The sequence below is a fragment of the Paenibacillus sp. FSL E2-0201 genome (genome assembly GCF_037963325.1).
Taxonomy (GTDB): domain Bacteria; phylum Bacillota; class Bacilli; order Paenibacillales; family Paenibacillaceae; genus Paenibacillus_AQ.
In genome coordinates, this window is record NZ_CP150154.1 from 2,595,214 (window position 1) to 2,652,884 (window position 57,671).

Sequence of the window (57,671 nt, forward strand, 5' to 3'; positions counted from 1 at the left end):
ATAAAACAAAGAAGCATATCAACAGCTGTTGATATGCTTCTTAAAGTTTTCTATCAGCCGTGTGCTAAACACTCGATCATGGAGGGTTATTTCATATTCAATAGCTGAGGAATCTCGCCGAGCAGCCATTCTCTTGTTGTTGCATCACTGGAGGTCTTCATGATGTCCTGCGTATAGACATATCCGTTCTTGACGGCAGGAAGGCTCTTCCAGATAGGGCTCTTTAATAAATTATCTGTGGATTGTTTTGCTTCATCCGCAACTGGAGTCAAGATGAATATCCGGTCTCCGGCATATTCTTTAAGCACTTCCATAGATACTTCCTGGAAGCCTTTACCTTCATCGAGTACCTTCTGAATAGCTGGAGTTGCCTTGAAGCCGTTCTCCCCATAGAGTACCTGTGAAAGTCCAGTCGCCGCCATTATAAACAGTCTGTCTCCCGGATAATAAGTGAAGACCGAAGCTGTCTCACCTTCTTGCATACCAGCGGACTTCAATTGTTTCCACATAGCATCTTCAGCGGTTTTATATTGGGCTAGCCATGCTTCTGCTTCTGTTGTTTTACCAAGAATTCCACCAATGTCCAGCATACGTTCTTGTAATGGGGCAAAGGTATCAAAAATGATTGTAGGTGCGATTTTGGACAGCTGCTCAAAATCAGCTTCGTCTGTGCCCGCATAGATAATTAGGTCAGGTTGAAGCTCTAATGTTTTCTCCAGATTGATAGGGAAGCCTACATCCTCGACACCTTGTAACTGATCTTCAAAGACCTGGCCTTCACCCATGGATAGAGGATACCCTACCGCTTGCACGCCGAGAGCGAGCAAATCGCCATATGTTTCTCCAGAGTAGATTATTCGCTGTGGTTTCACAGGGATTTCTACAGTATGTCCTATGTAATCCGTGTAGGAGCGGGTAGTAGCTGCGGATTCATTCGTACTGCTGTCGGAGGGCTCCGTTGAAGGTGCCGTGCTCGCAGCAGAAGAATTTCCAGTTGCGTTGGTCGTACTATTACCAGAAGATGATTCCTTTGAGTTTCCGCATGCTAGCAGCAATGTACTCATCAAAAAGAGTACGCATAACACTGCGAAGGACTGTCTTGCCTTGTTCATTTTTTATTGCCTCCCTAAAATATATAACGATTACCAATAATGATAATCATTCTCGATTGAATTCATCATAATTTATAGAATCTTTTTACTCAATGGACAAAACATAATTCCGTCATTTGATTTGTACAATCATGCAAAAAGGTGGTGTTTAAAATTTTTTTGAATTATTTTCAGATGATTGGAAAAATACTCTAAATACCGGGAATGGAGAGAAGGAGGGAGGGGTTTTGTTCATGACAAACATGGAAGGAGAAATCCCTTGAAGCACATAGGATTGTGGTGTTTTTTTGAATCTGATTACTGTTATGTATTAAGTCATTTATGTGATCAAAAAACTCAGGATTGCCCTCATTGATTGTAATCGTTATCATACCGTGGCATGTTATCTGCCGCCCTTGACGTCAGTGGAAAGCCTTTGTTATGGTTTTTATAGTCAAACGCAAGCTGAAATGACAATTTGTAGAATTTATAGACGGTTTTGCGTAAGATATTCTAACCAAACATAATACGAGGGAGATGGTTGATTGTGATCAAAGGCATTATTTTTGATTTTGACGGAACGATTATCGACACGGAGACTGCTTGGTACACCGCTTTTAACGAGGCTTATGCTGAATATGGAGTGGATTTGACGCTTGAACAGTACTCCACCTGCATTGGCACAAGCTTAAACAGCTTTAATCCTTATGAGTACTTGATGACTGATCTTAAGCTTGCCATTGATAAAGAGGCTTTCAGTAAGGCTGTTAAACAGAGACATAGCAAACTTATGGAATTGGAAACGATTCGGCCAGGTATACAGCATTATCTGGATTCTGCCAAAAAAGCTGGACTACGCATAGGGCTGGCCTCAAGCTCTTCACTGGAATGGGTGGAGAAATACTTGAATCAATTGGGCATACGCGATTATTTCGAATGTATTCGGACGGCCGATCATGTGGCAAAAGTGAAACCAGATCCAGAGCTATATAACCAAACATTAGCTTGTCTTGGAATCACCTCTAATGAGGCAGTTGCCATTGAGGATTCACCGAATGGTTCTAAGGCAGCGGCAGCAGCTGGTATCCGTTGTATTGTGACTCCTAATGAGATTACCAATTTCCTTGAATTCGATAAACAACATCACAAAATAGATAACCTAAGTCTTCTTGATTTTGACCATGTAATTACTCAGCGTTGCTTCGTATAGAGAAACTGAGAAACAGAGTTAAAATTAAAGGGGGATACCAAATTGAGAGCCGTACATTTTGGAGCGGGCAATATTGGCAGAGGTTTTATTGGACCTATGTTGTCGGACTCCGGTTACAATGTTTGTTTCGTCGGAAGGAATAAGAGCAAGATTGCGCAGTTGCAAAATCGCGGACAATATCCCGTTACCTTGGCTAACAAGGATCGGGACAGCTTTATCGTTGATAATGTTACTGCGATCAATCTGAATGATACTGAGGACGTTACTAAAGCTATAGCAGAGGCTGAGATAGTAACCACTGCAGTTGGAATATCCGCTTTAAAAGATATTGCTGGTACTATCGCGCAGGGAATCGAACGAAGACTTATCAATCACAGGAACCTCAAACCTCTCCATATCATTGCTTGTGAGAACGGTATTGGAAGCAGTCAAAAGTTAAAGAAATCTGTATATCGGCATATGAAGCAATCCTTCAAGGAGCTTGCGGACCGCAATGTCGCTTTTCCAAATGCGATGGTTGATCGGATCGTGCCTGTGCAGAAAAATACAGATTCGCTTGAAATCCTCGTTGAACCCTTCAGTGAGTGGGTGATTCCGCGCAGTGGAATGATTGGTAATTACAACGAAATTAAAGGTGTCCATTATGTGGATTCGCTGGCACCATACCTCGAACGGAAGCTATATACTGTGAATACAGGCCATTGCAGTGCAGCCTATTTCGGATATCTGGAAGGTTATACTAGCATTCAGGAAGCGATGTCTGATCCCGCAATCAGAGCTCGTGTTCGTGGGGTACTCCAGGAAACAGGGACCTTACTGGTACATTTGTATGGCTTCGAGCCCTTAGAACATGCAAGGTATATAGAAAAGATGATGGAACGATTCACTAACCCCAACTTTAACGATAAAATCACACGTGTCGCCCGATCCCCGCTTCGTAAGCTTTCACCTAATGATCGACTGATAAAACCAGCAATGCTTGCCCATGAACTTGGCTTTGAGACTTCACACCTTGTTTTAGCTATAGCTTCAGCGCTTTATTTTGATTATGAAAAAGATCCAGAAGCCGTAGAGCTTCAAGCAGACATCCGAAATCTTGGACTCAGTGAAGTCATTGCGACGCATTTAAAAATCCCCACGGAGCATCCGCTTCATGGTCGTATTATTTTAGAGTACAACACCATGTGTATAAAATATCCCCATTCGAATGGCCAAACCGTCAATTGCAAAACCCCATACTTTTAATATAAATCAGGCGTGACCTCCGGAATTCAGGCAAGAGTAGTGGCGAAATAATAGGAATAAAGGCCGTCACTGATTGGTTTTTTCCAAACAGGACGGCCTTTTCATGTCGTTACTTTAGAGCAAAGTTAAGGTGAAACGGAAAGCATATGGTCGATTAGCCAGCAGAGTGAACTCTTCGTGGGTTGGTGCACCCCAGCTGTCGTCACCCCCAACTCCCATTTGCTTGTAATTGACTCTCAGTACGGTTTTGTTCGAGACTGGCAATTTATATACGTGATCATGTGCTTCCAGTTCCTCGGGTTTCCAAGGCAGAGCATTAATCTCCATAGGGATTGCACTATCAAAATAAAGTCCTGATCTGTCGTTGCCATCTGAAATCGAAGCAAATCTGACATCTGTCTTATTGCCACACTCTTGCGGTCTGAGATAAGGGATGAACTGATCACTGACTTTACCCGTATAGCGGCCAAGTGGTGCTCCGGTCTGTCTGTCCCAATAATTCTCATGGGGTCCACGGCCGTACCATGAAAGGGTATCGAGTCTTCCATCCAGCACGAACATCATTCCGAACTCAGGAATTTCTGGAAGATCGCTACTACCCGGATTCAGTTCTTGCAGAATCTCTAATGACCCGTCAGGGCGAATCTCATACTGAACAAGGAGAGTGGAATACGGATTCGTTGGCAAAAGGTAAGTGGTGGCGACGAAACATAGATTTCCTTCGGTTCTATAGGTCATGTTTACTAGGTTCCGTTCATTAGAGGCTTGCTTCCACACTGCACAACGCTTTGGCAATCCATTGCCAAGATCATTATCTGTGACCGCTCTCCAGAAGTTAGGTCTTACAGGCTCAAGCAGATATTCTTTACCGGAAGCATAGTATGAGCATAGCTCACCAGTTGTCGTATTAAAGGTCAGAGTGAAATTTCCACCCTGTACGGTCAATGCACCTTCAAGTTCCTGCACATGTAACGTTCCATCCGTTGTCTTTGGAGCCTTTATCACGATACGCGGGGATAGAATAAACTGTTCCCAAGCGATTTCGTGGTTAGCATCAGCCCAAGAAGTTTCTGAACGCTGAATAAAGGAGAGATTCAGAATAGCTTCATGATCACCTCTATGTGAAATCAGTTCATAAGGGATAGTGCATTCAACGATTTCTCCTGGTGCAGCAGAGATTTGCAGCAAACCTTCTTGCGCAGTTACTCCGTCTAAAGCAACTTCCCATTTAAGTTCGTACTGTTCAATGTCGGTAAATAAAAAGTTATTACGAATCTGAAAGAGACCTTCACGGATATTTAAAGCCGTTACTTTAATGTTTTGATAGCATTTTTTGACCTCAAATAGCTTTGGAGTAACCGAACGATCGGCAAAAAGTAATCCGTTTCCGCTAAAGTTTCCATCATGTGGCGACTCACCAAAGTCACCGCCATATGCTAAATATGGGACACCTTCGGATGTTTTGGTTCGGATAGCCTGATCCACCCAATCCCAAATAAAAGCACCTTGAAATACATCGTACTTGTCAAACATATCGGTGTATAGGTGTAGTCCACCGCAAGAATTCCCCATTGCATGACTGTATTCGCAGATGATATAAGGCTTCTGAGGATGGCCTAGCGCATATTTTTCAACATCGTACGGTTTAGCATACATAGTCGACTCTATATCACTAGCTGCTTCCGACTCTCTGCAATGGAAGATCCCTTCATAATGAACAGGTCGTGTTGGGTCAGCTTCTCTGAGATAGTCATGCATGGCGATGAAATTATCGCCGCCGTAGGACTCATTCCCCAGTGACCAGATGATAACCGACGGATGGTTCTTGTCTCTTTGCATCATGGAGTTGCAACGGTCAATCACATTGGCCCGCCATTCCGGTTTGCTTGCAGGTACATTTCCCTCATGTATTCCTTGTTGCCCATACTGCCAAGTTCCGTGCGTTTCCAGATTGGTTTCATCGATAACGTAAAGTCCGTATTCATCACAAAGCTCATACCAAACAGACTGATTCGGGTAATGAGAGGTCCGAACCGCATTAATATTATGTGTTTTCATCAGTTTGATATCTCGGATCATGTCATCTTTGGATAGCGCACGTCCTGTGTCACAAGAGAACTCGTGCCGGTTAACGCCTTTTAGTACAATTCTTTTGCCGTTGATCTTCATAAGTCCGTCTTTGATCTCAAAGGTGCGGAATCCGACCTTACAGCTGACGGTTTCAGTAGTGTTTCCGTTGTCGTCAATCATGGAGAGAACTAATGTATATAGATACGGTGTCTCAGCACTCCACTTATATGGATCTTCTACATGCTCAGAAAGCTTGAAAAGCTGAATACCCTCTTGATCAAAGGAAGTAACTGCAGATACTGGAGCCTTCCATACAGGCTGATCTTCTTTATTGTATAGCTGCATTTGGAGTGTATAAGGATTTAGCTTCTGATTAAAGTAATTTTCCACTTTGATATCTACGTTTAAATTGGCATGTGCGAAATCTTCGTCTAGCACGGTATTAACGAAAAAATCAGCAACATGAACAGAAGGAGCGGTGTACAGATAGACCTCCCGAAAAATACCGCTAAGCCGCCAAAAATCTTGATCCTCCAGCCAACTGGCATCACACCAACGATAGACCTCTACAGCTAGTTTATTATCACCAGCTATTAAATAAGGGGTAATATCGAATTCCGAAGGTGTAAAGGTGTCTTCACAGTAACCGACCCGTTCTCCGTTTACCCATAAATAGAAAGCGGATTCAACCCCCTGAAAGCTAAGGTATACAGGTTGACCGTTCCAGGATTCAGGTACAGTAAAGGTTCGTATGTACGAGCCTACTGGATTATATTTTGTCGGAGCAAAAGGTGGCTTGAGATCAGGTTCGGATTCTGCCCATGGATATCGCACATTCGTATATTGCGGGTAATCATAGCCCTGGAATTGCCAGTGAGAGGGTACAGGAATCGTAGCCCAAGTGCTGCAATCGAAATCTGCTTTATAGAAATCTACAACCCGTTGATCCGGTGTTTCGGAAAAGGAGAACTTCCAAATACCATTGAGCGTTTTGTAGTATGGCGAGGCTTCTTTATCCCCCGCCAAGGCTTGCGATAAATGGCTATAAGAAATCATGGAAGCATGGGCATCCAATCGATTTAGTTCAAAAATTTCCGGATTATTATTCCATTCTGGATAACCGTTTGCAGGAGGCTGATAAACAAATTTTGCTCGCATGAGTAAAACTCCTTTATAATAGTGATGTTATTATATTCATATTATAAATTGGAGTAATGTTAAGAGATATAAAAGATTTTTCATCAGATATAACAAAATATGAAACGAGTGATCAGATGGATAGCAAAATAATCTTTTGCCAAACGGAAGATACGAATATGCTGCCGCTGTATGCTACAACCATTGGATTTTGGGAGCATCAGGCAGAAACCCTACGGCCCACCGGATTTCCAGATTATCAATTGCATCAGATCCATGAGGGAAAAGGTGAGCTTGTCATTCAGGAGAAACGATACATTGTGGGCGAAGGGGATGTCTTCTTTTTATTTCCGAATATTACGCATTCGTATGCGCCAATCAGCAGTAAGTGGAAGCTGTCATGGATTTCATTCAATGGTAGAGAGGCTGGTCAAATGCTGTTGTACGCAGGAATCCGTGAACCAGGACCAGCAAGATTGAAGGAGGATAGGTGGCTAAATCCTTTAAAGGAAATGCTCCACTTGCCAGATAGTAATGAACTGGAAACGAATCTGGAACGATCCAAACAACTTTATGCGCTGCTGCTAGATTTAAAAAGAAACCTAGTCTCTCCTCTAAATGAGGCTCTTGAATTGGAGCGAATTAAACCTGTGCTTCATCATATAGAAAGCAATTTACATAGGACGCTCCCATTAAAGGAGCTTGCGGAGGTAATCGCGGTATCGCCACAGTATTTATGCAGGCTTTTTCAAAAAACAATCCATGATCGACCTGTAACCTATATCAACAAACAACGTATAAACTTGAGTAAACAACTAATGTTCAATGAACGAGATAAAAAAATGTATGAAATTGCTCAGTTAGTAGGCTTCGAAAATGCCAGCTACTTTTGTTTAGTGTTTAAGCGGTTGACTGGAATGAGTCCAGAGCAATTTAAACAGCTGCATGGTTTGGACTAGAGCCAATAGAGAATGCCTCTAAGCCCTATGATAAACGCTTACTTGTTAGCGTCTAGCACTCCATGATATAGTTTAATTGAGTTCATATGTTGTTTATTTCACGAATTCAATCATTCTTTTGTATAATTAGTATGTTTACCTGAATTCCATACATAGAACCAAATTCACGATCAGATATCCAGTTGAGCATCAGGAAGGAGTCATCAATTTGAATGAGAAGTTAAAAGAGGCTTACGAACGTTTGGACTTGCCTGAAGACATTACCCGGGAGGAACTGAATAAAAAATTTGATTTGCTCTTAAAACGCCGTAAATCAAATTCCTCAGAGTCTGAGGCTGCAGCCTATGAAGAAGAGTTTTTAGCTTTCAAAACAATCCTAGACGGCTTGGATCAAAAGGAAATTCAGGAGGCTGAGGACAAGCGGCTAGAGAAATGGGGAGCCTTTTCCGGCATAGCGCGTAAATCGGAGAATTTCTTTAGGCTATACAAAGTCCATACTTTTGTATCAGTCATCGTGCTGTTGGTATTAATCTTTGGAGGCAATGCACTTTATAATCAATATCAAGCTAAAAAATATGAAGCTTCACTCCCGCCAGTGGATGTAACTATCATGTTCCTAGGAAACTATGAATCCCAAGATCCATCAGGTAAGGATGAAGAGCTTAAACAAGAGATCGTCAATCGTTATCCAGCTTGGAAGCGGGTAAAGACGGAAGTCGTATACCTTCCCTCCACAGGCGGTGAGGGTGGAGGCGCGTTAGACATGACTTATATCCAGCGCGCGATGGCGATGCTGGCGGCGGATCGTCCGGATATTCTTATTTTGGATGATGCTACTTTTGATTGGATTGGGCAGCAACAAGGACTTAAGAATCTGGAGCCGTTCGTAAAATCAGCTGGACTACCTTTAGATGATATTCGTTTGAAACGTATAAAAAATACGGAAAACGGTGAAGAGTGGATCACTGGCGTAGATATTACAGATACGAAGTTTGCTACAGACCTTCCTATTCATTCTCGGAAGATGATCATCGGGGTGTTTGGAGAAGGTGAAGATAAGAACAAATCAACTGATTTTGTCGAGTTCTTAGTAGGGCAAATGACTGCCAAATAAATAAGAGTATTATTGGACCTGTGTTATAAAAGGCTGATGTTGTATGGATTTTCATACAATATCGGCCTTTTTGTTATTCATTCAAAGCATCTGAATTGACGAATGTGAAGTAAACTCATTATAATAATTTATATAGATATGAACTAAGTAATATAAATATAAATTAAATGACTTTGACGAGGAGTGATGAACTAATGAAGACGGACGGAACTCTGACAATACATACACAGCAGCGTGGTGCGGCATTAGGTGATTTATTCGGGATCTTCTTCGAGGATTTAAATCATGCGGCAGATGGTGGCCTTTATGCTGAGCTGGTTCAGAACCGATCTTTTGAATTTGATCCGATTGATCGGGCGGATTATCATGCGTTAATGGCTTGGGAGCCTGTAGGTCGTGGAGGTGGGAAGGCCGTCATCACGGTGGAGGATAGCAATCCCTTGAATGAACGTAATCCACATTATGTAGCCATTGATATTGTGGCTGAAGGTGACGGCGTTGGGCTGATGAATCTTGGATTCAATAGTGGCATTCCTGTAAAAGAAGGCGAGAATTATAAGTTCTCGGTGTATGCTCGCCGGGAAACAAGCTTTGATATGCCTCTTACCATAACCATTGAAAGTATAAATGGCATAATTTATGGTGAAGCGAAAATAGCCGTGAATAACTCCGAATGGACTCGATACGAAGCAGTTATTAAGGCTAATGCTACGGATACTAGCTCACGTCTTGTAATCGTTACCAAAGGGAGCGGCAAGGTATATCTGGACATGGTTTCTCTGTTTCCAGAGAAGACCTTTATGAACAGATCTGGGGGCATGCGTGAAGACATTTCACGATTACTCGCCGACTTAAAGCCTAAATTCATGCGTTTTCCGGGAGGCTGTCTGGTGCATGACGGTTCTTTGAATCCAGATGACAGAGATTCCATGTACAGATGGAAAAATACAATCGGGGATGTGGCACAAAGGCCGGCAAGGCGGAATAACTGGTCCTATAATCAGACGCTTGGGTTAGGTTATTTTGAATATTTTCAGTTCTGTGAGGATATTGGAGCCAAGCCGATTCCCGTTATTCCGGGCGGCTACGATCCACATCATAAACGTATGGTGCCGCTGGACGAATTAACGCCCTGGGTAGAGGATGCACTGGATTTGATCGAATTTGCAAATGGGGATTTATCAACGGAATGGGGAAGTATACGTGCGGAGCTTGGTCACCCGGAACCTTTTGGATTAGAGTATATCGGCATCGGCAATGAAGAGGTAGGCGCACCCTTTTTCGAGCGATATCCTTACTTTCATCAAGCCATTAAAGAGAAATATCCGCAAATCAAGGTCATCAATTCGAGCGGTCCATTCTCAGCAGGTAAGGAATATGATCGGGGCTGGACATCGGCAAAAGAGAATAAGTCTGATTTTGTAGACGAGCACTATTACTGTACACCAGAATGGTTCCTGGCGAATCATCACCGTTATGATGACTTTAAGGCTGATGAACCGAAAGTGTTCTTAGGCGAATATGCTTCATGGGGCAATACGTATTACAACGCGCTGGTGGAAGCGGCTTTTATGACGGGGCTTCAGAATAATGCGCATGCGGTTGGGTTGGCATGTTATGCGCCTATGCTCTGCAATGTGGATTATATCAACTGGAAGCCGGATCTAATCTGGTTTAATAATCATGAGGTGTATGGAACTGCGAACTACTATGTTCAAAAGCTATTCATGAACCATCAAGGAGATCAGCTACTCGAGATAGAAGCGAACGACTTCACAGCACCCGAGGAACGTACAGTTGAAGCGATCACTGGAGCGATTAGCTTGGGCGTGGATGCATCCGCTGCCCGGTTCTCCGAGATCACTTTGGTTAACAATGTTACTGGAGAAGTGAAGTCGTATTCTGATCTGTCAGAAGAGATATCAAATCTCCCAGACCCTGCTCAGAACGGAACGACCAAACGAATATTAGACCTTGGTGAGACGGGGTGGGATAGCTATACCTTGAATATCAAGGCTACTAGAACTGCAGGGAATAAAGGGTTTGTGTTCTATTTTGGCAAAGCGGATGATCAGAATCATTTGTATTGGGAACTAGGCGGCTGGCAGAATCAGGATTCCATAGTGGCTTCTATCATTAACGGGAGAAACTCAGTTTTGACGCATTCGATGTTTTCGGTTGAAACAGACGTAGAATACGATCTGAAGCTAGAAGTATCAGGCAGACATATTCGTACTTACATTAACGGAGAGCTAATCAATGAAACAGAGGACAAACCTCCGGTCATCGAACCACTATATTATACAGCAAGTGTGGAGGATGCCACAGGGGATATCATTCTTAAGACAGTGAACGTACAAGAGAACAGCGTTTCTGCTGACATTGTATTTGAAGGGCTGGCAACAAAGGACTTGTCCGTCGAGGTGTATGAACTGTCGGGCTACCAGCTTGAGGACGAAAATAACTTCGAGAATAAGGAGCTTGTCTCCCCTAAGCAAACTAATTTCACAATAGTGGGAAGCACCTTTTCTTATGAGTTTCCAAAGCAATCCGTAACGATTTTTAGAATAAAATAAAACTACAAACGCCCCTCTGAATCTTTAGTGTTACATAGATTCAAGGGGCGTTTATGTGCGCTTATCTAGCTGTTCACCCGGAGACGGATCACGTTCCAGGATGCTTTTGCGAGAAGGGCCTTCACATGTCTACCTTCAAATGTAGCATTTCCTTGGCTAGGTATTACGTTATGGGGGTTGGATTTGGTATTTACAGCTTTAATTTCTTCATGTTTCAGTACAATATGCTCAATGATGTTAACGGAATTAAAGCTGCGTAGGTCCACGTCCAGTTCAAGTCCCTCGGATAAATGACGATTTACAGCAAAGACAGTAACTTCATTCTGCTCCTCGTTGTATACACTAATGGCTTCCAAGTATGGCACATCACTAAAATCTTTAGAATCGTATTTAGGGCTGGAGATCAACGGATGAAGCACGGTTCCACGGCCATATAGGGATGCATGCAGATATGGATAATAAGTGGTCTGAAGCCACAGTGGACCGCCGTTTTCAGTCATAATAGGGGCAATAACATTAATAAGCTGAGCGATGCAAGCCATCTTTACACGATCCGCATGTTTTAGTAATGTAATGAGACAGCAGCCCACGACCAGTGCATCTTCTAGTGTGTATACATCTTCAAATTCGGGTGGAGCGATCTGCCAATGTTTTTCGGCACGACTGCTACCTTGCGACTTCCACACATTCCACTCATCCAAGGAAAGATTAATTTTCTTCTTGCTCTTTTTCTTAGCTTGAATATAATCACAGGTAGCAGCTACACTGTTGATGAAGTGATCCATATCCATTGAGCGGGCTAGAAAATTAGGAGTATCATCTTCGTTGTTGTTGTAGTAAGTATGCAGTGAGAGGTAGTCTACGTTCTCATAAGAAAGATCTAGCACGGTAGCTTCCCACTCTGCAAAAGTGTCCATACCGCTGCCGGAACTGCCGCATGCCACAAGCTCTAGGGTTGGATCTACCCAGCGCATCGCCTTCGCTGTTTCGTTCGCTAATCGACCATATTCAGCCGCTGTTTTAGCGCCAATCTGCCAAGGGCCGTCCATTTCATTACCCAGACACCAGGTCTTGAAGGCATGAGGTTCTTTATATCCATGGGAAATTCGCAGGTCACTATAGTAGGAGCCGGAAGGATGGTTGCAGTACTCTACTAGGTTTCTAGCTGCGTCAATGCTGCGAGTGCCCAGGTTAACCGCCATCATGACTTCAGAGCCAACGAGTTTAGCCCAATCAGCAAATTCATTAGTGCCCACTTGATTCGTTTCTGTTGTCCACCAAGCTAGTTCTAGGGAATGCTTGCGTTCGTTCTTAGGCCCAACACCGTCTTCCCAGTTGTAACCGGATACAAAATTTCCGCCGGGATAACGAATGATAGGAACATTTAGTGCTCGGATAGCTTCAATGGCATCTCCTCGAAAACCATTGAGATCTGCAGTAGGGTGACCTGGATCATAAATACCACCATATACGGCCCTGCCTAAATGCTCGATGAAGGAGCCGTAGATTCGGGTGTCTACTTCTGATAGTTTAAAATCCTTGTCAATAATCATTGTGGATTTAATCGTCATGAATACATATCTCCTTCAAGTAGAATTAATATTATTATTAACTGATAAAACGATTTATGATTACATAGTACTTAGAATAAGATATGATAAGCAATCAAATAATTTAGGATTCGTAAAAATACTAATTCAAAGGCATAGGGGATAACGGAATGCACTTAACTACAGATACTGAATCGCTTCGGGTCTACGAAGCACTAGCAAGTGAAGTCAGGCTAAGGATAATCGAACTACTGGACCGCAAAGAAATGCATATTAAAGAGCTGGCAGCCGAACTCTATCTAAGCAGTGCGATAGTTAGCACCCATGTTGCCAAGCTGCAAAAAGCAGGTCTGATTAGCTCTAAAATGAGACGTGTGGATGGAGGGACATATAAGTACTGTTCATTGTCTACCAACTACCTGCAGATTAAATTATCAGGTTCTCGGGGAATCGCTAGAAAGGTTGTTGAGGTTTCGATTCCTGTAGGACAGTATACTGATGTTCAGGCATCACCTACTTGCGGAATTGCAACTACAGACAAGTTAATCGGATATTATGATGATCCACGTTATTTCCTGGACCCAGAGCGAGTGAACGCTGGTATTTTATGGTTTGCTAAAGGGTATATCGAATATAAGGTTCCTAATTATCTGTTTAAGGATCAGGTCGTGCAGGAGATAGAAATTTCTATGGAGATCGGTTCTGAGGCTCCGCATGTAAATGAGAAATGGCCGTCGGATATTGCTTTTGCTATGAATGGACAGGATTTAGGGAAATGGACAAGTCCAGGAGATTTCGGCCTAACTAGAGGACGATTAACCCCTGCTTGGTGGAATGCAGATGTTAACCAATATGGTTTGTTGAAGGTGCTACGGATTAATGCAGGTGGAACATTTATAGATGGGCAGCAAATATCAGCGGTGACACTTGATGATGTACTTGTAGAACAGGACCAGTGGACATTTCGTTTAAGTGCAGAGGATAGCGGACGTAGAAGAGGTGGATTAACATTATTCGGGCGTGGATTTGGGAACTATGAGCAAGATATGGTGTTCAGAGTCTATTATGAATAATTCGAAATAGAGAAATAATAAAAATAAAAAAACATATTGTAATGAAAACGTTTTTATGTTAATTTAAATCTATAAAAACGTTTTTATTCGTAAAGGAAGATTGAATCATTATGGAAAAGGTAACTATTAAAGATGTTGCCAGAGAGGCAGGAGTCTCCATTTCTACGGTCTCTAACGCACTAAATGACGTAGATGTATTAAACCCGGAGACGAAATCACATGTTCTTAAGGTCGCGAAGCAATTAAATTATGTTCCGAACCTAAATGGCAAGCTCCTAAGGAACGGAAAAACTAAAATGCTAGGTTTTTTTACGACGAGTGTATCGGGTCCATACTTCTATAAGCTGGTGGAGTCCATGTCTCGTGAATGTGATCGGTTAGGTTATGGGCTAAATGTATTTGTTACAAAGGATAAACAAGTCATTATGAGCAATATTCTAGGCCGGCGTGTAGATGGTGTCATTATCTACGAAGAGATGAGAATTGATGAAGAAGAAATAGCTGCAATGGTGAAAGATAAGATCAAAGCAGTGTTTCTGGATCGGCCGCTTAAGAATGATACGATGGGAAGCGTGATCTTCGATTCCTTTGAAGCGGGGTACGAAGCAACCAAATATTTAATCAGTCTGGGACATAAGAAAATTGCTTACATATCTGGTGTGGATGAGATGTATGACAGTGTTCAGCGGAAAGAAGGATACTTGGCCGCCTTGCGGCAATATCAGCTTCCAACGAACGAAGAGTATATTATACAAGGATATTTTGAAGAAGAGAGCACCTATAACGCTATCAAGTCTTTAGTTCACTTGAGTCCTGATAAAATACCGGATGCTTTTCTAGCAGGGAATGATTTGAGCGCTATTGGATGTATTCAAGCTTTGAAATCGCATGGATACGAAGTCCCGTTAGAGATAAGCGTTATGGGATTTGATGACATTGATATTGCACAGTATTTCTCACCGCCATTAACTACAGTAAGAAATCAAATTGCCAGACAAGGTATTCTATCCGTTAATCACCTGGTTCGCATGATTCAGAAGAAGGAACAAGGCGAAATGATGAAATTGACAGGCGAATTGATTGTACGTGGTTCTACTCAAGTAAAGATTGATCGGTACTAATGCTTTCAAGAAGGGCAACAAGAGGGTATCCGATCTTTTTTTAAATATAAGAAAGTATAAGTTTGCACCTATACTTTATATCTTATATTTCTCGCTTAAACGCATATCGTCATGATAAAGACGCTCAAGGCGTTTATGCTTGATAATTTTATTGCTTTTAGGAGGTTTTTTTTCGAAGAAATAAAAACGTTTTTATTGTTTTGGGGATCATGATTTGGAGGGGAGAAGAAAAACGTGGATAAATTAGCCGTAGTGCCAGTGAACGGGAAGAATCCAATGAGTAGTAAGAAACCTATGGGACAGAGGGTCAAAGAATTTGTGATTGATTATAAGAGACAATGGGAAATCCAGTCCATGATCATTCCAGGAATTATTTTTATGATTATTTTTTGTTTCATTCCTATTTACGGATTGACGATTGCTTTTAAGAGTTACACCGTAATTGATACGCTCGATTCTGCACCATGGGTTGGGCTTGATAATTTCAGAATTATATTATCAGACAAATATTTTTGGGATGCTGTAGTAAATACCTTGGGGATCAGCTTTCTGAAATTAGCCATAGGTTTTATTATTCCTATTATTCTATCCGTTATGATTTACGAGTTGAGCGCTGGACGCTTTAAGAAATTAGTACAAACGATCTCTTATTTACCCCACTTTTTGTCATGGATCGTTCTGGGCGGGATGTTGATTGCTTGGTTCTCTTCATCCGGAATGATTAATGAAATCCTGCTCAATTTAGGAATCATTTCGAAACCGGTAAATATTTTACTCGATGCGAACAAGTATTGGTGGATTGCAACGTTATCGGATATTTGGAAAGAGGCGGGTTGGGGAACGATTTTATACCTAGCCATCATGTCGAAAATTGATCCTACCTATTATGAAGCTGCCAAAATAGATGGGGCCAGTCGTATGAGACAAATTTGGAATATTACCCTCCCTAACATGAAGCCGATTATCAGTTTAAACCTTATTCTGACTGTAAGCGGTTTATTAGGATCGAATCTAGATCAAACCTTGGTCTTGATGAATTCTCAGAACCGTGAAAAAGCAGAAGTAATTAATTCTTATGTGTATCGAATGGGTATGACGCAAGGTGACTTCTCTTATGCAACCGCTGTTGGTTTAGGTGTCTCCATCGTATCAGTGATCCTATTGATTAGTGCCAACAAAGTATCTAGCAAATTAAATGATAATCAATCAGTTCTGTAAAAGGAGGCATTTCTGTGAATCGGACGGTAGCTAAAGAAGATCTCGACAGTCGAATCTTTAATACCATAAACATTATCTTGCTCTGTATTTGTACTGTAATTATCGTTGTTCCTTTATGGAATGTGGTCATATCATCCTTAAGTTCAGGGAAGGCGCTCGCGGAAGGCGGATTTATATTTTGGTCTCCTGAGTTCTCCTTAGAAAATTATCGGGCTGTATTTAAAGACGAGACGATTGGTCTAGCATTCCTGGTCTCGATTGCCAAAACGTTCATCGGTGTCATTACCCACGTATTCTTTTGCGCGATGATCGGTTATGGGTTGAGTAAAAAATACATACGTGGCCGCAAGCTGTACGTTGCCATGGGTGTTGTCACCATGTTCTTCTCGGGTGGTATGATCCCAACGTATTTATTGATTAAGTCACTTGGTCTATTGAACAGCTTTTGGGTTTATATTATCCCGGCCTTATTCAGTTATTATGATGTGGTTATTCTAATGAACTTCTTTAGAAACGTTCCGGATTCACTTGAAGAGTCAGCCAAAATCGATGGTGCAGGTGACTGGCGTATTTTCCTAAAGATATTTATCCCTCTTTCTATGCCGGCTATGGCTACTATTGCGTTATTTAACGGGGTTGGGCAATGGAATGACTTTATGACCACCAAATTATACATTACCGATCAAGCACTCTATCCGCTGCAGATGAAGCTCTATGAAATCATCGTTCAGTCTCAAACGCAATCCATGCAAAATGTCGGTGGATCTGCCATTATCGAAACTACGACTAAAGGGGTTCAACTAGCAACAATTGTCATTACAACTTTGCCGATTGTTGTGATGTATCCAATATTACAAAGGTACTTTATTTCAGGAATGATGATGGGGGCGGTTAAAGAATAGAAAGTTAGGAGGTTTTTTTATAGCAAACACTTATGTGCGAAGTGATCCATCGGAAGTGTAGCTAGCACAATTAGATCTACACTTCCTGTACTTACAAAACTTTTTAGGGGGAAACAAGAAATGAACAAAGCATTTGGGAAAAAAGGACTCAAACTTTGTACTGCGCTTATGGCTGTTGTATTGGTATTTACCGGTTGTGGATCGAAGGGGAGTTCTGATAATTCCAGCAAAGAACTGAGCTCCATTGAAGGTCGTTATACGATTGACCCGGAAACACCGGCTTGGAAGCTGGATACAAAAGAAGAGACTACAGATCTTACTTGGTACGTGAATGCAGATTGGTGGAATACTGATTTCGGCAAGGATCTCGTTACAAAGAAAATTAAAGAGGATTTAAATATCAATATTAAATTTATTACTGGGGACGACACGAAGTTAAATACTATTTTTGCTGGTGGCGAAATGCCTGACTTGTTGACTGTACTTGATTCCAACTCTCCTGTGGTACAAAAAGCTTCAACATGGGCGCTGCCTTTGAATGATCTGGCAGATAAATACGATCCTTATTTCAATAAAGTAGCTGCAAAAGATACAATGAACTGGTTCCAATTAGCTGATGGAAAGACTTATGGCTATCCTAACTACTCGAATACTCAAAACGATTATGACAGCGGTAACATTCCTGCGAAAACAGCATTTGTCATCCGTAAGGATGTTTACGAAGCGATTGGAAAACCAACCATTGGTACTCCGGAAGAATTCAAGAGTGCTATGCAACAAATCAAAAAGCAGTTCCCAGAAATGATTCCGTTTGGATTTAACTCCATTGGTACAGGTACTGGTTCCTTGGGAGATGTACTACAGGACTTCATCGGCGTACCGATGGAAACTGAAAATGGTGAATTCTACAACCGTAACCTGGATGAGGATTACTTGACTTGGTTAAAAACGTTAAATGAAGTCTACAGAAATGGTGACATCAGTGATGACAGTTTTGCTGATGACGGAACAGGCTTTGAAGAAAAATTAAAATCAGGTAAATATGCAACGCTGCTGCTGGATGGAACGCCTCAACAAAGTGGTAACCTGCAGATCTTCATGACTGGAAATCCAGGCAAAGAATATATCGCTATTGATGGACCGCAAAGCACAGTAGGACATGAGCCAACGTTGAATCAGTCAGGAATTACTGGTTGGATGATCAGTTTCATTACTAAAAAGGCTAAAGACCCTGCTAAAGCCATTCAAGTATACACATATTTGCTTAGTGAAGAAGGACAGAAGCTTATGAACTACGGTATTGAAGGAGAGACCTATAAAGTTAACGAAGCCGGTAAAATTGAATTCTTACCTGAAATCAAAGATCTTCAATTGAACAATGCGGATAAATTTAAAAAAGATTACCGGATGGGCGAATTTATGTTCTTCGGACATGACCGTGATAAAGCATTGAGTAATGATGCATTCGCAGAGTCGATTAAACAAATGCAAGAATGGGGCAAAGGAAAGATGAAACCTCACTTCATTCTGGAAAATATCAACCCTGCTCAAGGCACGCCTGAAGCGCGCAGTCTCACTGCAATTGATGCTACTTGGAATACTACTCTTGTAAGTTTAATTCGTTCAAAGGATGATGCTACATTTGAAAGCACTTTGGCTGCTTATAAAACATTCTTGAATGAAAACAACTGGGATAAGATCGTAGAAATTCGTACTGAAAAAATGAAGAATAACAAAGAAAAATTAGGTCTTAAATAAGCAGCAGTCGGACGGGGCCTCTTTGCCGGGGCCTCATCATTACAGGAGTGATCAACACAGCAAGATATATAGAAAAGTGGAGGGAAACAACATGACAAAACTGAAAATTTATCAATCTACAGGGGAGAACGAATTGTTTGTAGAGCAAACACTAGAACAATTAACTCCAATAGCTTCAGATGAGACAGTCACCACTGTAAACCTTGATGAGAATCAAACCTTTCAGGAAATGGATGGGTTCGGGGCATCCTTTACAGATTCATCCGCCTATTTGATTAACCAAGTGCTAGACAATGAACAGAAAAAAGAAGTCATGAGCAAGCTTTTTGATTCCCAAGATGGAATCGGCTTGTCGGTACTAAGAAATCCAATGGGAGCATCGGATTATGCCAGATCTATTTATAGCTATGACGATATGCCTGCACAGGAAACCGATACGGAATTAACTCGGTTCTCCATCGCACACGATGAAGCTGATATTATCCCTTTGTTACAACAAGCACTGGAACTTAACCCTGAGATTAAGCTGATGGCTTCGCCTTGGAGTGCACCAGGCTGGATGAAGACTAGCGGATCGATGATCGCCGGTGAACTTAAACAAGAATATTACCAGGCTTATGCCGATTATTTTGTACGATATATTCAAGCATTTGAAAAGCACGGTCTGCCAACTTATGCGGTAACCCCGCAGAACGAGCCTCTTTTTGAACCAAAGCACTATCCTAGTATGTTAATGTTGCCAGAGGCGCAAAGAGATTTCATTAAAAACTATCTGAAGCCCAGCTTCGTGAAACATAACATTAACACAAAAATTCTCTGCTATGACCACAACTGGGATCGTCTGGATTATCCACTAACCGTGCTGAATTATGCAAAAGATGAAGTAGACGGTGTAGCTTGGCACTGGTATGGTGGGAATGCGTCAGCACAATCAGAGGTTCTGAAGGCGTTTGCAGATAAAGAAGTGCATTTTACAGAAGGTTCTGGTGGAGAATGGATTCCTCCGTTTGAACAAGCCTTCTCGAATGTAATGAGAACAGGGATTGATATTCTTAGAAACCATAGTAAATCCTTTGTCTTGTGGAATATGGCCTTAGATGAGAAGAACGGTCCAACTGTACCGGGCTTTGGCAAAAGTACCTGTCGCGGTGTTGTGACGGTTAACCAAGAGACTAAAGAACTTACGTATACGCTGGACTACTATGCACTGGCACACTTCAGCAAATTCATTCGTCCTAAGTCTGTGCGTATTGATGCTTCCACTAATCAGGAAGTAATTCGTTCCGTAGCTTTTAAGAATACAGATCACTCAATTGCGGTTGTTCTGTTCAACGATAGTGAGAAGGATGAGAATGTAACAGTGAGCTTGCAAGGTAAAGAAGATTTATCGTTCCGTTTAGCCTCAAAAAGTGCCTTATCGATTTTAATAAAATAATGTGCATGAAGTGCTCGGATTTTAATTCGAGTACTTTTTTTTGTCAAAAAACGTATAAAAAATCAGTGTTCGTAAAATCTTAAACGCATCCCTATAGCGAGGAGACATGAGCATTGAACCGAAAGTTTGTACTGACGCTGCTAGTTCTGTGTTTGATGATTACTGGTGGTTCTAGTATTTTTGCTGTTAAAAGTGTGCTACCTATAAAGAGTGAAACAACCAAATGGGCGGTGGAGCTTCATAAAAGTAAATTGCCTTCTCCACAACCGGAAAAATATAAGAGCTACGAGCTATTAGTCACCAACATAAGTGAAGATACGATGGGTGTAACTTTCGAGTTGTATCGACCCGTGCAAGAGCCTCTTCAAGAACAAATCATCTTAACAGATCCATTTAGCTATGATATGAGACCGAATGAAACGGTTAGTTTTAGCCATTTTTTTGTGAAGAATGGGGCTAAAGAATTGGAAGTCGTACTTTCGTGGAATGATCAGAATGGACGAAAGCATAAGCAGAGTTTTAAGTTTACCAATTTTGAATAATGGATCATAGAAACGCTGAATATTACAGGGCATACTCCAATGGAATGTGCCCTTGTTGGTTTGCTCCAACCCTTGTTTTACTCTATAATGTGCTTTATATAATTGCAGTTGAAAGGGGAGATGGGGCATGAGTACAGCTAATCGTGGAGTGAACATCGGACCTCCCCGTTTTAAAATAGCGGTACATTCGATCGTTTGGCTGGCTAAAAGCGGAAGCATCTTGTCTAGTGCAATGATTGCAAGCCAAGTCAATTCACACGCGACCTTTATGCGTAGAGTGATGCAGTCTTTGGCAACTGCCGGAATCGTAGAGTCCAAAGGTGGAAGAGAAGGTGGGTATGTGCTTCTGAAATCTGCCGATGAGATTACATTAGGTGAGATTTATGAGGCAGTTAGTACAACGGTGGAGGAGCCTGAAGTGGATCTGGCGTGTGGAGCAAGTGCCTTACTCGATGTCGAGTTAGAAAGGATTCTCCAGGAGACGGAGCTACGGACGATTGAGTATTTACGTCAATATACGATTACTAATGTGATGGAGCGGGTAGAGTTTTTTTCTTAATATTTTTATTTAATAATAAAACAGCTGGTTTATTTTTTTATTTAGCTACTATAATTAAGTGAGTTGCAGTCAGCAGCACTGCAATTTTATTTTGTAGGTATTGTGCTTAAGGTAAGCACATATAATAACAAGGGGGAACTAACGAAGCGGAGTAGCATAGGTATCCACTGTCTTATAGCAGGGAATTCTTTTGCATTAATATGTGCTTGTCATTGTTGCAAATATATTTTGGGGAGAGATGACAATGAATATTGTAGCCATCGTTTTGCAAAGCTTGCTGGTACTTGCTTTCGTTATGGCAGGATCGGGAAAAGCAGCGGGTTCAAAAATGCATGTGGACAACTTTAAAAAATGGCGTTTACCACAATGGTTTCGGGTGGTAACAGGACTCGTTGAGCTTGTCGCCGCGGCAGCTTTGGTTGTTGGTTACTGGGAGCCGAGTTGGGCAGCGGCAGGAGCACTTTTACTTGGAGTTACTGCTATTGGTGGAGTTCTGACTCATATTCGCGCAAAAGATTCGTTCAAACAATGCTTTCCGATTATTTTGCTTGGTGTGTTAGCTTTTATCGTATTTTTCATCCGTCTTTCCGATCTGAGTGACTTTCCAGGGTTTAATTAATTATCCTTACACCATAAAAAAATGGCAGTTCAGTGCTGAATTTCAGCATCTGGACTGCCATTTTATGTTTCTGGAGCTTAAGCTCAGAGGTTCTAGCGCTCTAAACGGTAGCCACCATGAAATACAGGTCCTACATATTCATTGAATGCAAATCCATTACGGATGGCTGCAGAGACAAAATCCTTAGCTTTTGCTACAGCTTCATGAACGGATAGACCGTTAGCTAAACCGCCTGTAATGGCTGCGGCGAAGGTACATCCGGCTCCATGATTGTGAGCGGGCTCGATTTTGGCTGTTTGAAATACGGTGTACTCAGAACCGTCGAAGAAGACATCAATCGCTTGATCGCCCCCGAGTGCTTTGCCGCCTTTAACCACGACATTACGTGCACCGAGCTTATGAATCAGACGAGCAGCTTCTTTCATGTCCTCTAGCGTAGAAAGCTTTCCAAGACCTGAAAGAACGCCAGCTTCAAACAGATTTGGAGTAACCACAGTAGCTAGTGGCAGCAGTAAATCGCGAATAGCCTCCGCGCTGTCTGGGTTTAAAACCTCATCTTCGCCTTTGCAGACCATGACCGGATCAATCACTACATTGGTCTGTAGATTTTCTTTAATCGCTTGCTCAGCAACACGCACGATTTCAACGCTTCCCAGCATACCTGTCTTCATGGCATTTACCGGGCCGCCTGCGAAAATAGTTTTTAGCTGCTCAGCAACAATGGAGGCGTCAATTGGATAAACATTATGGTGCCAGCCGTTGTCCGGGTCCATTGTAACGATAGTTGTCAAGGCACTGAAGCCGTAGGTACCATACTCTTCAAATGTTTTTAGATCCGCTTGGATGCCTGCGCCACCACTGGAGTCGCTGCCTGCAATAGTTAGAGTTTTAATAATTTGAGTCATGGTAACGTCCCCTTTATATATGTCTGAATTCATAAACAACGCATTGCATTGATTATAACAAAAAATAGCACCTACGTCTTTCTAAAAAGCAAGTGTAGGATTCCATTTCACTAACCCTGCATATCAATATAGAAAGAAATCTTTAATAAAACGCTTAGGAGGGCGAGTATGGTCACGATTAGTTTATGTATGATTGTACGAAATGAAGAAAAAAGCTTGCATAGATGTTTATCTAGCGTTGCAAGTCTTGTAGATGAAGTTATTATCGTGGATACAGGCTCGACGGATAAGACAAAAGAGATCGCATTGTCCTTCGGAGCTGTGATTTATGATTTCGAATGGATCGATAACTTTAGTGCCGCGCGTAATTTTGCCTTCAGTAAAGCTACACAGGAATACATTTTCTGGTTGGATGCGGATGACTATATAAAGGTAGCGGATCAGATTCTGTTTAAGAAGCTGAAAGAGATTCTTCCAAAACATATCCATAGTGTGAACATGCAATATAATTTGGCTTTTGACGAGGCGGGAAATGTCACAGCCAGCTTGCGTCGGAACCGGCTTGTTCGCCGGAGCTGTAATTTTCAATGGATTGGCCCAGTACATGAGTATCTAGAGGTAAGTGGCCCTTCCTTTAGTAGTGATGTCTGTATTACCCATGAGAAGGATAAGGAATATACAGACCGTAATTTGCGGATTTACCAAAAAAGAGTGGCTGAGGGTGAAACATTCTCTCCAAGGGATCAGTATTATTATGCGAATGAATTAAGGGATCATGCTATAAATGAAGAGGCTTGCAAATACTACGAGCTGTTTTTGGCGGGTGGACAGGGCTGGATAGAAGATAATTTTCAAGCTTGCTTAAGGCTTGCCGAATGCCGGGAACGGCTGGGGGATAAAGACGGCGCATATGAAGCATTATGCAGAACGTTACAGTACGATAAACCACGTTCAGAGTTCTGCTGCCGACTTGGGGCCCTTCTTTTGGAAAAGGGTCAATTGCAGCCAGCAACATACTGGTATGAGCTTGCGATACAGCTGCCACGGGATAACGATTCGATGGGGATGAAAAATGGGATTTTTTATACCTGGCTGCCGCATCTCCAATTGGCACTCTGTTACGATCGCCTTGGCCAACACGAGTTAGCAAATCATCATAATGAAACGGCGCTTAACTTTTATCCGTCCCATCCTAGCATGTTATATAACCGCACTTATTTTAAAAATTTGCTTGGCGACAAATATGTAGCGTTTCAAGCTTAACAAAAATGCCCCCAGTCGTCATGATAATGACTCTGGGGGGGTTCGTCGTTAAGACACCCTCTTTTTTAATATGCTGGATTGTATTGTTGTTCTTTTTTGTAATCGTTGGGTGGGAGTCCGACCTCTTGTTTGAACAGCTTAGAGAAATAGGAGTAGTTGTTATAGCCAACCTTGTTTGCGACAGTATAAACAGACATATTTGTGGTTTCCAATAGATGCTTTGCAGCCGCGATTCTAACTTGGATGACGTAGCTGCCTAATGAAACACCAGTTTCTCGTTTGAATATTCTTGCCAGATAATCAGGATTGAGGTAGACAATTTCGGCCAAATCATTTCGCGATAGATCATCACCGTAATGCGAATGAATGTATTGTTTGATTTCCTCGGCGACGGATTTGGTCTGTGCGGCAAACTCACGGTATTTCATGGCTATAGTCACTAGATATTTAAGATATTCTTCCATATCCTCGATAGAGTTTAGAGAGTGCATGGATAATTTATCGTTAGTTTTGCCGGAGTATAATTTGTGCGACCGTATCCCTTTAAGGTTGAGAAATGAATAGACTAGCTGAACAATATCTAAGCGAAACAAGCTAAGGACAGAGGTCTCAAGTGTTCTATTGTTCAGCATAACCTTTAAATATTGCGTAACTTCCTCAAGAAACGTAGTGAATTGATTTTGGTTCAGCAGCTCTTCCAAATGGGCAAGATCCGGTGGCGTGTAGCCTGTTTTATTTTGATAGAGATAGGCTTCCACTAAAAAGGTCTGATTTCTGCATCTCGTAATTTCCTCATCCATGCGCAAGGATTGTTTTAGAACATTCCCTACATTATTCAGTTTATCGTATAGACCGATATTGCAGCAGACATCACATTTTAAATAAGGATTCGCCTTTTGAATAAAGGAAGAGCATAATCCTTCAAGCAACGGAGTGTCCGGTGTCTGGTTCCATTTTAATAAGGCGATCCAATTATAATCTTTATATTCCAGAATGCTCTCGATAGTAAAGCAAGGACTCTGTAACAATTCGTATAATACGTTCAGCAGCGCAAAATCAAAAAGATCCTTCTCTTCTTTTCCCATACTGCCGTTGTAAGGAAATAAGTTGAAGATCAAAGGCTGCAGGGTGTCGCTCATTTGATAGGAGAGGTTCTGTTCTTCAATGGCATGGGTGATGTCCGCTAATTTAATCGGAAATGATGTGCTTCCACTAACCAGCTTACGCCAAAAATGCTCGAGAATCTTCGCCTGGTTTTTTTGCCAAAAGTAACCGCCTTGAATGGCTTTTTCATTTCTTTGCTGCTCTTTTGCCTGTGTGACCGCCTTGTGGATAATCAGCATCAGCTTATCAAATTCGATGGGCTTCAGAAAATATTCAAAGCTTTGCAATTCGATCGCTTTCTGCGCGTAGTTGAAATCTGCATAATTGGTAAGAAGTATAGTCTGAATGCTATAATTCCCTTCGCGAATCCAGGCCAGTAATTCCAGTCCGCTACCCTGCGGCATTTCAATATCCGAAATTAGAATTTGAATAGAATGCTTTTCTATTATTTCACGTGCCTGTGCGACATTATTTGCTGTATAGACCGTATCAATGTGTAACGATTCCCAGTCTATTCTCTTTTGCAATGCGGCAATAACATAAAAGTCATCATCAACAAGCAGTACATTCATAGTTAGCTCTCCATTCCTTTAGATTTTTTTAGGAAGCTCCGGAAGAAATAAAATTACACTAGCGCCGCCGCTCTCCAAATTGGAAAAGGTGATGGTTGCTCTTTTTAAATAAAGGTATTCAAGTCTTTTAAGCGTATTCATAATGCCGATCTGCGTACCTTTGCTTTGATCCAGGGGCTCTCCAAGATTAAGCTTCTCTAACACTTGCGGTGGAAAACCGGGACCGGTGTCGGTGAGCTGAATAACAAGCATGTCTTCCTCTTCAATCCGTAATCGTCGGACTGTAAGCTTAATTTCTACTTCATGTTCTCGTGAAATCGCATATTTAATAGAATTTTCGATGAAGGTTTGCAGCACTAATGGCGGAATTTCCACACAGCTTGCCTGATCCTCTTGCTCGATATTGTAAATAAATGCATCCTGATAACGTTGCTTTTGAATCTCTAGATAGGTTCGGACATGCTCGATTTCATCCTCCAGCCGGACAAAATTTTCGCCGTTTTGAAAAATATAACGAAAGTATTTGGACGTAGACAACGTCATATTCTCAATTTCTTTATACATTTCAATTTGGGCCATGCTATAGATGCTAGTCAGGCAATTTAAGAAAAAGTGGGGCTTGATCTGTAGCTTCATATAATCCAGTTGTATCCGCTGCTTCTCCAGCTCCTGCTCATACATAGCGATTTTGAAGGTCTTAATTTGTTCAACTAAGTCTTTAAACTGTGTGTTTGCCTGTTCCAGCTCTATAATCTCACTGCTCTTAAAATCTGCGGGCTGCCCTGCCTCATTAATGAAAGCAAGGTTCTCAGAGAAGCTTTGAATCGGGCCCAGTACTCTTTTTTTGAAAAACAGCAGAACGATGCATAAAGTGGAAGTCACAATGAAGAAGAGCAGCATTATAAGCAGCTGAGCAATCATGATTTTTTCAAAGATGCCATATTTAATGACCATTTTGGTGCTGAAATTAGTGTCCGAGAAGGCGCTGTTGATTGTTGTACGCGATTGCAAAAGATTAGAGAATCCCCCATCTTCCGTTACCAGCTTACCACTGTTCGATATAGGACTTGATAAAGGCTGTTCATTCTCATCCACTAGAGAAACGTATCCATTGGCTCCCAGATTAATTTGGCGTAGAGGGCGGATCAGATTATCAGCGGAGATCAACCCAATTAAATACCGATTGTAATAGGGAACGATATTTATTACATAATAGTGGTTGTTTACAAGGATAGGCGTCCATTTGGAGTAAAACTTCTCATACATCTCCTTATCATTAATATAAGAAATAATCTTCGTTTTGAGCATCCTGTAATCCGTATAGGTTACGCTGATCGGCGCACAGTTTAAAAAATAGTTTTCATTTTTCAAATAATAGAAGAAGTTGTACTCATGTCCGTAGTTTTTTTGCAGCTCGGTAAAGCGCTTATGCAGATTATCATTTGCCTTTAAGAACTCGATGCTGTTGACCCCGTAAGTATTCATCGCAAGCAAGCTCTCATCGTTTCCAAGCGTCCAGCCCATATAGTGATTAATGTAGGCAAAATCATGATTAATACGATTGATGTAGAGTGCCGCGGTATCCTGCAAATTTCGAGTGGACTGCTGCTTAACAATGGAAATGGAAGCGATGCTGATCGCTAAATCCAGAATAAGGACTGTGAACGAAACCAACATCATGACTTTAATATAATGACGAATGGGGTAGGTTTTATGTTCCGCTGTTTTTTTGGTCATAGAATCATTATAAAACTTCTGCATGAAAAAAACATAAGAACTGGCCGGTAATTTACCTCAAAGTCCGGAAAGCACATACAGAAGTCGGAATACTGTTATGAAATCTCTTTAAGCGAAGAGTTTTGATCTTGTGTTTTTTGTAAGCGGATTCAAAGGTCTGGATAACCGTCTTAAAGGGTCCGGAATACGAAAAAATAAGACGTTATGATTAAGCTATTCAGATGAACTTTGATTAATTGAAATGGGGGATTAAGAGGATGAGTCAACACAGTAAGAAAAAGACGGCAAAGAAATGGACGGTGGGTCTGCTGGCAGCGGCTATGGTATTTGGTATTGCTGGCTGCGGCGGAAAAGACGGGAATAATGCTGCGACTAGTGAGACGAGCAGTTACAACAAAGAAGGACTGCCAATTGTTAATGAGCCTGTAACACTAAAGGTGCTGACCGTACGTTGGGGAAGCATGGGAGACACGTTTACGCAGAACCAATGGTTGAAGGATCTAGAAAAAAATACAAATGTCAAAATCGAATGGCAAGTGATGTCCTCTAATGACTGGGCCGAACAGAAGTCCATTCTGCTGGCTAGCGGTACACTCCCGGATATTATTCTAGGAAATCAAACCTTCGGTGATTCCGATATCGTTAATAATCTAAGTTTTTTCCGTCCTTTAGATGATTATATTGAGAAGAATATGCCAAATCTTAAAGCAGCAATGGAAGAAACGCCAGAGTTGAAAAAAATCAGCACATTTCCTGACGGAAAAATCTACTCACTGCCAACAAGACTTCCATCGCGTCCAAAAAGCTCACGTCAGCCTGTAATTAACAAGACCTGGTTGGACAAATTGGGCTTGAAGGTGCCTGAGACGATTGACGAGCTCTATAACGTGCTAAAAGCTTTCAAAGAACAAGATCCGAACGGAAATGGAAAACAAGATGAGATTCCATTTATTGAAATCGGTAATGACTTGATCAGTCCCTTCGGAATTGCCGACTTGAATAACAACAATATGATCATCAAGGACGGAAAAGCGATCTATTTCCCTGTTTCGGAGGAGTTCAAAGAAGGTCTTAAATGGGAAAATAAATTGTATACGGAAGGATTGTTAGATAAAGAGGTATTCACTCAGGATGATACGATGAGATCGGCGAAGTTCCAAAATCCGGATGCTCCAATCGTAGGCTTTACGTATCAGTGGACCCCGGATGCTGTGTTTGGTAAATGGAGCGATCAATATGTGACAATTCCACCGATTGCCGGACCGGATGGTAAGCGTTATACAATCGGTAATCCAATTGGGATGAGTCTTAATCGTAATGAATTGCTGATTACTACTTCTAGTAAGTATCCAGAGGTTGCTGCACGTTGGGCAGATCAGTTCTACACGAACGAAGCGAGCATTCAGAACTTTTGGGGCGCGATTGGAACTGTAATTAAGAAGAATGATGACAGCACCTATACATTGATGGATCCACCAGCTGGAACCAGCGCAGATGCCTGGTATTGGGATCAGTCTCTACGTGATTTCGGACCGAAATATGTGAGCCCGTCCTTTGAACAGAAAATCGTTCTTAATCCTGATAGTGGTGATGGACTGAAGCTGCAGCTGGATAAGCTGGGTAGTGAATATGTTACAGAGCCTTTCCCTAACGTTATGTACACCTCCGACGAGTTCGAGGAGCTGCCAACCTTGACCACGGATATCGACGGTTATGTGAATACAATGCGCGCTCAATTTATTAGCAAAGGCGGAATTGACGAAGGCTGGGATGATTATGTCAAACAGCTTAATAAAATGGGGCTTGAAAAATTAGTCAAGATTCGCACAGATGCTTACAGTCGTTATATGAGTGTGAAATAACCTATTCGTCTTTCGAAAAAGGTGCTGCCCTACATAAATTTGTGGGGTAGCATTCTCTATTTTTAATAAGGAGTGGATGTTATGAAATCTGATCCAATTCATTTGAGTCGGAAACTCGGACAAATCAAACAAAACTGGGGTCTTTATCTGTTGCTTTTTCCAGCTATAGTTCTGACGTTATTATTCGCGTATAAACCCATGTACGGGGTACTAATTGCCTTCAAGGATTATAGCCCAGCCTTGGGTATAGGCGGCAGCCCGTGGGCCGGATTCAAATACTTCGAGAAGTTCTTTAATTCCTATCAATTTTCTGCCACGATCAAAAATACGCTAATCATCAGTGTGTACAGTCTGATTACGTTTCCGATTCCTATTATACTTGCGCTGATGGTTAACCAGATGAGACCTAACCGTTTTAGACGGTTTTTCCAGACAGTATCCTATATGCCTCACTTTATCTCTACGGTAGTTATGGTGGGCTTAATGATGATTCTGTTCTCACCTAGCACCGGACTGCTGGGCAATATGTATAGTCTTTTTGGAAAAGAAGCTCCTGATCTAATGGGCTCTGCGGGATTATTCAGCAGTGTGTACGTCTGGTCGGATGTGTGGCAGCATGTCGGCTGGGACAGTATTATCTTTATCGCTGCGCTCTCTGCTGTTGATCCTAGCTTGTACGAGGCTGCAACCGTGGATGGCGCTAGTCGAATGCATAAAGTTCGTTATATCGATATTCCGATGCTGATGCCAACAGCGATAACTTTGCTTATCCTGCGGGTCGGGGGACTGCTTGGGGTTGGATTTGAAAAAGTGTATCTAATGCAAAATGACTTGAACATCACCTCAAGTGAAATTCTCTCTACTTATGTCTACAAAATTGGTCTGCTCAGCAGCCAGTATAGCTTTTCGTCAGCGATCAACCTGTTCAACACGGTCATTAATTTTATTTTATTAATCATGGTCAATCAGATTTCTAAAAAATTAAGCGAAAATAGCTTGTGGTAGAAGGGAGGAGAATTGAAATGGGCGTATTAGAGACAACGACTAAAGGAAATGTAGGAAAAATAAAGAAGAATCGCTCTTCGGATACTATAATGGAAATTGTGATGTATGTAATCTCGGCAATTTTTCTAATCATCCTGATCTATCCGTTGTATTTTATCGTTATTGCTTCGTTCAGTGATCCTTCCGCAGTGGCAGGCGGGCAGGTTTGGTTATTTCCTAAAGGCTTCACCTTCGATGGTTATAAAGAGCTGCTGCGTCATGAAAATATTTGGATCGGGTATTGGAATACCATCCTGTACACGGTGGTTGGGACTGCAATCGGTCTAGTAGTTAATATCTCAGCTGCCTATGCGTTGTCGAGAAAGGACCTTGTGGGGCGGAAATATATTTCGCTGTTTTTCATCTTTACCATGTTCTTTAACGGTGGGTTGATTCCTACTTTTTTAACGGTTCGTGATTTCCATCTCTATGATACTTTCTTGGTTATGGTACTGCCTTTTGCAGTTGGAGTCTTTAATATCATAGTGGCACGAACTTTTTTCCAGTCTAGTATTCCGGGAGATTTATGGGAAGCAGCACAGATTGATGGTTGTGGCAATCTCCGTTATTTTGCACAGATAGTTCTACCGTTGTCGAAGGCTATTATTGCAGTGTTAGGTTTATGGATCGCTGTAGGTTATTGGAATTCATATTTTAATGCCTTGATTTATTTGAAAAATCCTAATATGTATCCGCTGCAGCTGATCCTGCGAAATATTCTGATTACCAATCAGATGCAGTCTGGTATGGGGACCGGTGAAGCCGCACAAATCGCGTTACGGCTCGCCAATATGATGCGGTATTCGGTGATTATCGTAGCAACTGTTCCAATTATGTGTGTATACCCATTTGTGCAAAAATACTTTAACCAAGGGGTAATGATCGGCGCAGTGAAGGAATAAGTTCTTCTACTTTTCTACTAACATTTGTGAGGGAGCAAGACCGTAATGAAAAAGCAACCCAAAAACAGTATCAATAGAACAATCACCGTCATTCTTCTAGTGACAACGTTGCTTGCTGGCCTTACAGCCTGTAAAGGGGATAAAGGGGTAAACTCTGTTGAATCTGATCCGGGTCAATTTCATAAAGAAGGTTTGCCAATCGTGGATAAGCCCATGATGCTGAAGGTTCTAACGGTTCGGTGGGGAAGCATGGGAGATAACTTTATCCAGAATCAATGGCTGAAGGATTTGGAAAAAAATACGAATGTCAAAATCGAATGGCAGGTGATGTCTGCTAATGATTGGAGTGAGCGTAAGTCCATTATGCTGGCAAGCGGTACACTTCCAGATATCATTTTAGGGAGTGAGACCTTCGGAGATTCGGATATCGTCAATAATTTAAGCTTATTCAGGCCGCTTGATGACTATATCGAAAGGTATATGCCTAACCTCAAAGCAGCCATGCAGGAAGAGCCTGAATTGAAAAAAATCAGTACTTTTCCTGACGGGAAAATCTACTCTTTGCCTGCAAGATTACCTTTACGTCCTAAAAGCTCGCGCCAACCCGTGATTAACAAAACCTGGCTGGATAAATTGGGATTAAAGGTTCCCGATACGATAGATGATCTATACAACGTGCTAAAAGCATTTAAAGAACGCGACCCTAATGGGAATGGAAGGCTGGATGAGATACCAGTTATCGAAGTAAGTAATGATCTCATCAGTCCCTTCGGAATCACGGATCTGAACAATAACTTTATGGTCGTCCAGGATGGAAATGCGGTATATTACCCTGTTTCAGAGGCGTACAAAGAAGGGCTCAAATGGGAGCATAAATTATTTATCGAAGGTTTGCTTGATAAAGAGTTATTCACGCAAGATGAAACGATGAGATCAGCCAAGTTTCTTAATCCGGATGCTCCTATCGTAGGGTTCTCGTATCAGTGGACACCGGATGCCGTGTTTGGCAAATGGAGTGATCAATATGTCACGATTCCCCCGATTGCAGGTCCGGATGGTAAGCGCTACACCATAGGAAATCCGTATGGAATGAATCTGGAGCGTAACGAGCTGCTAATTTCCACTTCTTGCAAATACCCAGAGATTGCTGCCCGCTGGGCTGACCAGTTCTATACCAATGAAGCAAGTATTCAAAATTTCTGGGGAGCGATAGACACCGTTATTAAGAAAAATATTAACGGTTCTTATACATTGATGGACCCACCGATGGGTACCAGTGCTGATGCCTGGTATTGGGATCAATCACTCCGGGATTTCGGGCCGAAATATGTCAGTCCAGTGTTTGAAAAATCCATCTTTCTAAACCCAAAAACCGGAGATGGACTGAAACTGCAGCTCGATAAGCTGGGTAGTGATTATACAACGCCGCCTTTCCCTGATGTAATGTATACCGCTGAAGAGTTTCAGCTCCTGCCAACTTTGACAACGGACATCGATAGTTACGTCAATACAATGCGTGCTCAGTTTATAATTACAGGTAAAATTGACGAGGGCTGGGCTGATTACGTAAGACAGTTGCGAGGAATGGGACTGGATAAGCTGGTTAAAATTCGTACCGATGCTTACAGTCGTTATGTGAATGTAGAATAGAAAGAAGAGAGGGTCACCCGATGGAACATACGATGAAAGAGCCAAATCCTTTGGCGATCTCATTAAAGCTGCAAGCTGAACCATGCGGTAGAGCTGACGTGATCATTCAGGGGGAGCGCTATCGTTTCACTGTATTAACTCCGGAGCTCATTCGGATGGAGTACAGCGAGGAGGGGGATTTCGAAGATCGGGCGTCGCAGACCGTTGTGAATCGCAATTTTCCGGTTCCATCGTTCCGCGTAATTGATCCGGGAAACAAGCTTGAGTTGATTACAGATCGTCTGCATTTAACTTATGATAAGAAGCCGTTCTCCCGGCATGGGCTCAGTGTTCGAGTGAGAAATGAAGCAGGTCACCTGATGAGTGTCTGGAATTACGGTGATACAGTACAGGACTTGAGAGGGACGGCACGTACACTGGATAATGCTGATGGTACTATTCCGCTAGAACATGGACTACTCTCGCGTTTTGGATATACATTAGTTGATGACACGAGCTCGCTTTTACTGGAAGAAGATGGACGAGTTGAGCTACGGGAGCAGAACGGCCTCGATCTTTATTTTTTCGGATATGGTCATGATTACCTGAAATGCTTAAAGGATTTCTATCACCTTTGTGGCCGTACACCACTCTTACCACGTTATGCACTGGGGAACTGGTGGAGTCGGTATTATCGGTATTCAGAAGAAGAATACAAATCACTAATGGAGCGGTTTGTACGCGAGCGTACTCCGTTTTCTGTCGCTGTTATAGATATGGATTGGCATCTCGTTGATATCGATCCGCAGTATGGTAGTGGATGGACGGGGTATACATGGAATCGCGAACTGTTTCCTGACCCACAACGATTTTTAGCATGGCTGCATGGAAAAGGGCTTCGAGTGACGCTCAATGTGCATCCAGCAGATGGAGTAAGGGCATTTGAAGATCCTTATCTGGCCATTGCTGCGGAGATGGGCATGGACCCGGAAAAAGGTGATGCTGTGGAATTTGATATCACGGATCCGAATTTTTTACGGGCATACTTTAAGTTTCTGCATCATCCGCTTGAGGATGAAGGTGTGGATTTCTGGTGGATTGATTGGCAGCAGGGGGGAGTGACTAAAGTACCGGGACTAGATCCGCTCTGGATGCTGAACCATTATCACTATCTAGACAGCGGTCGGCGAGGGAACAGGAAGCTTACTTTCTCCCGTTATGCAGGTCTTGGCAGCCATCGTTATCCTGTAGGATTCTCTGGCGATACCATTGTCACTTGGGAATCTCTGGATTTCCAGCCTTACTTCACAGCTAACGCCGCAAACGTCGGTTATGGTTGGTGGAGCCATGATATCGGGGGCCACATGAATGGCTACTTAGACGATGAATTGGCGATACGCTGGGTGCAATTCGGTGTGTTTTCGCCTATTCTGCGGTTACATAGCTCCGCAAGTGCCTTCAACAGTAAAGAGCCATGGCGGTTCAATAAGATTGCCGCGGACGTAATGAAGGATTACCTGCGCTTGCGGCACAGTTTACTACCCTATTTGTACACAATGAATCGTTATGCCAGCCGCGATAGTCTTCCGCTAGTCCGGCCCATGTATTATCATCATGCGCAGCGGAATGAAGCCTATGAAGTGCCAAATGAATATTACTTTGGTACTGAAATCATTGTGTGTCCGATTACTCAGCCGGTCAACTCCAAGGTAGGCGTTGCCGAATTTAAGGCTTGGCTACCAAAAGGAATCTGGATAGATTTCTTTAACGGAAGAGTGTATGACGGTGGAAGAAAACTTTCACTCTATCGTAATCTGGAGAATATTCCTGTATTAGCAAAAGCGGGTGCTATCGTTCCTCTGGCGGATCTGACGGAATATACCTCATTAGTGGATAATCCGAGATCTATGGAGGTACGTGTGTTTGCTGGAGGCAGTGGTCATTTTCATCTCTGGGAGGATGAGGGCGATACTGCAGAGGATCGGGATGAGCAATGGTGCGACACGGAAATGATTATGGAGATAGGCGAAAAAGCCAGCTTCAAGATACTCCCTGTTAAGGGAAACACAGAGGCTGTGCCTGAACGACGGTCATGGAAGCTTTCCTTTGTCGGCTTTGCGGATACCAAGGTCCAAGTACTCGCTTGCGGCACAGAAATCACAGCAGAAATGGGATACGACGAAGCTACGCATACACTAACGGTCATGATCTCGGATCTAGCGGTCGACCAATCACTGGAGGTAATGTTCGCAGATGCTAGGATAGCTGTGAATTCAGTTGATGAAGAGGTGTTCAACCTACTGAATCGCGCGCAAATTCTTTTTCAAATGAAAGAACATATTTACCGCGTAATCAAAGAATCATCAACACCGACGGCAGCATTAAGCGCTCTTAGCTCAATGGATCTTGAACATTCGTTGTATGGAGCGTTATGCGAAATACTGACGGCCAGGTTATAAGCAATTGTTGTCTCTTAATTAAATTTAGGAGGTTCTCTCTATGAGCTTCGCATAAAGAGAACCTCCTTATCTTTTTACTTAATTAGCAGTGTCTGAATGGCATGAGCCGGAATTATGTTCTCAGCTAAGCTGTCATGGAAGCGAAGCGTGAACGGAAGCTCTTGTTCCGTGCGGTTCATAACGATAACAGCAATAGTACCATCAGGATTACGGAAAGCTGTGGTTTCAAGCTTATCAGTATATTTGGAATGTCCAATGCGTTTAGCACCTGGACGAATATATTTACTGAAATGCCCGATGTAATAGAAGGAGCTCTCAAAAGTAATTTCATCGTTTTTCGTATCCCCGATAATTGGAGCATCGCAGTAGTTACCTACATGGTTAGGTCCGCCTTGCTCGTCCAAAACAATATTCCAGTCGGTCCAGCTCGACATCCAGTTGTTCAGATTGCCAATGATATCATGGCCGTAACGTTCACCGGTGTTCCACGAGCCGAGATGAACGCCACCTTCTTGGCAGCCCTCGCTGAAGAACAGCTTTTTATCTGGAAAACGATCATGTACGGCTGATAGGGCTTCAAAGTGATCGCCGGAGTACCAGTGGAAGCAAATTCCCCAAATGTACTTGGAAGCTTCTTGATCTTCAAAAGCAACCTTGGCACGATCATAGACGCGTTCCTTGTTATGATCCCAGATCATAACCTTTACATGAGCCAAGCCGGCTTGTTCCAAGGCTGGTCCTAAGTAATCCCGAACAAAATCCTTTTCTTCTTCGGCGGTATAAAGGCAGGAGTCCCATATTTGAACAGCTTTTGCTTCGTTCTGAACACTAACGGCCCAAATATCAATGCCTTCAGCAGCATAAGCCTGAATATATTTAACGAACATGTTGGCCCAAGCCTCACGGTATTCAGGCTTAAGAGCTCCGCCTCCGTTCATTTGCCCGTTTGTCTTCATGAATGCTGGAGGACTCCAAGGAGAAGAGAACAAACGGAAATCTTCACCGACAGCTGCTGCAGCATTTTTAATTAGAGGGATAATTGAGTCTTGATCTCTGGAAATATCGAACGAACGCAGCTCAGCATCGCCTTCTTCTACATAAGCATAGTTGCCCAGTGAGAAGTCGCAGCTTTGGATATGCGAGCGGCATAAAGTATATCCAATGCCATGCTCAGGATCAAAATAAGCTTTGATGATTTCATTCTGTTTGGCTTCACTTAGTTTAGCAATGGTAACAGCAGATGCCTCTGTCAGTGCACCGCCAAAACCTTCAATTTCCTGATACTCCAGATCATCATAGATATTGATGAGCTCTGATTCGACACCTGACGTATCCGGCAGGAAGATCAGAGGGTCTTTTTCTGTTAAACGGTCGGTAGTTTCTTTTGCTGTTTGAATGACGCGAACGATTTTACTCATAAGGGTTGGTAACCTCCTGTACATATAAATTCTGTCTTTATTATAGAAGGAGATCAACCGTTCTTTGAAGAAACTATATGGCTAAGAACCTCAACAATCTGGTCATCGACTACTAAGAGTAGAGGAGTAATGCTATGGAAACTAATAGTGTCCAAATAAGTCTTTGTGGATTTATCCGCCATATTCAGCCTTTTAGGCAATTATATCGCAGTGGGCTTGATACCTATATCATCAGGCTGCAAGCAGAAGGGGAATGTGAAGTTCTCATCGATGGAGACATGGTAACCGTGGTGCCTGGTGATCTGTTATTATTTAAGCCCCAGGATATATATGATCTGAGAATCGGTGAAAAGAAAAGCCCTCTGGGACATAGTGTGGACTATTTTGTAATGTGCACAGGAGAATGGGTGGATCACTGGTGGAACCTGCGAGAGAGACCGAAGAAAGTTAGAATTGCAGATGATGGCAAGCTGCAAAGTATATGGCAACAGCTTGACTTGGAGCATAGAAGACTTGATGGAGGCAGTCCAGAAATACTTGAAGCGTTATTTAAGGCTTTATGTTTACTGCTGGATCGGGCGATTGAAGAGGCGCCTGCTTCATCATCGGCCTCGCTTCTACACGGACTCAAAATGAAGAGTTATGTGGAGGAGCATGCTACATCAGAGATCAGGCTAAAGGACGTAGCTGCTCATGCCGGAATTAGTGTAACGAGGGCCGTGCATTTATTCAAAATTCAATTTGGCTATTCTATTATGCAATATGCAGGGCAAATTCGGCTTGCTATGGCACTGCGGTTAATGGACAACACTAATTACACTTTAGAGCGAATCGCAGAGGAGACCGGGTTCGGAAGCTACACCTATTTCCACAGGGTATTTCGGGATCGTTATGGGGTGTCGCCGGGCATCTATCGAAAGAGAGAGTAGTAAACTCCACTTTTGAGTTAGTCTTTTTTTTAACAAGAAATCTCTAATCGCTTGTTCAAATAATCGCACACTATTTGCCCAAGTCCATTTATGTGAGGATCTTTCGCCCTGTGCAGCTAATTTAGTTCTTAAGTTTGGGTCTCGGATTAAGCGGATGACATCTTCACCAAGCCGATTCTCATACCGATAGGAGAGCAGACAGTTCTTCTCGTGATTTGCGTATTCCATATTTCCACCTGAATAAACACAGACGAGTGCTGCGCCACACCGCATGGCTTCAAGCCCCGGCAAAGAACCTGTATCAAAAATACTAGAACTGACAAAGATATCTGCACCGTTGTAATGGTAACAGAGTTCCTCATCATTCGCTGGGGTGAAGAATCGATATTTTCCGGTGGCTTTTAACTTTTGTAAAGCTTCTGAGCTGTTGAACTCGTCTGGTGGACTAATAAAGTTAATATTCACATAGGGGTATTGTTCTTTTACATCATCGAGCTGCTCTATAAGATAATCTTGCTCCCGGTGCCAAGAGAAGCCTGGTTCTGTTTTTCTTAATATTGCTGTTATATTTAAAGGCTCCTGAAGACTGTGGCGGATTTTCATATTCTTAAAAGAGGAGCTGATACCAACGGGTACAATGTTTCCTGTGATCCCATGATTTAAACGAATCAACTCCTGCTGCCAATGCGATAAAACAATCAGATACTCTGTGACATGATATGAAGGAAACGATAGCGAACTATCCGGTAAGAATGGGGGTTCATAACATAATGATAATCTTACATGAATTCCTTTTCCTTGATTGCTCGCTGCTTGGGAAGTAGGAACTGTTGTATGAAAATTAGAAACAATCACATCACCTGAGGGATAGTCTTGTTCCTGAAGATCCATATATGCGGAGCGGATTATGGTGGAACGGATATCATAGGAAACAACGCCATCCACAGGCATGAGGATAGTGACCTGATGCCCCATAGCTGTCAGTCCATTGGTGAGCTCTACCAGCATGCGTTGTGCTCCGCCGTGAGATAAGGTCAGAATAGGGAATGTGAGTCTCATTGATAATCCAGTCCCTTCCAAGTTAGGGCTATAATCGTTAAACGCTGTGATTCAATCGTTATGTTTCTTATTGTATTCAACTCGCATAGAAAGGTACCATTTATCTAGTTTAATATTAAAGTAGGGTGAGGGGTGCTTATGAGTGAAATTATTATTAGCATTATTGTTCCATAGAAGCAAGCTTCTTTAGTAAAGCAACGGTATCATTAATCTCTAAATCTTTGATATCTTCTAATGATACGTCGATCATCGGTTTGAATTCTTGGAGTTTGTTCAGGAAAGCTTCGGTATGAAACTGACCTCCACCAGCCTTTCCGTGGTAAATTATCCCTCCATTTGAATAGATGTCTTTTAAATGCGCTAAAATAATTCGGTCCCCGAACAACCTAAAGGAGTCATCGACAATTTGATCCTGAATATCTACTGCGTCACCAATAAAATTGCATGGGTCAAAGACAACACCAATATTGCTTGAGGGGACTTCATCTAGGATGCGGCGCATCTTGTCTGGTGTAGAAAGTGTATGCGTGCAGACTCCCTCCAATCCCAGAAACACCCCCCATTTTTCAGCTTCTTCCGCAAGCTCTTGTACAGTGGCTCTTAATATGTCCCAGCCGATAGCTTCGTAATGGAGCGGATCTTGTGCTTGAAAAGTAGTCAGAGCGCCTGTCTCCGTAGCCACCATAGGTGCTCCGAAATGGCGGGCATATCGAAGATGTTCCTTAAATCGATTAATCTCCGATCTTCGTATAACAGGGTCCGGATGAATAGGATTGATGTAACAGCCTAGCACGCCGATACGTATACCTGCTCTGTCAAAATGTTCGCCAATATAGTTTGCGAGGCCTGGACTTAATTTACCTGTGGAGGTATCGATATCCTGAATAGCTTTGGATAAAGCCAGTTGAACAAAATCGATATCATAATTCTGAAGCGTTGCAGTCAACGATTTGAGGGGTAAACAACCAAATGTATGCGCTAATGTTCCGTATCTGATGGTAATCATCTCCTTATCTAGGATGGGTATGTGTAATTACAAACATAATAGTAGCGCTTTCATCTGGATGCAAGTGATTTATCCTTATCGTCTGTCAGGAAATTGATGATCTCAGTGTTTACTCTATCCGGTTGCTCGTGATTAATCCCGTGTCCCGCATGGGGGATGACTTGGTAATGGAACTTTCCATCTTCTAAAATACCTATAAAGTCCTTCGATTGTTTTAACGCGTGCTCACCGATTAAAAAATAGAGCTTGTCTCTGATTGCAACCGCGGCGTTCTTATCGTATGGATGAAGCTTATGCACAAACATAGCTTGCTGATTATGAGTCCGCATTAAAAGGATCAGATGAGCCGCCAATGCTGGATGGTTATCAAATAAAGGGGAGTTAGGTGCGCTTAACTTCTTTAGAACTTTTAATAAATTACGATCTGTTGGAATTAGAATCTCCGGGAACATCATCATTAAGGTTTGGATCATGGCTTTGATCGGTGCGGTGACCATTCCGCCCTCCAAACAAACGACACGCTTTACTTTGTCTGGTTGCTTAGTTGCATAATTAAAAGCAATATAGGCGCCGTTGGACACTCCCGCGATATGAAAGACGTCTATACTCAAATGCGTCGCTATTTCATTAATCCATTCTATTTGCTCAAACTTCTGTTTGTTAAAATGCTCGTTAGGGATGCTTTTTCCGGGTCCGCCCAAAGTATCAACTGAGATGCAATAAAAATGCTTCGATAGTTCCTCGATGTTTAATATCCACATGACCGCCGAATTATCACCCACGCCATGGAACAGTAGTAAGGGGGGATTATTCTTTTGTCCAGCAAGGATACAATGCGTCAGTCCATATGTGGTTGGAACATCAATCTCCTCAAGTGGAATGGGCCACTGCTCAACTAGCTGCTGATAGGAGTGCCACACTCGTTCTTGCGCTTTTAAATTCTTGAAGCTATTTACCATCACAAACCTCCTTATCCAAAATAAAACATCTATATCTTATGCCAATAAGTATACTATGAGTGTTCGCAAGGCGGAGAGAGAAATAGAAACATTAGTGTGAAAAAGAGGGTGGGAGCAGATAAGTGTACTATGTACAACTAAAAAGCTACTTTACTCCCACTAATGTGATATAGGTGTACTTTGTGCAACTATATCTCTGGAAATCAGCCGATACAGCTTGATAGGGGGATTTTAGTTGCACAAAGTACACTTAACGATAGACAGGCGTACTGAAGGTGATGTTAGTTGTAGAAAGTGCAATTAAGTAATGCGGTGGGCTCTTTTTTGCGATAGACTTTTTTGATACGGTAAGCAATTTTTATGTTCTAGGGGGGATTATGATGTTAATTGAGCTAAAGGAAGCCAGTTTGTCAGATGGACGCGATATTTTTGAAATGATTATGGAGATAGGCCCTGGGGAGAATGGATTCGTTAACAATGGGTTTGATTTGGCTTACAGTGAATTTCCTGATTTCATCAGAGATCGGATCGCACTATCAAGAGGAGATAATCTCCAACCAAACTATGTCCCGCAAACCAACTATTGGTTATTGATTGACTCTTATCCTGTTGGTGTTGGAAAGCTAAGACATTCCTTAAATGAGCAGTTAAGAAAATCAGGTGGACACATCGGATATAGCATCAGGCCTAGTGAGCGAGGAAGGGGCTATGGCAAAATTTTTTTGGCAGAGTTGTTAAAAAAAGCTGCGGATCTGGGGATTGATAAGGTCTTGCTGACCTGTGAGCCGAGCAATGTATCTTCGAGAAAGGTCATTGAAGCGAACAGAGGAATACTTAGCTGTATTGAGGATGGAAAATGTAGCTACTGGATTAGTCTATGAGTCGGTGTGCTGAATATTGGAGGTGAAGGAGTTGCTAATTGGCAACTCTTTTTTTGTTTTTTGGCAATGTAATTTCAGTTCATCCAAGGAGGATTCGTCTAAATTGTGAAATAAATTTTAAATTTTGTTGAAAACGCTCTATTCAAACACAAACAAATAGATTAAAATCAAAACAAACAAAAATAAACAAAAAAATAAACATTCAAAAACGGAGGTATTCACAAATGGTACAAAGTTTATGGGATTCAGCACGGGAAAAAGACAACCACGGAGGTCTGGATTCACTAGTCTATCGCTCCAATCTGTTGGGTGAAGATCGCAGAGTTTGTAATTTTGGGGGCGGGAATACCTCCAGTAAGACGATAGAATTGGATTTTCGCGGGCGTGAAGTAGAAGTAATGTGGGTGAAGGGTAGCGGTTCGGACCTTGCTACAATGAAAGCAGGCAATTTTACTGGGTTACGTCTTCAGGATATTGCCCCTTTGTTTGATCGGGAGGAAATGCCTGATGAGGAAATGGTGGCTTATCTCGCGAATTGCATGATTGATCCTAAACATCCGCGTGCTTCGATTGAGACACTGCTTCATGCTTTTTTACCATTTAAACATGTAGATCATACGCATCCAGATGCGATTATCAGCTTGTGTTGTGCGCATAACGGTAAAGATATTGCACGAGAAATTTATGGGGACCGCTTCGTGTGGGTGCCTTACATCCGTCCAGGGTTCACTTTATCTAAAATGATTGCTGAAGGAGTACTTGCTAATCCACAAGCAGAGCTGGTATTGATGGAGAAGCATGGACTGGTGACTTGGGGAGATACACCGGAAGCCTGTTATGCCAAGACGATCTCTATCATTAATGAAGCGGAGCGTTACATCGAAGATCGAATGGAAGATGAGAACCTCTTCGGAGGCCGCAAATCGGAAGCACTTTCGGAAGAAGCACGGCGGGCTGTAGCAGCAGCTGTAATGCCACTGATCAGAGGCGCAGTCAGTGATGAGCGTAAAATGATACTGACCTTCGATGATGCGGAGGATGTTCTGCGTTTTGTAGGTGGAGTTAACTCGGAGAAATTATCCAGTGTAGGTGCAGCTTGCCCAGATCATTTGGTTCATACTAAAATGCTGCCGCTTTTTGTGGCTTGGGAGCCAAATGCCAGTGACATTGATGGTCTGAAGGCTAAGCTGAACGAGGCGATTACCGCTTACAAAGAGCAGTACAAAGCTTACTTCGACCGAAATAAGCATGAGGGAGATGTAATGTTCGAAGCCGCGCCGCGTGTGATTCTGATTCCCGGAGTGGGGATGATCAATACAGGCAAAAGCTGGAGCAACTCCAAGATCAGTGGAGCCTTGTATCATCGGGCAATTGCAGTTATGCGCGGAGCTACCGGACTGGGAGATTTCGTCTCTCTTAGTGAGAATGAATCGTACAACGTGGAATATTGGCCTTTGGAATTATATAAATTATCGCTTGCACCAGCAGAAGCAGAATTCTCGCGTAAGGTTGCGTTCATTACAGGTGGGGCAGGAGGAATCGGAAGCGAAACCGCTCGCCGTCTAGTGTCCGAAGGGGCGCATGTTGTGCTGGCTGACCTCAATCTAGAGGGTGCACAGAAAATTGCTGCGGAGATTAACGATAAATACGGTGAGAATCGTGCGTTCGCTGTTAAAATGGATGTAACGCAGGAGGAGCAGGTTACCGCAGCTTATGCGGATACAGCCCTTTTCTATGGCGGGGTTGATATTATTGTGAACAACGCCGGGCTTGCGACCTCCAGTCCTTTTGATGAGACTTCATTAAAAGAGTGGAACTTGAACATTTCCGTATTAGGCACAGGTTATTTCCTCGTTGCACGCGAAGCCTTTAAGGTGATGAAGGAGCAAAAAATCGGTGGTAGTATGGTATTTATCGGCTCCAAGAACTCCATATTTGCTGGAAAAAGCGTATCGGCTTACAGCTCTGCCAAAGCACTCGAAGCACATTTGGCTCGTTGTATTGCAGCTGAAGGCGGAGAGTTCGGTATTCGCGCCAATACCATTTTGCCGGATGCTATTCTACAAGGATCTGCGATTTGGAATTCGAATTGGCGGAATGAACGGGCGGCTGCTTATGGGATTGAGCCGGATCAACTGGAGGAGCATTATCGTAAACGCACAACACTGCTTGTAAATATTTATCCACGTGATATTGCTGAAGGGGTGGCCTTTTTCGCTTCATCCAAGTCAGAGAAGACTACGGGCTGCATGCTGACGATTGACGGTGGAGTGCCGGCAGCTTTTACTAGATAACAGGAAGATAGAATATAGATAGGGATAACGGAGGGAAGCCATGCTGATTGCAGACAGATATGAAAGAATCGTAGAACTAGTGAATGAACGCGGCAGCATCCGTGTCTCGGAACTAAGTACCTTATGCCAAGTGACGGAGGAGACCATCCGGCGGGATCTTGATCGCTTGGAAAAGGCGGGGAGGCTGCTACGCTCTCACGGCGGTGCAGTTAGTCTGCGTGATCGTCAGCCAGAGACACCATATGCCGAACGTGAAATTATGAATGCAGCGGAGAAGCAGCGGATTGCCCGTGAGGCTGTGTTAATGATAAAGCCAGGAGATCGAATTTTGCTGGATGCCAGTACAACTGCATGGTATATGGCCTCACATTTGCCGGATATGCCACTGACTGTACTGACGAACTCTATCAGAGTAGCTGCGGAGTTAAGTGGGAAAGAACGAATAGATGTGATCTCAACAGGGGGGCAGCTGAGCCGCAGATCGATGTCCTTTGTTGGACATTTAGCGGAGCGTTCGCTTGAGTTATATCACGTGGATAAGATGTTTTTTTCCTGCAAAGGATTTCATCTCGAACGCGGCGCCAGTGAATCGAATGAGCTGCAAGCGATGGTGAAGCGAAAGATGATTGCAATAGCGGAGCAGGTAATCCTACTGTGCGATTCTAGTAAGTTTGGAATTCAAGCGTTTACTCATGTTGCCACGACTAGTGAACTGGATGTTGTGATTACGGATTACAGCCCCGAAACAGAACAGGTAAAGCAGCTACAGGAGCTGAACATCGCAATCACAACCGTGTAGAAAATAGTGTTGCAGGAGGTGAAGACATGAAGGTATCGATGTTTATTACTTGTATCAGTGATGCTGTGTATCCAAAGGTCGGAGAAGCGATGGCACGTCTGCTTTCCAGATATGGCGTACAGCTGGAATTTCCTGAAGTGCAGACCTGCTGCGGACAGCCAGCGTATAATAGCGGCTATTGGAATGAGGCACGTCAAGCTGCGCTTACGATTTTGCGGGCCTTCGAAGACAGTGATTTTGTCATTGCTCCTTCCGGTTCTTGCACCGGGATGCTTCATCATTACCCGAGACTGTTTCAAGATGATCCGATTAATTTAGCCAAGGCACAGAATTTACAGCTTAAATCCTATGAATTCAGCCAGTTTATGGTACAAGTGCTTGGCGTAACGGATTTAGGGGCAGTGTTTCCGCATAAAGTTACCTATCATCCTTCCTGTCATGGCACCCGAATTCTAGGAATTCGTGATGAACCAATGCAGCTTATGCAGAATGTGAAGGCGATGGAGCTAGTACCACTACCTTTTGCTGAGGACTGCTGTGGGTTTGGGGGAACCTTTGCCGTAAAAATGTCTGATATCTCTGGGGCGATGGTCACTGAGAAGTCTGATCATGTGCTGGAGTCAGAAGCAGAGGTCTTAACGGGTCTGGATATGGGCTGCCTCATGAATATTGCTGGGAATTTGCGTTATCGTCATAAGCCTGTCCGTGTTATGCATTTAGCAGAGCTACTGTATGAAGGGGTGAGTGGACAATGAGTCAGAATGCCGCTCAGACTAAATCGGAATCGAATCATGTGAAGCCAGCTTCGGTAAAAGAGCGTGCCGACTTGGCGTTGAATAATGATTTTTTGCGTAAGGCGGTCCGCTTTACTACGGAAAGGCTGCGTGACGGGAAACAGAAAGCGGCGAACGATCATGGTCACTGGGAAGAATGGCGCGAACGTGGGCGGCAAATTCGCCTGCATACGATCGCTCATCTCGATTATTATTTGAATCTATTTGCGGACAATGCAAGAGCGAACGGCACGCATATTCATTTTGCGGCAACAGGTGAAGAGGCAGTGAAGATTGCTTTAGAGATTGCGCAGCGGAAACAAGCGGCTTCCGTGGTCAAATCCAAATCGATGGTGACTGAGGAGCTGCATTTGAATTCGGCGCTTGAGTCCATTGACGTGGAGACGATTGAGACAGATCTTGGCGAGTATATTATCCAGCTTGCCGGAGAAACTCCGTCTCATATCATTATCCCAGCCATCCATAAGAACCGCTATCAGATTGCTGAGCTGTTGTCCAAGGAGGCAGGGGAGGAGCTTTTGCCTGAGACTACAATCCTTGCAGGATTCGTACGGCGCAAGCTACGGGAGAAATTCCTAGAAGCGGATATTGGGATGACGGGATGCAATTTTGCGATTGCAGAAACAGGTTCCATGGTGCTGTTCGAGAATGAGGGCAATGCTCGCATGGTCACCACCTTGCCGAAGACGCAAATCACGTTGATGGGGATGGAGCGGATTATTCCTTCTTGGAGCGACCTTGAGGTGATGGCTACGTTACTGCCTCGTTCAGCAACTGGCCAGAAGCTAACAGTGTATATGTCCGGTATTTCAGGACCCCGTAGAAAAGATGATGGGGACGGGCCGGAAGAGCAGCATATTATTATCCTTGATAATGGTCGATCTGAGCAGCTCGGCGATCCAGAATTTCAGGAGCTGCTGAACTGTATCCGCTGTGGAGCTTGTCTGAATGCCTGCCCTGTCTATCGTCATATTGGCGGTCATGCCTATGGTGGAACTTATAGCGGACCGATCGGAGCGGTGTTGACCCCGGCGCTGAACAAAAATGTAGAGCAATGGGATGATATCGCAGGTGCATCGAGTCTGTGCGGCGCTTGTTATGAAGCTTGTCCAGTCAAAATCCCTCTGCATGATATGCTTATCTATTTACGGCGACGTAAGGTAGAGAGAGGTTATGGAGACAAAGCGGAAGGGCTCGGCATGAAAGGTTTTGGAGCGATTATGGCAAAGTCACAGCGATTTAGTAGTGTGATGAAAGTAGGCAGAATCGGACAAAAGCTGCTTGTGAGAGACGGAGGAATTCCATCAAAGCTTGGGCCGCTGAAAGGCTGGAATAACTACCGGATCGCTCCGAAGCTGGCGGATGAATCCTTCCGTGAGAGCTGGAAAGGGCTGCAAGAGGAGTTAGACAAGAACAGTCGAGAAATGGACCCAGCCATTCAGAAGCGAATGGAAGATTTATTAGCGAAGCGGAAGCGGGAAGAGCTGGAAGGAGGAGCCGGGCATGACTGAGGAAACGCACAATGAATGGCTGGAGCGTATGGCAATTGAATCACGTGACAAACAGCAGGCGTTCATGAACGATATCGCTCGTCGTTTGAAGCGTCCAAGAACGACTATGGCTCCTGTACATCCTTTTCGCGGTGCTCCAGATTATTGGCAAGAATTCCAGTGGAGTCCAGAAGAACGCATCGATCAATTTACTGCGAATTTTCAAAGTGCAGGTGGACATGTGTTTCGCATGGCAACGATGGATGAAGCTAAAGCTTTTATTGTCAATAAAGCGAGTGATATGCTTGCCCGTTATATTCTTCGGCAAAATGTAGCTGAGCTTGCGGCACTTCGTCTAGAAGAAGAACTTGTAGATACGCAGGTATCTGTCTGGAATACGGATATGCAAGAAGCATGGAAAGCTAGGGCAGCGGAAGCCGATATTGGGATTGTGATCGCGGATTATGCTGTTGCTTATACAGGCTCTATTACAGTGTTATCTTCTGCGGATAAAGGGCGCTCTGTCAGTCTTTTGCCAACCGCATTAATTGCTATCATTCCGCTTGAGCGGTTGAAGACTCGTCTGGGTGAGGTGCTTATTGATTTTGATGAAGCGGGACAAACGGGTCTCCCCGCAGGTATTCACTTTATCTCTGGACCGAGTCGTTCAGCGGATATTGAGAATGATCTGACGATAGGTGTGCATGGCCCAGGAATCGTATTCGCCTTGCTGGTAGGCTGATGAGGAGATAAGGAGTGTTGTTTAAGAATGAATGCTGGGGCACATAAACAAGGTCAGAATCATATTGCTATTGATATTGGAGCCTCTAGTGGGAGAGTCGTTTGCGGAACCTTGCAAGAACCGGAAGGAACCTTATCATTAACAGAAATTCACCGTTTTAGTAATGGATTCGCTGAGAAGAAGGGTAATCTTTATTGGGACGTCGATTATTTATTTGCTGAAATTGTAAATGGCTTGCAGAAGGCGAAGTCAAAAGGAATTGAGCATTGTACCGTCGGAATTGATACTTGGGCCGTGGATTACGTACTTCTAGATCAGAAGGGTACACGAATTCATGAAGTTTTTTCTTATCGTGATTCCCGAACGGATGGAGCGGTAGAGAGTTTGCATCGCAATATATCAACTGAAAGCGTTTACGGAAAGACGGGGATACAAGTTCTCCCGATTAATACGCTGTACCAGTTGTATGTGCATGATCAGGTAGAGCTGGAAGCAGCACATTCCATCCTTTTGGTCCCTGATTATCTCTACTATCGGCTTACGGGACGAAGAATTAGCGAAGTCACGAATGCTTCAACCACAGGTCTGCTGAATTTGCATACTCGGGATTATGACGCTGATCTCCTGGCACTACTTGGTCTTTCAAAAGAACAATTTCCACCCTTAACGGAATCTGGGGAACATATTGGCGGATTGACTGATGACTTGACGGCACGCGGTGATCTTCCAGTTTGTGAGTTCATAGCAGTAGCCACTCATGATACAGCATCGGCTGTACTAGGCGTTCCTGCAAGTAGCGATAGTTGGGGATTTCTTAGTAGTGGTACTTGGTCACTCATCGGGGTGGAACGGGATTCAGCAATTACAAGTCCAGAGGCGATGGAGCGCAATTATACAAACGAATGGGGAGCCTTCGGCTCATTTCGTTTTCTTAAGAACATTATGGGGATGTGGCTGATCCAAAAGGTTCGTGAGGAATATGGCGGGCAGTACAGCTTCGGCGAACTGGTAGAATTGGCAGCGCAAGAAATTCCTTTTAGATCCATCATCTACTGCAATGATGAACGATTCATGAATCCATCCAACATGGTTAGCGAGATACAGAGCTATTGTGCAGAAGTCGGACAGTTGGTACCAAAGACACCAGGGGAGATTGCCAGATGTGTGTTTGACAGTCTTGCTCTTTCTTATTATTTCTACGTTCAGGATCTTCAGCTATTGACCGGTGAAAAATGGGAGCGGCTGCATATCGTAGGTGGTGGGGCGAACAACGGATTGCTATGCCAGATTGCGGCCGATTTGCTAGAGATGGAAATTTACGCTGGACCAACGGAATCAACCGCATTAGGTAATGTGGTTATGCAAATGATCAGTGTAGGCGCGGTCGCAGATATTAAAGAAGCAAGAGAAATTATTTATCGTTCATTTGATGTAACAACTTATCTTCCACAAATGATGGATTCCACCCTGAAAACCGCAGCATTAGCAGAATTTGCTCGGCTACAGGTCGTATAAGAGTAACTAATAAAGTAACCGAGAATATATGGGATGACTATTAGATAGCTATGGATGAGCAAAAGAGGGGTATAAATCTCCCACATAGAGCGCAAAAAGCGGAAAACGAGTAAAAGAAGGGTATAAATCCCCCTTATTGAGCGTAAAAAGCGGAAAACGAGCAAAAGAAGGGTATAAATCCCCCTCATTTAGCGCAAAAAGCGGAAAACGAGTAAAAGAGGTACAAAAATCCCCTTCATTGAGCGCAAATAGCGGAAAACGAGCAAAAGAGGGGTATAAATGCCCCTCATTGAGCGTAAAAAGCGGAAAACAAGTAAAAGAGGGGTATAAATCCCCCTCATTGAGCGCAAATAGAGGAAAACGAACAAAAGTAGGGTATAAATCCCCCACATTGAGCGTAAAAAGCGGAAAACGAGCAAAAGAGGGGTATAAATCCCCTACATTGAGCGCAAAAAGCGGAAAACGAGCAAAAGAGGTACAAAAATCCCCCACATAGAGCGCAAAAAGCGGAAAACGAGCAAAAGAGGGGGATAAATCCCCCTCATTGAGCGAAAAAAGCGGAAAACGAGCCAAAGAGGGGTATAAATCCCCCTCATTGAGCGCAAAAAGCGGAAAACGAGCCAAAGAGGGGTATAAATCCCCTACATTGAGCGAAAAAAGCGGAAAACGAGCAAAAGAGGGGTATAAATCCCCCACATTGAGCGCAAAAAGCGGAAAATGAGCAAAAAAAGGGTATAAATATCCCTAAATGAAATCACTAAGACAATATCAGGAGGCTTAAGCATGGAGCAGAGTACAGAAAGCTTAAAGAGCATTCAGACGAGCTATAATGAAGCGAAAAAGCTCTACGCACAGCACGGCATTGATGTAGATAAAGTATTAGAACAGCTTGCGGCAATTAAAATTTCATTGCACTGTTGGCAGGGAGACGATGTAAAGGGCTTCATGAATAAGGAAAAGGAACTCAGCGGCGGGATCGCGGTCACGGGCAGTTACCCGGGGCGTGCTAGGAATCCGGAGGAACTACGGCGTGATTTGGAGCGGGCCTTAGCGCTTATCCCAGGCCGTCATAAAGTTAATCTACATGCTATTTATGCCGATACGGAAGAGACAGTAGATCTTGATGCACTAGAGCCTAAGCATTTTGAAAGATGGGTGAACTGGGCTAAGGAGCAGGGACTGGGATTAGATTTCAATCCCACTTGCTTCTCTCATGAAAAAGCTAATGATGGCTTCACACTAAGCCACCCGGATCCTGAAATACGCAACTTCTGGATTTCTCATTGCAAGGCTGCACGCCGAATCTCAGAATCTTTCGGGCAGGCGCTAGGTCAGCCTTGTGTGACTAATTTCTGGGTTCCAGATGGATATAAAGATACACCGATCGACCGTCTATCGCCGAGGGTACGACTTCAGCAATCACTGGATGAGATTTTCAGCGAGGAGATCGATCCGCAATATAACATTGATGCAGTAGAAAGTAAGCTGTTTGGAATTGGCTCAGAAAGTTATGTGGTGGGCTCGCATGAATTTTATATGGGGTATGCGCTAAGCCGGGGCAAAGCGGTTTGCTTTGATGCTGGGCATTTCCATCCGACCGAGACCATTTCGAACAAACTATCGTCTTGGCTGCTGTTTGGTGATCAATTGCTGCTGCATGTTAGCCGCCCAGTACGCTGGGACAGTGATCATGTGGTGACAATGGATGATGAACTGCTAGAGATTGCCCGTGAACTAGTTAGAGGTCAATTTCTAGACAGGACTCATATCGGACTTGATTTCTTTGACGGAAGTATAAATCATATTGCTGCTTGGGTGATCGGAACACGGAACACAATCAAAGCCTTGTTACGTGCGATGCTGGAACCGATAGAGCTATTGAAGCAAATTGAACTGGATGGGGATTATACTACGAGACTTGCGCTTGTGGAGGAATTGAAATCTTATCCATTCGGGGCTGTTTGGGATTATTATTGTGCGACAAATGGTGTGCCTGTCCGTGAAAGTTGGCTGAGCGATGTGAAGCAATATGAAGTAGAGGTTTTATCGAAGCGATAAAGTAGTTGTAATGGCGGTTACCACACGGTAGCCGCTTTTTATGTTCATCATTCGTACTTATTTGAAAAGGCTTCCGATCTCTGCTATGTTTTATCAAAAAGAGAGAGAGGCGTTACTATGGAGAAATATGGACCGAATCCGAATGCACTCTATCCAAATGAACAGATCAAAAGCATCTGTTACATCAAAAATGTGATTACTAGAAACAATATTCTGGTTGGCGATTATACGTATTATGATGATATAGACGGTCCGGAAAAGTTTGAGGAGCATGTGACGCATCATTATGATTTTATTGGCGATAAGCTTATTATCGGGAAGTTCTGCGCGATTGCCAAAGGGATTGAATTTGTTATGAATGGTGCGAACCATCGAATGAATTCTGTTACGACCTACCCTTTTAATATTATGTCCAATGGCTGGGAGTCTGCGGTTCCTCAATTATCTGATCTACCCTTAAAAGGAGATACAGTAATCGGTAACGATGTGTGGATTGGGCAGAATGTTACGGTTATGCCTGGTGTACATATAGGAAATGGAGCCGTCATCGCAGCTAATTCAACAGTTGTGAAAGATATCCCGGCTTATAGTGTGGCTGGAGGAAATCCCTGTAAAGTGATTAGACAACGTTTTGATGATGAATTGATCGAATATCTTGAAGTGCTTAAGTGGTGGGATTGGGATGCTGAGCGAATCTTTAAGCATCTTGAAGCGTTATGCAGCAGTGATTTGACTAAAATCAAAGAAATAAAATGATTTTGTGTAAGTTTCATAGAACGAGCTATAGTTTATCTTAAAGATATAAATAATAGCTGAGGGTATACTGACAGTATGTACTTCATATGAACCTTGCGGAGGGAATAAATAATGAAGAAAGATGATGATAAGCTCACTGCGGAGCTCACTGCAGAGAAGTTTCCATACAGCAAAGAAAATGAGGATATGGTAACTCAGAATTTTTGGACAAAAACTAAAAAGTTCGCAGGCAAGATTCCATTTACTAAAGATGCTATTGCGATGTATTATTGTGCCGTTGACGCTAAGACACCTTTATGGGCAAAAGGAATTGCTTTCGGTGCATTGGCTTATTTTATTTCTCCAATAGATGCGATACCCGATGCGATTCTCGGCCTTGGATTTACAGATGATGCAGCGATCATTGCAGCAGGAATTAAAGCGATATCTGGTCAGGTAACCAACGAACATAAGGAAAAGGCCGAAGCATTTTTTAATGGGGAAAAATAAAAGGTGCAGCTTTGAGCTACACCGTAATATTTGTACCTTCTGAACAGCTTTCTGCGGAAAGCTGTTTTGTTTTGTAAACCTCACCCCAGTCTTTCATGAGTTTAATAATAGGGGTCAGTGTCTTGCCAAATTCAGTTAAAGAGTATTCGACTTTCGGGGGAACCTGATGGTAGACCTCACGGTGAACAACCCCATCTTCTTCCAGCTCTCTAAGCTGCAGGGTCAGCATACGTTGAGTAATGCCTGGGCAGATTCGGCGGAATTCGTTAAAACGTTTCGTTCCATCGATCAAGTGATAGATAAGAATGCCCTTCCATTTCCCTCCTATAACATCAAGCGTAAATTCCACAGGGCAAGCTTCCTTATTGCTGTCAGGGTAATTTCCAAAGCCACCTTTTCGGTCACGCATTGCCGCTCAACTCCCATGGTATCATTTTGTATACTACATAACATTAATGTGCGTACTTTTAAAGAAGTAATATATATTCTAATATTAAGCATGTGATCGGCAAACAGTCAAATGGTCGTCGATTCTAACCAAGTAAAGGGAGTGTGACTCATGGATACTTTGTCTTTAAACAAGAATGAAATCCTGTCTGCCTACCAGTTCAGACATGCAACTAAAGAATTTGATAGTCATAAAAAAATAAGTGAGTCAGACTTTCAGTTTATTCTAGAAACAGGACGTCTGTCACCAAGTTCATTCGGATTCGAGCCTTGGCGTTTTGTCGTAGTACAAAGTCCAGAAATTCGCGAGAAATTACGTGCTTATGCTTGGGGAGCACAAAAGCAATTGCCAACCGCAAGTCATTTTGTATTGATTCTTTCACGTCTTCCTAAAGATATGGCTGCTGATTCAGATTATATTAAAGGGGTCATGGAGCATGTGCAGGAGCTACCTCCAGAAGTGAGGGAAGGGAAAGGTAATATGTACGATAAGTTCTTGAAGGTTGATTTCGGATTGATGGAGAATGAACGTGCAATGTTCGAATGGAGCTGCCGGCAGAGTTATATAGCCCTTGGTAATATGATGACATCAGCGGCTTTAATCGGAATCGATTCTTGCCCAATGGAAGGTTTTGATAAAACAAAGATTGAGCAGCTCCTTGCAGAAGAGGGGATTATGGATGCTGAGCATTTCGGAATCTCCTGTATGGTAGCCTTTGGATATCGTTTGAATGAACCACGTGGCAAAACAAGACAAGTCGCTGAACAAGTCGTTCAGTGGGTTTAATTAAACTAGAATCTCATTCTTGAGCTGCAAATGAACAGACCTAACCTGCAAAGTCTCCGGCGTTTTGGAGATCATGCAGGTTATTTTTGTTTATTTCTTACAAGATTCGAAAAGTAATTGAAATTTTCATGAAAACTCTGATACTCTTATTAAGGTGACCTATTTTTAAGCTTTACCGAGTTAATTTAATAATGAAGGGATCCTGCATCATGAAAATCATTCGCATTATTATTCAAGTGTTCGTGCTTTATTTATTCTATTTGGCTGGAGACTTTCTGCAAAAGCAGCTGCATCTCCCCGTTTCCGGGAGTATCGTCGGATTACTGCTGCTCTTTGTTTTATTGTTATTCAAGATCGTACCTGTGAAATGGATTGAAGAGGGTGCAACAACAATATTAGCTTACCTTCCGTTATTTTTTATTCCAGCGACGGCTGGGATCGTGAAGCATATGGATATTTTCAGTGGAAGAGGTTTGCTATTAATCCTGATTCTTATCGTTAGCAGCGTCCTCACAATTGCAGCGGCAGCACATACCAGTCAATGGCTTTCAACCTTGAAAGGCAAGAGCAGAGCGGGCTGGAGCAGCAAGAGCTTAGGCAAAGAGGGGAAGGAAATATAATGTTTTTTATCGCGACAGGAATTGTCCTGCTTAATGTTGCTATTTATTTGATGATGTCCGTAATATATAGACGTTTTCGCTTTCCTGTACTGATTCCCGCGTTAACAGCAACAGCCCTTGTTGTAGCCATACTTTTATATTTTAATATTCCATATGATACATATATGATAGGCGGTCAGTGGATTAATAAGCTGCTCGGTCCAGCTGTTGTAGCGCTAGCTTACCCATTGTATAAGCAACGTAATGTATTAGTGGAGAACCTCCCGGCCATCCTTGGGGGAGCGATTGTAGGTCTGTTATTAGGGATGTTTAGTGGTTTGCTTTTAGCAGCTGGCCTAGGATTCTCTGAAATGTATGTTCTGTCCATATTGCCAAAATCCATCACAACGCCTGTAGCGATACAGATCTCAAATGGTTTAGGTGGGGATTCTTCGCTAACTTCTGTATTTGTAATGATTGCCGGATTTACGGGCGCGATTGGCGGTCCTTTCATCATAAAGCTGTTTAAGATAAGAAGTGAGATCGGCATTGGAATCGGTTTAGGTACTGGCTCTCATGCGCTAGGAACTGCAAAGGCGCTGGAATACGGTGAAAAGTCAGTTTCAATGAGCTCCGTAGCGATGACCGTTTGCGCTATTGTCGGTTCATGTATCGGTCCGCTGGTAGCTTGGATCATGTACCCTTAAATTCATTCATCGTTACTATGTTTGCAAAACACTCCATCGGGTAACTATAACTAAGGAACAAATAAAGCAAAGCACCTGAGGAGGATTTCACATGTCAGATTATTCTCAAGATGAAGCGGAAATCCGCAACAAGGAAAATAAAGACGGCGATTCATTAGCTGAAATTAAGAAGATGGAGAATGGTGTGGACATCGAGCCAGAAGCAGACGATTGGGTAGCCAAGCCTGCAGAGTCCTCGCATCCTGATCCGCTTCCTAACGATTTGGACTAAATGATTCGGAAGACAGGCTGTCCTTCATTGGGCAGTCTGTTTTTCTTGAGATCATTTTAGCAATTATTGTATAATGAATTCAGGTACAACCTCATCAGAGAGTTTTCTCCAAGTTCTTAGTAGCATTTTCGCAAATTTCACAGATCTCAGCCATTCTTGTAGCAGGGAGGAAATGAAATGCGTAGTCGGAATGAGAACAGCCGATATCGGCAAAAACGCGGTGAGGCGCTAGCAGGCAACTTTGAGAAAAAGTATGGTTCAAACTTTGGCGTGCGTAGTGAAATTACGACGGATACGTTAAAGAAACAAGACAACAATCAGCCGATGATACCGGCTCAGAATCCTGAAGAACAGCTTAAACCATAAGCGTGGAAGGATAGAGAATCCGCTTCACTCTTTGTATTTTGTAATGAAGACATAACCCTGGGGTTATGTCTTTTTTGCGTGCATACCTTCTGAAGGATTAAGGCATAATAGGGCCGGATGGATATTTAAGAAAATAATGACAACTAGGAGCGGTGTATAAACATGATGACTTCAATATTTTCTTCAAGCGGAGATACTGCGATGGCAGTGGCGGGTCAGTATTTTTTTTATTTTATGGTCTACTCTTTTTTAGGTTGGGTATTGGAAGGTACATATAACTTATATAGCAATGGAAGCTTTCGCAAAGAGGGGTTTCTAAAAGGTCCCTTTAAACCCATGTATGGATTCGCACCACTGCTTCTACTGATTGCCAGAGACTTAACTCTGCCTTTCCCAATGTTCCTCCTTCTGGCGTTAGTCATTCCTTCAGCTGTTGAATATATAAGTGGTTGGTTGCTGAAGAGCGTGTTTCAAAAGCAATGGTGGGATTATTCAGGAATGTCTTATCAATTGCAAGGGCATATTTGCCTTCGTTTCTCTCTATATTGGTGGGCGTTATCGGTAGCTTGTGTGTATGGGATTCAGCCGTTTATGGAGCGTTTATATTCTCTTGTCCAAAATGTTTGGGGAATTATATTTCCCTTGACGGGTCTTTACCTTATGGCGGATTTATTGTGGACTTGCTGGAGTCGGTATCGGAGTGAAAAGAGCCCCCAATATCAAGATTAAAATGAGTTCTATATGGACATTGTGAGCATTCTTTTGTGTATGAAGCACAAACTTTTCATGGACAAGCCTCTCAATCTTGCATATCAGTTTTGTGTCGTAAAGTAAGCGTCAAACCTAGCCCACCTGTAAACCCAACGCCAGCCATGAGATCATAGGCATATCTTAAATCAAGGAGATCTGCCAGATGACCAATGCCGAACAACGCCAGTATGAGTGGACAGAACGCATCAGGGACTATCGGACCAGTGGCCTTTCCATGTCTGCCTGGTGCGAAGCACAGGGCTTGACCTTACATCAATTGAAATATTGGCTCCGCAAAATCGATTCCAGCCAGCCTTGCTCTTCCTCCCCTTCCTTTATTCCGGTGACCGTTTCTCCGCGTTCCTCGTCTTCCTCCTTGACGCTTCGTATCGGTCCGGCCTCTCTTGACGTACAGACAGGTTTTTCTCCTGAACTGCTTCGTCAAGTGGTTCAAGCGCTGGAGGCCTTATGCTGACGCTGCCGGAAAAGGTCTATTTAGCCGGCGGCAGCACAGATTTACGCAAGTCCATCGACGGCTTGGCCGCCCTGGTTCAGGAGCGATTTCAGCTCGATCCGTTCGCGCCTTGTCTGTTTGTCTTTTGTAACCGTCAGCGCGACAAACTCAAAATGCTCTACTGGGAACATAATGGCTTCTGGCTGCTGTACCGCCGCCTGGAACGAGGAACCTTCCAGTGGCCGGGCCCTGGCGACTCGCCGGTTGCCCTTTCCTTTCGCGAACTTCGCTGGCTCTTGGATGGGCTTTCCCTTCACCAGCGGCAGGCCCATAAACAGGTCAAGGCTCAGACCGTCGTTTAACGGATTTTTCATTTTTGCAGGCCTGGTAGCAGGGAAATCATCCGTGTTGTCGAAATTTTAGGGTATGGAAAATCAAGCGAACC

The 57,671-nt window shown here is 43.0% G+C and carries 52 protein-coding genes (1 of these 52 running past the window's edge); 40 read left to right on the plus strand and 12 right to left on the minus strand.

From position 1 onward, the window contains the following. Positions 1–86: 86 nt before the first annotated feature. Complete coding sequence (locus tag NSU15_RS11295; protein ID WP_339290411.1) at positions 87–1,112, minus strand: ABC transporter substrate-binding protein; 1,026 nt, start codon at positions 1,110–1,112, stop codon at positions 87–89. Positions 1,113–1,638: 526 nt separating this feature from the next. Here NSU15_RS11295 and NSU15_RS11300 point away from each other — a divergent pair. Together NSU15_RS11300 and NSU15_RS11305 are read left to right on the plus strand one after the other, a co-directional pair. Beyond that, the gene (locus NSU15_RS11300; protein WP_042126508.1) at positions 1,639–2,301 is read left to right on the plus strand and encodes an HAD family hydrolase; all 663 of its coding nucleotides are present in this window, start codon (positions 1,639–1,641) and stop codon (positions 2,299–2,301) included. A 42-nt stretch (positions 2,302–2,343) separates the two neighbouring features. Next, positions 2,344–3,546 (plus strand): mannitol-1-phosphate 5-dehydrogenase, encoded by a 1,203-nt coding sequence (locus NSU15_RS11305; protein WP_042126510.1) that lies wholly within the window; start codon positions 2,344–2,346, stop codon positions 3,544–3,546. A gap of 114 nt (positions 3,547–3,660) precedes the next feature. Here NSU15_RS11305 and NSU15_RS11310 read toward each other — a convergent pair whose 3' ends face one another. Beyond that, a complete protein-coding gene (locus NSU15_RS11310) occupies positions 3,661–6,774 on the minus strand; it encodes a glycoside hydrolase family 2 TIM barrel-domain containing protein (protein ID WP_339290417.1) in 3,114 nt (1,037 codons plus the stop codon). A gap of 116 nt (positions 6,775–6,890) precedes the next feature. Here NSU15_RS11310 and NSU15_RS11315 point away from each other — a divergent pair, with 116 nt between their 5' ends. The 3 genes from NSU15_RS11315 to NSU15_RS11325 all read left to right on the plus strand — a co-directional run bounded on the left by NSU15_RS11315 (position 6,891) and on the right by NSU15_RS11325 (position 11,402). Then, complete coding sequence (locus NSU15_RS11315) at positions 6,891–7,712, plus strand: AraC family transcriptional regulator (protein ID WP_339290419.1); 822 nt, start codon at positions 6,891–6,893, stop codon at positions 7,710–7,712. A gap of 208 nt (positions 7,713–7,920) precedes the next feature. Continuing rightward, positions 7,921–8,826 (plus strand): hypothetical protein, encoded by a 906-nt coding sequence (locus NSU15_RS11320; protein WP_339290421.1) that lies wholly within the window; start codon positions 7,921–7,923, stop codon positions 8,824–8,826. A gap of 194 nt (positions 8,827–9,020) precedes the next feature. Continuing rightward, positions 9,021–11,402 carry an alpha-L-arabinofuranosidase C-terminal domain-containing protein gene (locus NSU15_RS11325; RefSeq protein WP_339290423.1) on the plus strand — a complete coding sequence of 794 codons (2,382 nt, stop codon included), beginning with the start codon at positions 9,021–9,023 and terminating at the stop codon, positions 11,400–11,402. 65 nt (positions 11,403–11,467) lie between these two features. Here NSU15_RS11325 and NSU15_RS11330 read toward each other — a convergent pair whose 3' ends face one another. Next, on the minus strand, positions 11,468–12,973 hold the full coding sequence (locus tag NSU15_RS11330) for an alpha-N-arabinofuranosidase (protein WP_339290425.1): 1,506 nt from the start codon (positions 12,971–12,973) through the stop codon (positions 11,468–11,470). A 149-nt stretch (positions 12,974–13,122) separates the two neighbouring features. On the opposite strand from NSU15_RS11330, the gene NSU15_RS11335 reads away from it, so the two are divergent. The 9 genes from NSU15_RS11335 to NSU15_RS11375 all read left to right on the plus strand — a co-directional run bounded on the left by NSU15_RS11335 (position 13,123) and on the right by NSU15_RS11375 (position 22,179). Beyond that, on the plus strand, positions 13,123–14,025 hold the full coding sequence (locus tag NSU15_RS11335) for an ArsR family transcriptional regulator (RefSeq protein ID WP_076117029.1): 903 nt from the start codon (positions 13,123–13,125) through the stop codon (positions 14,023–14,025). 110 nt (positions 14,026–14,135) lie between these two features. After that, positions 14,136–15,146: a LacI family DNA-binding transcriptional regulator gene (locus NSU15_RS11340; RefSeq protein ID WP_042126523.1), complete on the plus strand. Its 1,011-nt coding sequence runs from the start codon at positions 14,136–14,138 to the stop codon at positions 15,144–15,146. 276 nt (positions 15,147–15,422) lie between these two features. Next, a complete protein-coding gene (locus NSU15_RS11345) occupies positions 15,423–16,364 on the plus strand; it encodes an ABC transporter permease subunit (RefSeq protein ID WP_076117432.1) in 942 nt (313 codons plus the stop codon). Between the two features lie 14 nt (positions 16,365–16,378). Next, on the plus strand, positions 16,379–17,266 hold the full coding sequence (locus NSU15_RS11350) for a carbohydrate ABC transporter permease (RefSeq protein WP_042126526.1): 888 nt from the start codon (positions 16,379–16,381) through the stop codon (positions 17,264–17,266). A 120-nt stretch (positions 17,267–17,386) separates the two neighbouring features. Then, positions 17,387–19,024, plus strand: coding sequence for a sugar ABC transporter substrate-binding protein (locus tag NSU15_RS11355; protein WP_042126527.1), 1,638 nt, complete (start codon positions 17,387–17,389; stop codon positions 19,022–19,024). A 91-nt stretch (positions 19,025–19,115) separates the two neighbouring features. Next, complete coding sequence (locus NSU15_RS11360; RefSeq protein ID WP_339290428.1) at positions 19,116–20,459, plus strand: glycoside hydrolase family 30 beta sandwich domain-containing protein; 1,344 nt, start codon at positions 19,116–19,118, stop codon at positions 20,457–20,459. Positions 20,460–20,572: 113 nt separating this feature from the next. Then, positions 20,573–21,001, plus strand: a complete 429-nt coding sequence (locus NSU15_RS11365; protein WP_042126531.1) for a hypothetical protein — start codon at positions 20,573–20,575, stop codon at positions 20,999–21,001. Positions 21,002–21,128: 127 nt separating this feature from the next. Continuing rightward, entirely contained in the window at positions 21,129–21,560 is a 432-nt protein-coding gene (locus NSU15_RS11370) for an Rrf2 family transcriptional regulator (protein ID WP_042126534.1), read from the plus strand. Between the two features lie 244 nt (positions 21,561–21,804). Beyond that, positions 21,805–22,179 (plus strand): DoxX family protein, encoded by a 375-nt coding sequence (locus NSU15_RS11375; protein ID WP_042126535.1) that lies wholly within the window; start codon positions 21,805–21,807, stop codon positions 22,177–22,179. A 92-nt stretch (positions 22,180–22,271) separates the two neighbouring features. On the opposite strand, the gene thiD is transcribed toward NSU15_RS11375, so the two are convergent. Then, positions 22,272–23,084 carry a bifunctional hydroxymethylpyrimidine kinase/phosphomethylpyrimidine kinase gene (gene thiD, locus NSU15_RS11380; protein WP_042126537.1) on the minus strand — a complete coding sequence of 271 codons (813 nt, stop codon included), beginning with the start codon at positions 23,082–23,084 and terminating at the stop codon, positions 22,272–22,274. Positions 23,085–23,252: 168 nt separating this feature from the next. Between thiD and NSU15_RS11385 the strand changes: the two genes are divergently transcribed. Then, on the plus strand, positions 23,253–24,347 hold the full coding sequence (locus NSU15_RS11385; RefSeq protein WP_339290432.1) for a glycosyltransferase: 1,095 nt from the start codon (positions 23,253–23,255) through the stop codon (positions 24,345–24,347). A gap of 65 nt (positions 24,348–24,412) precedes the next feature. Here the strand turns inward: NSU15_RS11385 and NSU15_RS11390 are convergent, their stop codons facing one another. Together NSU15_RS11390 and NSU15_RS11395 are read right to left on the minus strand one after the other, a co-directional pair. Beyond that, positions 24,413–26,023, minus strand: coding sequence for a helix-turn-helix domain-containing protein (locus tag NSU15_RS11390; protein ID WP_339290433.1), 1,611 nt, complete (start codon positions 26,021–26,023; stop codon positions 24,413–24,415). Between the two features lie 18 nt (positions 26,024–26,041). Next, complete coding sequence (locus tag NSU15_RS11395) at positions 26,042–27,784, minus strand: histidine kinase (protein WP_339290434.1); 1,743 nt, start codon at positions 27,782–27,784, stop codon at positions 26,042–26,044. Positions 27,785–28,017: 233 nt separating this feature from the next. On the opposite strand from NSU15_RS11395, the gene NSU15_RS11400 reads away from it, so the two are divergent. The 5 genes from NSU15_RS11400 (at position 28,018) to NSU15_RS11420 (ending at position 35,656) form a co-directional block, all read left to right on the plus strand. After that, a complete protein-coding gene (locus NSU15_RS11400) occupies positions 28,018–29,622 on the plus strand; it encodes an extracellular solute-binding protein (RefSeq protein ID WP_339290435.1) in 1,605 nt (534 codons plus the stop codon). An 81-nt stretch (positions 29,623–29,703) separates the two neighbouring features. Further along, positions 29,704–30,627 carry an ABC transporter permease subunit gene (locus NSU15_RS11405; protein ID WP_076117048.1) on the plus strand — a complete coding sequence of 308 codons (924 nt, stop codon included), beginning with the start codon at positions 29,704–29,706 and terminating at the stop codon, positions 30,625–30,627. A gap of 17 nt (positions 30,628–30,644) precedes the next feature. Continuing rightward, the gene (locus NSU15_RS11410) at positions 30,645–31,568 is read left to right on the plus strand and encodes a carbohydrate ABC transporter permease (RefSeq protein WP_339290436.1); all 924 of its coding nucleotides are present in this window, start codon (positions 30,645–30,647) and stop codon (positions 31,566–31,568) included. A 45-nt stretch (positions 31,569–31,613) separates the two neighbouring features. Next, positions 31,614–33,218, plus strand: a complete 1,605-nt coding sequence (locus tag NSU15_RS11415) for an extracellular solute-binding protein (protein WP_339290438.1) — start codon at positions 31,614–31,616, stop codon at positions 33,216–33,218. A 20-nt stretch (positions 33,219–33,238) separates the two neighbouring features. Next, positions 33,239–35,656: a TIM-barrel domain-containing protein gene (locus NSU15_RS11420; RefSeq protein ID WP_339290439.1), complete on the plus strand. Its 2,418-nt coding sequence runs from the start codon at positions 33,239–33,241 to the stop codon at positions 35,654–35,656. 74 nt (positions 35,657–35,730) lie between these two features. On the opposite strand, the gene NSU15_RS11425 is transcribed toward NSU15_RS11420, so the two are convergent. Beyond that, a complete protein-coding gene (locus NSU15_RS11425; RefSeq protein WP_339290441.1) occupies positions 35,731–37,074 on the minus strand; it encodes a glycoside hydrolase family 30 protein in 1,344 nt (447 codons plus the stop codon). A gap of 134 nt (positions 37,075–37,208) precedes the next feature. On the opposite strand from NSU15_RS11425, the gene NSU15_RS11430 reads away from it, so the two are divergent. After that, on the plus strand, positions 37,209–38,003 hold the full coding sequence (locus tag NSU15_RS11430) for a helix-turn-helix domain-containing protein (protein ID WP_042126556.1): 795 nt from the start codon (positions 37,209–37,211) through the stop codon (positions 38,001–38,003). On the opposite strand, the gene NSU15_RS11435 is transcribed toward NSU15_RS11430, so the two are convergent. From NSU15_RS11435 to NSU15_RS11445, 3 genes are all read right to left on the minus strand, one after another. Next, positions 37,896–39,062, minus strand: coding sequence for a glycosyltransferase family 4 protein (locus NSU15_RS11435; RefSeq protein ID WP_339290443.1), 1,167 nt, complete (start codon positions 39,060–39,062; stop codon positions 37,896–37,898). The genes NSU15_RS11430 and NSU15_RS11435 overlap by 108 nt on opposite strands. 160 nt (positions 39,063–39,222) lie before the next feature. Next, positions 39,223–40,008: a sugar phosphate isomerase/epimerase family protein gene (locus NSU15_RS11440; RefSeq protein ID WP_339290444.1), complete on the minus strand. Its 786-nt coding sequence runs from the start codon at positions 40,006–40,008 to the stop codon at positions 39,223–39,225. Between the two features lie 110 nt (positions 40,009–40,118). Beyond that, complete coding sequence (locus NSU15_RS11445) at positions 40,119–41,027, minus strand: alpha/beta hydrolase (RefSeq protein WP_339290445.1); 909 nt, start codon at positions 41,025–41,027, stop codon at positions 40,119–40,121. Between the two features lie 377 nt (positions 41,028–41,404). On the opposite strand from NSU15_RS11445, the gene NSU15_RS11450 reads away from it, so the two are divergent. The 7 genes from NSU15_RS11450 (at position 41,405) to rhaB (ending at position 49,542) form a co-directional block, all read left to right on the plus strand. Further along, positions 41,405–41,908, plus strand: a complete 504-nt coding sequence (locus NSU15_RS11450) for a GNAT family N-acetyltransferase (protein WP_339290446.1) — start codon at positions 41,405–41,407, stop codon at positions 41,906–41,908. Positions 41,909–42,132: 224 nt separating this feature from the next. Next, positions 42,133–44,202, plus strand: a complete 2,070-nt coding sequence (locus NSU15_RS11455) for a bifunctional aldolase/short-chain dehydrogenase (RefSeq protein WP_339290448.1) — start codon at positions 42,133–42,135, stop codon at positions 44,200–44,202. Positions 44,203–44,242: 40 nt separating this feature from the next. Further along, on the plus strand, positions 44,243–45,001 hold the full coding sequence (locus NSU15_RS11460) for a DeoR/GlpR family DNA-binding transcription regulator (protein WP_339290450.1): 759 nt from the start codon (positions 44,243–44,245) through the stop codon (positions 44,999–45,001). Positions 45,002–45,027: 26 nt separating this feature from the next. Next, the gene (locus NSU15_RS11465; RefSeq protein WP_339290451.1) at positions 45,028–45,756 is read left to right on the plus strand and encodes a (Fe-S)-binding protein; all 729 of its coding nucleotides are present in this window, start codon (positions 45,028–45,030) and stop codon (positions 45,754–45,756) included. Continuing rightward, positions 45,753–47,306, plus strand: a complete 1,554-nt coding sequence (locus tag NSU15_RS11470) for a LutB/LldF family L-lactate oxidation iron-sulfur protein (protein ID WP_339290453.1) — start codon at positions 45,753–45,755, stop codon at positions 47,304–47,306. Before NSU15_RS11465 ends, NSU15_RS11470 begins: the two co-directional genes overlap by 4 nt. Next, entirely contained in the window at positions 47,299–48,027 is a 729-nt protein-coding gene (locus NSU15_RS11475) for an LUD domain-containing protein (RefSeq protein WP_339290454.1), read from the plus strand. Before NSU15_RS11470 ends, NSU15_RS11475 begins: the two co-directional genes overlap by 8 nt. A 27-nt stretch (positions 48,028–48,054) precedes the next feature. Further along, a complete protein-coding gene (rhaB, locus tag NSU15_RS11480; protein ID WP_339290455.1) occupies positions 48,055–49,542 on the plus strand; it encodes a rhamnulokinase in 1,488 nt (495 codons plus the stop codon). A gap of 48 nt (positions 49,543–49,590) precedes the next feature. On the opposite strand, the gene NSU15_RS11485 is transcribed toward rhaB, so the two are convergent. Then, positions 49,591–50,166: a hypothetical protein gene (locus tag NSU15_RS11485; protein ID WP_339290457.1), complete on the minus strand. Its 576-nt coding sequence runs from the start codon at positions 50,164–50,166 to the stop codon at positions 49,591–49,593. A 159-nt stretch (positions 50,167–50,325) separates the two neighbouring features. Between NSU15_RS11485 and rhaA the strand changes: the two genes are divergently transcribed. From rhaA to NSU15_RS11500, 3 genes are all read left to right on the plus strand, one after another. Next, on the plus strand, positions 50,326–51,600 hold the full coding sequence (gene rhaA / locus NSU15_RS11490) for an L-rhamnose isomerase (protein WP_339290459.1): 1,275 nt from the start codon (positions 50,326–50,328) through the stop codon (positions 51,598–51,600). A 117-nt stretch (positions 51,601–51,717) separates the two neighbouring features. Further along, positions 51,718–52,356, plus strand: a complete 639-nt coding sequence (locus NSU15_RS11495) for a Vat family streptogramin A O-acetyltransferase (protein ID WP_339290460.1) — start codon at positions 51,718–51,720, stop codon at positions 52,354–52,356. A 111-nt stretch (positions 52,357–52,467) separates the two neighbouring features. Continuing rightward, on the plus strand, positions 52,468–52,845 hold the full coding sequence (locus tag NSU15_RS11500; RefSeq protein WP_339290462.1) for a YkvA family protein: 378 nt from the start codon (positions 52,468–52,470) through the stop codon (positions 52,843–52,845). A 16-nt stretch (positions 52,846–52,861) separates the two neighbouring features. On the opposite strand, the gene NSU15_RS11505 is transcribed toward NSU15_RS11500, so the two are convergent. Then, positions 52,862–53,254, minus strand: coding sequence for a helix-turn-helix domain-containing protein (locus NSU15_RS11505; protein WP_339290463.1), 393 nt, complete (start codon positions 53,252–53,254; stop codon positions 52,862–52,864). Positions 53,255–53,404: 150 nt separating this feature from the next. On the opposite strand from NSU15_RS11505, the gene NSU15_RS11510 reads away from it, so the two are divergent. From NSU15_RS11510 to NSU15_RS11550, 9 genes are all read left to right on the plus strand, one after another. Further along, positions 53,405–54,079, plus strand: coding sequence for an NAD(P)H-dependent oxidoreductase (locus NSU15_RS11510; protein WP_339290464.1), 675 nt, complete (start codon positions 53,405–53,407; stop codon positions 54,077–54,079). Between the two features lie 209 nt (positions 54,080–54,288). After that, positions 54,289–54,699, plus strand: a complete 411-nt coding sequence (locus tag NSU15_RS11515; protein WP_042126587.1) for a CidA/LrgA family holin-like protein — start codon at positions 54,289–54,291, stop codon at positions 54,697–54,699. Next, positions 54,699–55,385: an LrgB family protein gene (locus NSU15_RS11520; protein ID WP_042126588.1), complete on the plus strand. Its 687-nt coding sequence runs from the start codon at positions 54,699–54,701 to the stop codon at positions 55,383–55,385. The genes NSU15_RS11515 and NSU15_RS11520 overlap by 1 nt, the downstream gene beginning before the upstream one ends. Positions 55,386–55,476: 91 nt before the next feature. Then, a complete protein-coding gene (locus NSU15_RS11525) occupies positions 55,477–55,656 on the plus strand; it encodes a hypothetical protein (RefSeq protein ID WP_042126589.1) in 180 nt (59 codons plus the stop codon). A gap of 177 nt (positions 55,657–55,833) precedes the next feature. Continuing rightward, positions 55,834–56,022 (plus strand): hypothetical protein, encoded by a 189-nt coding sequence (locus NSU15_RS11530; RefSeq protein WP_339290467.1) that lies wholly within the window; start codon positions 55,834–55,836, stop codon positions 56,020–56,022. A 162-nt stretch (positions 56,023–56,184) separates the two neighbouring features. Beyond that, positions 56,185–56,751, plus strand: coding sequence for a putative ABC transporter permease (locus NSU15_RS11535; RefSeq protein ID WP_249923464.1), 567 nt, complete (start codon positions 56,185–56,187; stop codon positions 56,749–56,751). Positions 56,752–56,935: 184 nt separating this feature from the next. Next, positions 56,936–57,247: a hypothetical protein gene (locus tag NSU15_RS11540; protein WP_076147737.1), complete on the plus strand. Its 312-nt coding sequence runs from the start codon at positions 56,936–56,938 to the stop codon at positions 57,245–57,247. Further along, a complete protein-coding gene (tnpB, locus tag NSU15_RS11545) occupies positions 57,241–57,588 on the plus strand; it encodes an IS66 family insertion sequence element accessory protein TnpB (protein WP_076147734.1) in 348 nt (115 codons plus the stop codon). The genes NSU15_RS11540 and tnpB overlap by 7 nt, the downstream gene beginning before the upstream one ends. 64 nt (positions 57,589–57,652) lie before the next feature. Then, positions 57,653–57,671 carry the 5' portion of an IS66 family transposase gene (locus tag NSU15_RS11550; protein WP_076147732.1) on the plus strand. 1,559 nt of this gene lie beyond the right edge of the window, so only the first 19 of its 1,578 coding nucleotides appear in the window; it begins with the start codon at positions 57,653–57,655; its stop codon lies beyond the right edge, outside the window.

What these genes read in the sequence shown, in the direction of transcription:
- NSU15_RS11295 (WP_339290411.1), bottom strand. Translation starts at nt 1,112, where the DNA reads ATGAACAAGGCAAGACAGTCCTTCGCAGTGTTATGCGTACTCTTTTTG.
- NSU15_RS11310 (WP_339290417.1), bottom strand. Translation starts at nt 6,774, where the DNA reads ATGCGAGCAAAATTTGTTTATCAGCCTCCTGCAAACGGTTATCCAGAA.
- NSU15_RS11315 (WP_339290419.1), top strand. Translation starts at nt 6,891, where the DNA reads ATGGATAGCAAAATAATCTTTTGCCAAACGGAAGATACGAATATGCTG.
- NSU15_RS11325 (WP_339290423.1), top strand. Translation starts at nt 9,021, where the DNA reads ATGAAGACGGACGGAACTCTGACAATACATACACAGCAGCGTGGTGCG.
- NSU15_RS11330 (WP_339290425.1), bottom strand. Translation starts at nt 12,973, where the DNA reads ATGACGATTAAATCCACAATGATTATTGACAAGGATTTTAAACTATCA.
- NSU15_RS11335 (WP_076117029.1), top strand. Translation starts at nt 13,123, where the DNA reads ATGCACTTAACTACAGATACTGAATCGCTTCGGGTCTACGAAGCACTA.
- NSU15_RS11340 (WP_042126523.1), top strand. Translation starts at nt 14,136, where the DNA reads ATGGAAAAGGTAACTATTAAAGATGTTGCCAGAGAGGCAGGAGTCTCC.
- NSU15_RS11345 (WP_076117432.1), top strand. Translation starts at nt 15,423, where the DNA reads ATGAGTAGTAAGAAACCTATGGGACAGAGGGTCAAAGAATTTGTGATT.
- NSU15_RS11355 (WP_042126527.1), top strand. Translation starts at nt 17,387, where the DNA reads ATGAACAAAGCATTTGGGAAAAAAGGACTCAAACTTTGTACTGCGCTT.
- NSU15_RS11360 (WP_339290428.1), top strand. Translation starts at nt 19,116, where the DNA reads ATGACAAAACTGAAAATTTATCAATCTACAGGGGAGAACGAATTGTTT.
- NSU15_RS11370 (WP_042126534.1), top strand. Translation starts at nt 21,129, where the DNA reads ATGAGTACAGCTAATCGTGGAGTGAACATCGGACCTCCCCGTTTTAAA.
- NSU15_RS11375 (WP_042126535.1), top strand. Translation starts at nt 21,805, where the DNA reads ATGAATATTGTAGCCATCGTTTTGCAAAGCTTGCTGGTACTTGCTTTC.
- thiD (WP_042126537.1), bottom strand. Translation starts at nt 23,084, where the DNA reads ATGACTCAAATTATTAAAACTCTAACTATTGCAGGCAGCGACTCCAGT.
- NSU15_RS11385 (WP_339290432.1), top strand. Translation starts at nt 23,253, where the DNA reads ATGGTCACGATTAGTTTATGTATGATTGTACGAAATGAAGAAAAAAGC.
- NSU15_RS11390 (WP_339290433.1), bottom strand. Translation starts at nt 26,023, where the DNA reads ATGAATGTACTGCTTGTTGATGATGACTTTTATGTTATTGCCGCATTG.
- NSU15_RS11395 (WP_339290434.1), bottom strand. Translation starts at nt 27,784, where the DNA reads ATGCAGAAGTTTTATAATGATTCTATGACCAAAAAAACAGCGGAACAT.
- NSU15_RS11400 (WP_339290435.1), top strand. Translation starts at nt 28,018, where the DNA reads ATGAGTCAACACAGTAAGAAAAAGACGGCAAAGAAATGGACGGTGGGT.
- NSU15_RS11405 (WP_076117048.1), top strand. Translation starts at nt 29,704, where the DNA reads ATGAAATCTGATCCAATTCATTTGAGTCGGAAACTCGGACAAATCAAA.
- NSU15_RS11410 (WP_339290436.1), top strand. Translation starts at nt 30,645, where the DNA reads ATGGGCGTATTAGAGACAACGACTAAAGGAAATGTAGGAAAAATAAAG.
- NSU15_RS11415 (WP_339290438.1), top strand. Translation starts at nt 31,614, where the DNA reads ATGAAAAAGCAACCCAAAAACAGTATCAATAGAACAATCACCGTCATT.
- NSU15_RS11420 (WP_339290439.1), top strand. Translation starts at nt 33,239, where the DNA reads ATGGAACATACGATGAAAGAGCCAAATCCTTTGGCGATCTCATTAAAG.
- NSU15_RS11425 (WP_339290441.1), bottom strand. Translation starts at nt 37,074, where the DNA reads ATGAGTAAAATCGTTCGCGTCATTCAAACAGCAAAAGAAACTACCGAC.
- NSU15_RS11430 (WP_042126556.1), top strand. Translation starts at nt 37,209, where the DNA reads ATGGAAACTAATAGTGTCCAAATAAGTCTTTGTGGATTTATCCGCCAT.
- NSU15_RS11435 (WP_339290443.1), bottom strand. Translation starts at nt 39,062, where the DNA reads ATGAGACTCACATTCCCTATTCTGACCTTATCTCACGGCGGAGCACAA.
- NSU15_RS11445 (WP_339290445.1), bottom strand. Translation starts at nt 41,027, where the DNA reads ATGGTAAATAGCTTCAAGAATTTAAAAGCGCAAGAACGAGTGTGGCAC.
- NSU15_RS11450 (WP_339290446.1), top strand. Translation starts at nt 41,405, where the DNA reads ATGATGTTAATTGAGCTAAAGGAAGCCAGTTTGTCAGATGGACGCGAT.
- NSU15_RS11455 (WP_339290448.1), top strand. Translation starts at nt 42,133, where the DNA reads ATGGTACAAAGTTTATGGGATTCAGCACGGGAAAAAGACAACCACGGA.
- NSU15_RS11460 (WP_339290450.1), top strand. Translation starts at nt 44,243, where the DNA reads ATGCTGATTGCAGACAGATATGAAAGAATCGTAGAACTAGTGAATGAA.
- NSU15_RS11465 (WP_339290451.1), top strand. Translation starts at nt 45,028, where the DNA reads ATGAAGGTATCGATGTTTATTACTTGTATCAGTGATGCTGTGTATCCA.
- NSU15_RS11470 (WP_339290453.1), top strand. Translation starts at nt 45,753, where the DNA reads ATGAGTCAGAATGCCGCTCAGACTAAATCGGAATCGAATCATGTGAAG.
- NSU15_RS11475 (WP_339290454.1), top strand. Translation starts at nt 47,299, where the DNA reads ATGACTGAGGAAACGCACAATGAATGGCTGGAGCGTATGGCAATTGAA.
- rhaB (WP_339290455.1), top strand. Translation starts at nt 48,055, where the DNA reads ATGAATGCTGGGGCACATAAACAAGGTCAGAATCATATTGCTATTGAT.
- rhaA (WP_339290459.1), top strand. Translation starts at nt 50,326, where the DNA reads ATGGAGCAGAGTACAGAAAGCTTAAAGAGCATTCAGACGAGCTATAAT.
- NSU15_RS11495 (WP_339290460.1), top strand. Translation starts at nt 51,718, where the DNA reads ATGGAGAAATATGGACCGAATCCGAATGCACTCTATCCAAATGAACAG.
- NSU15_RS11500 (WP_339290462.1), top strand. Translation starts at nt 52,468, where the DNA reads ATGAAGAAAGATGATGATAAGCTCACTGCGGAGCTCACTGCAGAGAAG.
- NSU15_RS11505 (WP_339290463.1), bottom strand. Translation starts at nt 53,254, where the DNA reads ATGCGTGACCGAAAAGGTGGCTTTGGAAATTACCCTGACAGCAATAAG.
- NSU15_RS11510 (WP_339290464.1), top strand. Translation starts at nt 53,405, where the DNA reads ATGGATACTTTGTCTTTAAACAAGAATGAAATCCTGTCTGCCTACCAG.
- NSU15_RS11515 (WP_042126587.1), top strand. Translation starts at nt 54,289, where the DNA reads ATGAAAATCATTCGCATTATTATTCAAGTGTTCGTGCTTTATTTATTC.
- NSU15_RS11520 (WP_042126588.1), top strand. Translation starts at nt 54,699, where the DNA reads ATGTTTTTTATCGCGACAGGAATTGTCCTGCTTAATGTTGCTATTTAT.
- NSU15_RS11525 (WP_042126589.1), top strand. Translation starts at nt 55,477, where the DNA reads ATGTCAGATTATTCTCAAGATGAAGCGGAAATCCGCAACAAGGAAAAT.
- NSU15_RS11530 (WP_339290467.1), top strand. Translation starts at nt 55,834, where the DNA reads ATGCGTAGTCGGAATGAGAACAGCCGATATCGGCAAAAACGCGGTGAG.
- NSU15_RS11535 (WP_249923464.1), top strand. Translation starts at nt 56,185, where the DNA reads ATGATGACTTCAATATTTTCTTCAAGCGGAGATACTGCGATGGCAGTG.
- NSU15_RS11540 (WP_076147737.1), top strand. Translation starts at nt 56,936, where the DNA reads ATGACCAATGCCGAACAACGCCAGTATGAGTGGACAGAACGCATCAGG.
- tnpB (WP_076147734.1), top strand. Translation starts at nt 57,241, where the DNA reads ATGCTGACGCTGCCGGAAAAGGTCTATTTAGCCGGCGGCAGCACAGAT.